The organism is Gemmatimonadota bacterium (assembly GCA_009838845.1).
Lineage (GTDB): Bacteria > Latescibacterota > UBA2968 > UBA2968 > UBA2968 > VXRD01.
The window spans coordinates 1-57,671 of record VXRD01000052.1 but is presented as its reverse complement, the minus strand read 5'-3'; the positions used below and the strand labels follow the sequence as shown (position 1 = coordinate 57,671).

General features: G+C 50.3%; 46 protein-coding genes and 1 tRNA gene (1 of these 47 running past the window's edge). 6 read left to right on the top strand and 41 right to left on the bottom strand.

Annotated elements, in window-relative coordinates:
• Nucleotides 1–1,512: the start of a T9SS type A sorting domain-containing protein gene (locus tag F4Y39_07900; GenBank protein MYC13637.1), read on the bottom strand. The gene continues 1,854 nt to the left of window position 1, outside the view; the window shows 1,512 of its 3,366 coding nt (coding positions 1–1,512); its start codon is at nt 1,510–1,512; the stop codon falls past the left edge of the window.
• A 202-nt stretch (nt 1,513–1,714) separates the two neighbouring features.
• Here F4Y39_07900 and F4Y39_07895 point away from each other — a divergent pair, with 202 nt between their 5' ends.
• A complete protein-coding gene (locus tag F4Y39_07895; protein MYC13636.1) occupies nt 1,715–2,491 on the top strand; it encodes a hypothetical protein in 777 nt (258 codons plus the stop codon).
• A gap of 123 nt (nt 2,492–2,614) precedes the next feature.
• Here the strand turns inward: F4Y39_07895 and rpoN are convergent, their stop codons facing one another.
• The 14 genes from rpoN to F4Y39_07825 all read right to left on the bottom strand — a co-directional run bounded on the left by rpoN (nt 2,615) and on the right by F4Y39_07825 (nt 19,257).
• Nucleotides 2,615–4,102, bottom strand: coding sequence for an RNA polymerase factor sigma-54 (gene rpoN, locus F4Y39_07890; GenBank protein ID MYC13635.1), 1,488 nt, complete (start codon nt 4,100–4,102; stop codon nt 2,615–2,617).
• Entirely contained in the window at nt 4,099–4,653 is a 555-nt protein-coding gene (locus tag F4Y39_07885; GenBank protein ID MYC13634.1) for an MOSC domain-containing protein, read from the bottom strand. The genes rpoN and F4Y39_07885 overlap by 4 nt, the downstream gene beginning before the upstream one ends.
• Nucleotides 4,654–4,745: 92 nt before the next feature.
• Entirely contained in the window at nt 4,746–5,471 is a 726-nt protein-coding gene (lptB, locus tag F4Y39_07880) for an LPS export ABC transporter ATP-binding protein (GenBank protein MYC13633.1), read from the bottom strand.
• Nucleotides 5,468–6,817 (bottom strand): hypothetical protein, encoded by a 1,350-nt coding sequence (locus F4Y39_07875; protein MYC13632.1) that lies wholly within the window; start codon nt 6,815–6,817, stop codon nt 5,468–5,470. The genes lptB and F4Y39_07875 overlap by 4 nt, the downstream gene beginning before the upstream one ends.
• A 74-nt stretch (nt 6,818–6,891) precedes the next feature.
• Complete coding sequence (lptC, locus tag F4Y39_07870; GenBank protein ID MYC13631.1) at nt 6,892–7,425, bottom strand: LPS export ABC transporter periplasmic protein LptC; 534 nt, start codon at nt 7,423–7,425, stop codon at nt 6,892–6,894.
• Nucleotides 7,397–9,178 (bottom strand): CTP synthase, encoded by a 1,782-nt coding sequence (locus F4Y39_07865; protein MYC13630.1) that lies wholly within the window; start codon nt 9,176–9,178, stop codon nt 7,397–7,399. The genes lptC and F4Y39_07865 overlap by 29 nt, the downstream gene beginning before the upstream one ends.
• Before the next feature lie 63 nt (nt 9,179–9,241).
• A complete protein-coding gene (gene gatC / locus F4Y39_07860; protein MYC13629.1) occupies nt 9,242–9,529 on the bottom strand; it encodes an Asp-tRNA(Asn)/Glu-tRNA(Gln) amidotransferase subunit GatC in 288 nt (95 codons plus the stop codon).
• An 8-nt stretch (nt 9,530–9,537) separates the two neighbouring features.
• Entirely contained in the window at nt 9,538–11,700 is a 2,163-nt protein-coding gene (locus F4Y39_07855) for an AAA family ATPase (protein MYC13628.1), read from the bottom strand.
• Between the two features lie 27 nt (nt 11,701–11,727).
• Entirely contained in the window at nt 11,728–12,753 is a 1,026-nt protein-coding gene (gene mltG, locus F4Y39_07850) for an endolytic transglycosylase MltG (protein MYC13627.1), read from the bottom strand.
• A 6-nt stretch (nt 12,754–12,759) separates the two neighbouring features.
• Nucleotides 12,760–13,170, bottom strand: a complete 411-nt coding sequence (gene ruvX / locus F4Y39_07845; protein ID MYC13626.1) for a Holliday junction resolvase RuvX — start codon at nt 13,168–13,170, stop codon at nt 12,760–12,762.
• 171 nt (nt 13,171–13,341) lie between these two features.
• The gene (locus tag F4Y39_07840; protein MYC13625.1) at nt 13,342–13,689 is read right to left on the bottom strand and encodes a hypothetical protein; all 348 of its coding nucleotides are present in this window, start codon (nt 13,687–13,689) and stop codon (nt 13,342–13,344) included.
• A gap of 89 nt (nt 13,690–13,778) precedes the next feature.
• A complete protein-coding gene (locus F4Y39_07835) occupies nt 13,779–16,976 on the bottom strand; it encodes a GWxTD domain-containing protein (protein ID MYC13624.1) in 3,198 nt (1,065 codons plus the stop codon).
• A 12-nt stretch (nt 16,977–16,988) separates the two neighbouring features.
• On the bottom strand, nt 16,989–17,765 hold the full coding sequence (locus F4Y39_07830; GenBank protein ID MYC13623.1) for a tetratricopeptide repeat protein: 777 nt from the start codon (nt 17,763–17,765) through the stop codon (nt 16,989–16,991).
• Nucleotides 17,755–19,257, bottom strand: coding sequence for a hypothetical protein (locus F4Y39_07825; protein MYC13622.1), 1,503 nt, complete (start codon nt 19,255–19,257; stop codon nt 17,755–17,757). The genes F4Y39_07830 and F4Y39_07825 overlap by 11 nt, the downstream gene beginning before the upstream one ends.
• A gap of 267 nt (nt 19,258–19,524) precedes the next feature.
• Here F4Y39_07825 and F4Y39_07820 point away from each other — a divergent pair, with 267 nt between their 5' ends.
• Nucleotides 19,525–20,211, top strand: coding sequence for an energy transducer TonB (locus F4Y39_07820; GenBank protein ID MYC13621.1), 687 nt, complete (start codon nt 19,525–19,527; stop codon nt 20,209–20,211).
• Between the two features lie 78 nt (nt 20,212–20,289).
• On the opposite strand, the gene F4Y39_07815 is transcribed toward F4Y39_07820, so the two are convergent.
• From F4Y39_07815 to F4Y39_07805, 3 genes are read right to left on the bottom strand one after another with little or no spacing between them, the layout of a single operon-like run.
• Complete coding sequence (locus F4Y39_07815; protein ID MYC13620.1) at nt 20,290–21,030, bottom strand: AAA family ATPase; 741 nt, start codon at nt 21,028–21,030, stop codon at nt 20,290–20,292.
• A gap of 22 nt (nt 21,031–21,052) precedes the next feature.
• Nucleotides 21,053–22,576: a CHAD domain-containing protein gene (locus tag F4Y39_07810; protein MYC13619.1), complete on the bottom strand. Its 1,524-nt coding sequence runs from the start codon at nt 22,574–22,576 to the stop codon at nt 21,053–21,055.
• Nucleotides 22,560–23,036, bottom strand: coding sequence for a CYTH domain-containing protein (locus F4Y39_07805; protein ID MYC13618.1), 477 nt, complete (start codon nt 23,034–23,036; stop codon nt 22,560–22,562). The genes F4Y39_07810 and F4Y39_07805 overlap by 17 nt, the downstream gene beginning before the upstream one ends.
• A 223-nt stretch (nt 23,037–23,259) precedes the next feature.
• On the opposite strand from F4Y39_07805, the gene F4Y39_07800 reads away from it, so the two are divergent.
• A complete protein-coding gene (locus F4Y39_07800; protein MYC13617.1) occupies nt 23,260–24,027 on the top strand; it encodes an SDR family oxidoreductase in 768 nt (255 codons plus the stop codon).
• Nucleotides 24,028–24,148: 121 nt separating this feature from the next.
• On the opposite strand, the gene F4Y39_07795 is transcribed toward F4Y39_07800, so the two are convergent.
• The 17 genes from F4Y39_07795 to F4Y39_07715 all read right to left on the bottom strand — a co-directional run bounded on the left by F4Y39_07795 (nt 24,149) and on the right by F4Y39_07715 (nt 44,747).
• A complete protein-coding gene (locus F4Y39_07795; protein MYC13616.1) occupies nt 24,149–24,808 on the bottom strand; it encodes a class II aldolase/adducin family protein in 660 nt (219 codons plus the stop codon).
• A gap of 10 nt (nt 24,809–24,818) precedes the next feature.
• Nucleotides 24,819–26,423, bottom strand: a complete 1,605-nt coding sequence (locus F4Y39_07790; GenBank protein ID MYC13615.1) for a four-carbon acid sugar kinase family protein — start codon at nt 26,421–26,423, stop codon at nt 24,819–24,821.
• Nucleotides 26,424–27,259: 836 nt separating this feature from the next.
• Nucleotides 27,260–28,615, bottom strand: coding sequence for a sulfatase (locus tag F4Y39_07785; GenBank protein MYC13614.1), 1,356 nt, complete (start codon nt 28,613–28,615; stop codon nt 27,260–27,262).
• Between the two features lie 91 nt (nt 28,616–28,706).
• Nucleotides 28,707–29,453, bottom strand: coding sequence for a phytanoyl-CoA dioxygenase family protein (locus tag F4Y39_07780; GenBank protein MYC13613.1), 747 nt, complete (start codon nt 29,451–29,453; stop codon nt 28,707–28,709).
• Between the two features lie 55 nt (nt 29,454–29,508).
• Nucleotides 29,509–31,182, bottom strand: a complete 1,674-nt coding sequence (locus tag F4Y39_07775) for a thiamine pyrophosphate-binding protein (protein MYC13612.1) — start codon at nt 31,180–31,182, stop codon at nt 29,509–29,511.
• 12 nt (nt 31,183–31,194) lie between these two features.
• Nucleotides 31,195–31,869, bottom strand: a complete 675-nt coding sequence (locus F4Y39_07770; protein MYC13611.1) for a hypothetical protein — start codon at nt 31,867–31,869, stop codon at nt 31,195–31,197.
• 9 nt (nt 31,870–31,878) lie between these two features.
• Nucleotides 31,879–34,122, bottom strand: a complete 2,244-nt coding sequence (locus tag F4Y39_07765; GenBank protein MYC13610.1) for an arylsulfatase — start codon at nt 34,120–34,122, stop codon at nt 31,879–31,881.
• Between the two features lie 22 nt (nt 34,123–34,144).
• A complete protein-coding gene (locus F4Y39_07760) occupies nt 34,145–36,376 on the bottom strand; it encodes an arylsulfatase (protein ID MYC13609.1) in 2,232 nt (743 codons plus the stop codon).
• Between the two features lie 115 nt (nt 36,377–36,491).
• Nucleotides 36,492–37,943 carry a sulfatase-like hydrolase/transferase gene (locus F4Y39_07755; GenBank protein MYC13608.1) on the bottom strand — a complete coding sequence of 484 codons (1,452 nt, stop codon included), beginning with the start codon at nt 37,941–37,943 and terminating at the stop codon, nt 36,492–36,494.
• 32 nt (nt 37,944–37,975) lie between these two features.
• A complete protein-coding gene (locus tag F4Y39_07750; protein ID MYC13607.1) occupies nt 37,976–38,551 on the bottom strand; it encodes a hypothetical protein in 576 nt (191 codons plus the stop codon).
• A 45-nt stretch (nt 38,552–38,596) separates the two neighbouring features.
• Complete coding sequence (locus tag F4Y39_07745; GenBank protein ID MYC13606.1) at nt 38,597–38,947, bottom strand: hypothetical protein; 351 nt, start codon at nt 38,945–38,947, stop codon at nt 38,597–38,599.
• 9 nt (nt 38,948–38,956) lie between these two features.
• Nucleotides 38,957–39,790, bottom strand: a complete 834-nt coding sequence (locus tag F4Y39_07740; GenBank protein MYC13605.1) for a sugar phosphate isomerase/epimerase — start codon at nt 39,788–39,790, stop codon at nt 38,957–38,959.
• Between the two features lie 39 nt (nt 39,791–39,829).
• Entirely contained in the window at nt 39,830–40,954 is a 1,125-nt protein-coding gene (locus F4Y39_07735) for a hypothetical protein (GenBank protein ID MYC13604.1), read from the bottom strand.
• A 39-nt stretch (nt 40,955–40,993) separates the two neighbouring features.
• A tRNA-Arg gene (locus tag F4Y39_07730) sits at nt 40,994–41,066 on the bottom strand.
• Nucleotides 41,067–41,074: 8 nt separating this feature from the next.
• Nucleotides 41,075–41,587 (bottom strand): adenine phosphoribosyltransferase, encoded by a 513-nt coding sequence (locus tag F4Y39_07725; protein MYC13603.1) that lies wholly within the window; start codon nt 41,585–41,587, stop codon nt 41,075–41,077.
• A gap of 21 nt (nt 41,588–41,608) precedes the next feature.
• Nucleotides 41,609–41,884: an acylphosphatase gene (locus F4Y39_07720; GenBank protein MYC13602.1), complete on the bottom strand. Its 276-nt coding sequence runs from the start codon at nt 41,882–41,884 to the stop codon at nt 41,609–41,611.
• A 1-nt stretch (nt 41,885) separates the two neighbouring features.
• The gene (locus F4Y39_07715) at nt 41,886–44,747 is read right to left on the bottom strand and encodes an FAD-binding protein (GenBank protein ID MYC13601.1); all 2,862 of its coding nucleotides are present in this window, start codon (nt 44,745–44,747) and stop codon (nt 41,886–41,888) included.
• A gap of 136 nt (nt 44,748–44,883) precedes the next feature.
• Between F4Y39_07715 and F4Y39_07710 the strand changes: the two genes are divergently transcribed.
• Both F4Y39_07710 and F4Y39_07705 read left to right on the top strand, forming a co-directional pair.
• Complete coding sequence (locus F4Y39_07710; GenBank protein MYC13600.1) at nt 44,884–46,116, top strand: DegT/DnrJ/EryC1/StrS family aminotransferase; 1,233 nt, start codon at nt 44,884–44,886, stop codon at nt 46,114–46,116.
• A 12-nt stretch (nt 46,117–46,128) separates the two neighbouring features.
• Complete coding sequence (locus F4Y39_07705) at nt 46,129–48,420, top strand: DUF255 domain-containing protein (GenBank protein MYC13599.1); 2,292 nt, start codon at nt 46,129–46,131, stop codon at nt 48,418–48,420.
• A 100-nt stretch (nt 48,421–48,520) separates the two neighbouring features.
• Here the strand turns inward: F4Y39_07705 and F4Y39_07700 are convergent, their stop codons facing one another.
• The 6 genes from F4Y39_07700 to F4Y39_07675 all read right to left on the bottom strand — a co-directional run bounded on the left by F4Y39_07700 (nt 48,521) and on the right by F4Y39_07675 (nt 54,381).
• Nucleotides 48,521–49,495 (bottom strand): radical SAM/Cys-rich domain protein, encoded by a 975-nt coding sequence (locus tag F4Y39_07700; protein MYC13598.1) that lies wholly within the window; start codon nt 49,493–49,495, stop codon nt 48,521–48,523.
• A gap of 26 nt (nt 49,496–49,521) precedes the next feature.
• Nucleotides 49,522–51,219 carry a bifunctional transaldolase/phosoglucose isomerase gene (locus tag F4Y39_07695; protein MYC13597.1) on the bottom strand — a complete coding sequence of 566 codons (1,698 nt, stop codon included), beginning with the start codon at nt 51,217–51,219 and terminating at the stop codon, nt 49,522–49,524.
• The gene (locus tag F4Y39_07690; GenBank protein ID MYC13596.1) at nt 51,216–52,001 is read right to left on the bottom strand and encodes a DUF547 domain-containing protein; all 786 of its coding nucleotides are present in this window, start codon (nt 51,999–52,001) and stop codon (nt 51,216–51,218) included. The genes F4Y39_07695 and F4Y39_07690 overlap by 4 nt, the downstream gene beginning before the upstream one ends.
• Nucleotides 51,998–53,350 (bottom strand): glycosyl hydrolase, encoded by a 1,353-nt coding sequence (locus tag F4Y39_07685; protein MYC13595.1) that lies wholly within the window; start codon nt 53,348–53,350, stop codon nt 51,998–52,000. Before F4Y39_07685 ends, F4Y39_07690 begins: the two co-directional genes overlap by 4 nt.
• A 31-nt stretch (nt 53,351–53,381) precedes the next feature.
• Nucleotides 53,382–53,684: a hypothetical protein gene (locus F4Y39_07680; GenBank protein MYC13594.1), complete on the bottom strand. Its 303-nt coding sequence runs from the start codon at nt 53,682–53,684 to the stop codon at nt 53,382–53,384.
• Between the two features lie 91 nt (nt 53,685–53,775).
• The gene (locus tag F4Y39_07675) at nt 53,776–54,381 is read right to left on the bottom strand and encodes a molybdenum cofactor guanylyltransferase (GenBank protein MYC13593.1); all 606 of its coding nucleotides are present in this window, start codon (nt 54,379–54,381) and stop codon (nt 53,776–53,778) included.
• Between the two features lie 329 nt (nt 54,382–54,710).
• Between F4Y39_07675 and F4Y39_07670 the strand changes: the two genes are divergently transcribed.
• Nucleotides 54,711–57,554 carry a TonB-dependent receptor gene (locus tag F4Y39_07670; GenBank protein MYC13592.1) on the top strand — a complete coding sequence of 948 codons (2,844 nt, stop codon included), beginning with the start codon at nt 54,711–54,713 and terminating at the stop codon, nt 57,552–57,554.
• Nucleotides 57,555–57,671: the final 117 nt, after the last annotated feature.

The following is a 57,671-nucleotide window of genomic DNA, read 5'->3' as shown; positions in this document are numbered from 1 at the left end:
ATCAACAATCCCATCGTTATTGGCATCCACCTGTTCCGGCAGCATCAAGATTTCGGAAAATACCAGGCCATCGGGGACAGTCACCTCCTCAGTCAACCCTTCGGGTTCAATCGGATCATCACCAGGCCTTAAGCGTCCGACTGAAGTAGGCTCTTCTTTGTATATCTGGTTGTGTAACAGATAATTGCCGTCTTCATCTCTGGCATAGGATACGCCTCTGGTCGAGTGTTCATACGTCATTGAAAATACCACCGTACTACTATCTGGTGCCAATAACTGCACGGTATCACCTCCATTGGCCAGCCCATCGCCAATGCGACCGTCATCGGCAAATATCCGTTCGCTAACTGGCATATCCCCACCGCCAAAGAGCACGACAACTGCTTGTGTATCGAGCACTGTGTTATCGGGAAATCGAAAAAGCTTTTTTACAGGCACATCGTCATCACCGAGAAAATAGCCGCCAATGTCAATGGGATTCTCGCTCAGATTCGCCACTTCGATAAACTCGTCCTGATAGGTGTGCCGCACCCCATCGCCATTGGTATCACCCGCGTTCCCCCAGGCGGGATTGGGATGCACCTCCGAGATCACCAATGGCGGTTTTTCCTTTTCCAACACCCGGATATATGTGTGAAGGCTCTCGCGACCATTCCATAAAAACCCGACCTTTGTCTCTCCAGCACGCACAGCAACCACCTTGTTGCTCTGTTCAATTCGCACGATAGTGGTATCCCACGATACCCATAAAACCTCATCCTCAATCCGCCTTGTTTCCCCAGTTTCGTGGCTATAAATCGCTGGGATCAGATAAACGTATTCTCCTGCTATCAGGTCCACATATTCGGGAAGGGACTCGAGTTTATCAAAAAGCGACCGTGGTTTACCCGGCGAAAACAACCCTCTTCCAGGGGAAGCACTGTGCAACACCCACCTGCCAGTTCCTTCCGGATACCGCACCAGAGATTGATCCTTGCCCCCCTCACTTCCCCATTCCGCGCTTGCAATCGTATCGCCTGAAGTTGGATTGATCAGAAACACCGCATCTCCCGAATTGCTCAATCCCCCACCGATTCTGCCATCATCAACAAAAACTTTGCCTTCAAACCCGGTCGGCGTCCCGCCGCCAAAAAGTACGATGTATTCGCCCGGATCAATCCGGGTGTTTTCAGGAAAAGTGAACGGTCCTTTTGAACCGGGTTTCAAGTCTGACAATTGCCATCCACCGATATCAATAGACTCCGGTCCAGTATTCAGTATTTCTATAAATTCGTCCTTATTTCCGTCTCGGATTCCATCCCTATTGGCATCGCCTCTATCTCCCGATGGCGGATCTGCAAGGATCTCATTGATTACGACAGCCGATTCAGTGTGCAAAACTTGTGCAAAAAAAAGCATTCCTGATATTACAATACCAATCCCGTATCTCACCATATTGACCTCGCGCAATGTTTTTTGATCATGACATCTGCAAAACGCGTGCCAAAATCTGAAAAATGCCGCAAGAGACATTAAATCAGTGAGTTATGCTCCTGAAAGGTTATATAACCAAACTCCTTGAGAGTACGAATCGTTCAATTTTCGAAAATAAATGAATCAAATTTTTCACTAAAAAATCCCCAGCCACTAAAGTGACCGGGGGGTATTTTTTCTTGACGTATATCGAAAAAGTCTCTTATTGGTTGTATCTTTTAACCAATAGGAGGATGATACTATGGACTGTAAATTACCCGAAGACTTTCACGCAGTTCTCCAAATAGAGAATGCGTCTGAACGCTTTGATGAAGCCTTGCAAGTCGCCGAAAAAATTTCTGCTGCTGGCGTCAAATTGTATCCCAACATGGACCACGCAGCGATCTTTACAGATCCACCGTACCTCGTCGCGGGACCTCTAAAAACGATGGGTTATATTGCGGGTTGGGACACCAGGTGTTATCCCTCACCCGTCGATGAACAGGATTATATCAACGTGCCATCGGGTTTGCCGTTCGGGCATCCTGCTCTCGCACGTGGCTGGTTTCACTATGTCGCAGTGGTTCATCCCGTTGACCAACCCGCGCTTGATCAGATGCTTGGGCAGGGATACGGCAATCCCTTTATCCACCACCTGACCTGGGGGATAGTGCCGCCAGATCGAAATGGCGGCGATGAATTCGATTATGCCTGCAGGATTATTTCCCACATGGTTAGCACGCGACAACGCATCGGAGGTTATCTCAATACAGAACCGGGAACCCTGATTATGGCATTGCCTCCCGATATTACACAACATCCACGATTTGAAACCACCCTTCCCCAATTGCTCGACGGATTAGACACCGACGCTTACCAGGTTGAAACCATGCAAGGTGGCGGGTTTCTGATTCAGTTTTTTGTGCTAACTGGCGGACGGATTGAAGTTGCACTCCGCATCAATACCCAGCAGACCTTCAATCCCAAAAGTGTACACAAAATCTCAGAAGACGAAATCAGCACTCAGCAGACAGACTGAAGCGAATAGACGAATAGACGAATAGACGAATAGACGAATAGACGAATAGACGAACCCCGCTCAACCCCCCAACTGCTATCGTGGATTCGTAGATTCGTAGATTCGCTGATTCGTTGATTCTTTCTAAAGCGCCTTCCGAAGTCGCGCAGAGCTAATATTGAGTTGATCTCGATATTTGGCTACTGTGCGCCGCGCGATATTAATGCCTTCTTCTCTTAGCATATCTGATATGTGTTGATCGCTCAACGGATTCTGTACGTCTTCATCATGAATGAGCATTGCAATTTTTTCTTTTACACTTCTGGCAGATATATCGTCGTCATCGTATCGACTCAATCCTCCATCAAAAAAATATTTCAACTCATAAACGCCATGCGATGTTTGCACGTATTTGCCATTGCTCACACGGCTGATGGTCGAAATGTGCATCTGCACCAGATCAGCTACTTCTTGAAGTACCATCGGTTTGAGAAAACCAGGACCTCGGTCAAAAAAATCAATCTGATTTTCGACAATACATCGCATGACCTTTAACATGGTTGCGCGTCTTTGGTGAATCGCATTGATAAACCAGCGCGCAGAATTGAGTTTTTCAACGACAAATTTTTTGGTCTCTCGCAATTTTGGGTCACCTCGTCCAGATTTGTCAGATTGTCTGAGCAAAGTGCGATAAACTGGACTGACACGCAATTCGGGCAGCGTGCGATCAGTCAGGGAAACGACGTACTCGTCACCAATCTTTTGAACTTCGAGGTCGGGAATGACGTGATTGAGATTCAATGCGGGTTCCGATTCAATATTGGGTTTGGGATTGAGCGATGCGAGGACTTCTTCGACAACGCGCATATCATCCACGCTTGTATCGAGTGCCTGGCTGATCTGCCCAAACCGGCGTTTGATCCAATCGTCGAGGTGATTGCGTACCACCTTTGCAACCAAACCGTTTGTGATATTTTTTTCTTTTAACTGAATCAACAAACACTCTTGTAGGTTTCGTGCACCAACACCTACTGGGTCAAATGTCTGGATAATGCCCAAAATGCATTCCACGTTATCTTGGTTGACCCCAAGCTCATCAGCCACTTCTCCTGTCGAACATCCCAGAAATCCGTCTTCGTCAATATTGCAAATTAAATATTCGGCGATGATGCGATCACTCGGTGAAAGATCCGTAACTGCCACCTGTTCTAAAAGTGAATCTCGAAGTGTTTTTTGGGTGGTGCTGTCGTTGTGCCAGTCTTCATTGGATTCAAATTCTTCACGCGGGCTGGCATACCCGGATTCATTTAGGTAGTGGTCCCAGTCATGCTCATCGAATATGTCTGTATCGATTGTGTTTAAATCCGCTTCTTCAAACTCCAATTCCTCAACGGGTTCCTCATCCCGATCTTCATCCTCGGTTTCGTCGTCCTGTTCGAATTCAGGTTCTTCTTGTTCCAAATCCAGAGTAGCGTCTTCATCAATTTCCAGAAGCGGATTGATCTCCAATTCTTGTCGAATTAACTCCGCTAATTCCAGAGTTGGCATTTGGAGCAAGTGCAAAGATTGGATAAGTTGCGGTGCCAGTTTTTGCTGGAGCATCTGAGATTGTGTATGATCAAGACCAATCATAGTTTAACTTTCTTCACAGTGTCACCTATCCGTATCGCGCCAGAGCGAATGACCTTTGCATTTATTCCGCGCAACTGAAGCTGTTTTCCCACGGGAGAACTGATAAATTTCAGCGCGTCCAGCCCAAAACGCGCAGCAAATTTTTTACAGCCCGTGTGAGGTTGATCTGTCACCTCGATCACCGCTTCTCCCAGACTCAGTCTGGTACCCGGTGGCACATTCTCTGCACTTAAATCGAAATCCATATACAACTGATCCCCCGCCAGTGCCCAACGCTCCTTTTGCTGCGCCAACAGGGCAATCACGCGGGCGTTCATGATGTTGAGTTGCATGTCTGGATGGGCTGACCCGTCTGCCGTTTGAGAACTGCCGCGTGTTTTCCAGTTGTCTCCCACGAGTCCTTCAAACAGATCGAGTTCGCCCACTTCCAGGACCTCCCGCGCCTCAACTTGCGGCCGTCGCACAATCAATGCTAACACACCCGCATCTGTGGGCGACTGACGGATATTTTTTAATCCAGCTTCCAACTCTGCCATCGTTACATGTTTCATTCTTGTCCTCATTGGTGTTCGATAAAGAGAAAAGGCAACTTTAAATAAAATAACAAATAACGAAGAGGATTGTAAACCCTTTTCCCAATTTGTCACGAATCGAGGCGAAACCGGTCACCCAGATAGATGCGACGCGCTTCGTCGCTTGCTGCCAATGCCTGGGATGTACCTGATAGGAGAATTTTCCCTTCGGAGAGCAAATAGGAGCGATCTGTAATCGCTAGAGTTTCTCGCACATTGTGATCAGTAATCAAAACGCCAATATTCAGGCGTTTCAGTTCGGCAATAATATTCTGAATATCTTCAACTGCACGCGGGTCCACGCCGGCAAAAGGTTCGTCAAGCAGCATAAAAAGCGGATCCCGAGAGAGTGCCCGCGCAATTTCCAGCCGGCGCGTTTCTCCCCCCGACAAACTATCTGCGCGTTGGTGCGATAAATGTCCTACTCCCAGATCTTCCAATACCTTGTGGGCGCGATCTAACCGTTCTGCCTTACCTATTTTCTCGTATTCGAGCACGGACAGTACATTTTCCAACACGGACATCTTCCTAAAAACCGTTGATTCCTGTGCCAAATAACCAATGCCCAGGCGTGCGCGGCGATACATGGGCAATGCAGTGATGTCTCGGTCACCTAAAAAAATGTGTCCAGCATTTGACGAAATTGCGCCGACAATGAGGTAAAAACAGGTGGTTTTTCCCGCGCCATTAGGCCCTAATAGGCCGACAATTTCACCGGGATTGACAATTAAGTTGACCTGATTGACAACCAGGCGCCGTGCGTATTTTTTGACCAATCCCTCGGCTCTCAGGTTCACGGCACATCCTCCAACTCAGCGGTATAGTGCCCTCGCACAGCCCCTTCAGCTCGGATAGATGACAACTGACCGGGAGTAAATTTCAAAAGGAGATAATCCCCAGAAACCGTCACATCGTCGTTATCTCGCGTGGTCCGCGTGCAATGTGCTTCATCGGAAATCGTCATCTGGGCTAACTCACCGTTGGAAAACCACAATACAAATTTTTTGCCCCTCAGGCGGCTTTCCGATAGGCTGTCCTGGGCAATATAAGAACCGATACAGTCACCAGACAGCGTCAAACTATCCAATTTCCCATCTCTATAGGCCACTTTGAGATCGTCGCCAGACAGCACCGCACGCGACGTATCCCGCTCGCTCAGATTGAGTATCACATTTCCCCAGGCGTGCATGCGCTGTGGGGTTTCGTCACGAAAGACAATCCGAGCAGAATCTGAGCGTATTTTTTGTGCATGACCATTGGCAAGAGCCATAGCATGGATGCGTGTGCTATCTGAAAGCACCATCGCATTGATGATCTGATCAGACACATCCATAAGAATTTTTGTGCCTTGTGCTGAAACGGAATCGCGCCTGCTGGGATTGGTCCAGGTCATCAATGGCCTCCCAGAAAGGACGATTGCAGAATCCGCATACGCGCCAGACATGGCTTTGCCGCGCGTGTGTCCCTGACGCAAGATGAGGTTGCCATTGAGCAAGAGTTCTTGCCCGCGATTGACAAAGGCAATGGAATCGGACTGAGCCTCAAGGGTATCGCCGTATTCCCCTACTATCTGTAACTGCGTCTGGCCCTGCAGATTTCCGCGCTCGCGGATCAAATCGTAGCGCAATTGGGAAGCGCGCAGACTTCGGCCTTCGGGCAACAGAAGGATGACATCACCCTCGGCAATAAGCGAATCTTCTTTACTTAAAAATTGCACGATATGCGCCTCAAGCGTGCGCTGATCATCGCTTAGAAAGACGTGTCCTCGAAATGTCGCGCGGTCTTTGCGGTCTTGAAACACGAGTGTATCAGCGCGAATTTCCCTCACCGTGTCTTTGTAACTCACTTGATGTACAAAAAGATAAATCGCATCTCCAACGCGTACATGTGCAGAATCGGCTTTTACAGTGAGTTGGCGCAAGCTGTCTTCATACACCACGCTCCCGCGGTAATTGCGCTGCGTCTGGTCGTTCAAGAGCAGCGTTTTCACCCAATCTGCACTGAGCCTCTGCTCGGCATTTACTCCCGAGCAGGTGCATATAAGCAAAACTCCGAGAAAGCCCCGGAGTTCTGATCGCAACATAAGACGAATAGACGAATAGACGAATAGACGAAGCGGTGTACAACTGCGCCAGCAGTTCATTCCTCCTCGCCACCCAAAGATTTTACTAGTCCTGATTCGCAGATTCGTAGATTCGTAGATTCGTAGATTTTTATTCACGGCTTTTTGCGTCTCATCTGCGTATTTACAAACAAAAGCGTCCACTGTTTCAGATCTGACGAGGCATTAAAACCCACCCCCGTCTCCGTGCCATCGGGCCGAGAAATCACCACATGGCCCTCGCCCATAATGCGATCCTCATCGCGCTGCCAGCGCAGCGAATCCGTTTGTAACTGCGTGCGGTCTCGTGCCACGACAACGACAGATCCAAATACTTTCATATCGTCGCCCGATGCGTTAATTTCGCCCCTTTCAGCACTCAGCGTGGAAACTGTATCGCCCTGGGAATTAAAAAATACAACCCGAACCCCATCGAAAAAGCGAGCGGGTTCATTTTCCGACACCTGTTGAAAAGAGCCAGCCCGAACCTGCGCTCGGGATTTGCCACGATCTGTAATCCGCGTGGACCAGTGCCACATTTCTCGGTTAACCGGTGTTTCTTCCACTGCTTGCTCTACCCGGTCAGCAGGAGCGCAGGCGCACAGGGTACACAACAGAACCTCAGACGCTTTTTTCAGAAACCGACGCATCACCAACTCGTTCCTTTGTATGAGCGACAACAGATTCTACAAAACCGTAAAACAAAGGGGCGGGCTGTTCGAGGCGCGACTTAAATTCGGGATGGGCTTGCGTAGCCACAAAAAAAGGATGATCGGGTAACTCGATAAATTCCATGAGTTTGGTGCCGTCCTCTCGCCGGTGATACCCGGAAAAAATCAGGCCAAATTCATCGAGCAAATCGACGAACTTGGGCGATACTTCATAGCGATGGCGATGGCGTTCAATCACACAGCGCTCGCTTTCGAGAAGAACACCCAGACGGAAAGCCTCAGCCGGATTCTTTCTCAGTTGATCGATGCGCCAGGCGTCTTCTTCCAGGCGCCCCGTGCGCTCATACAGATCGAGTACGACACTCTCACGGCGGAGTACAGCTACATATCCTCCCAGACGCATCGTGCCGCCAAAACGACTTTCTTCAATAATTTCCCGTTGGCTCATTTGAATATCGATCACAGCATGGGGCGTGTCGGGATCATTTTCAGCCGAATTGGCATCTTCCAATCCTACGACGTTTCGCGCATATTCAACAATGGCCATCTGAAGCCCATAACACAGCCCGAGAAATGGCAGGCCATTTTCACGCGCATAGCGAATGGCCTCAATCACGCCTTCGGCTCCTCCTTCGCCAAAGGCCCCCGGGACAATAATGCCATCAAATTCTCCAAGCACATCTTCGACCCCTCCCATTTCAAGGCTGGCCGAATCAATCCAGGAAATATCGATGCGCGTGTCTAAATTGGCACCGGCGTGTTCGAGAGATTGGTTCACTGAAATGTACGAATCTGTAAATTCGTAATCGCCAATCTCGACGTATTTTCCAACCATCGCCACTTTAACCGTCTGTGAAGGCCGACGAATCTTCTGCACCAGATGCATCCACCGCGTCCAGTCGGGTTCTTTTTTCGGTTTTAGCCCCAGATGTGCGAGCATTTTAACACCTACCTGCTCGCTTTCATAATGTATCGGAACCTGATACACAATATCCAAATCTGGCGCAGAAATAATGCGATCTTTTGGAATATTGGCAGAAACCTCAATTTTGCGTTTTCGCACCTCATCAACTGGTCGCGTGGCACGGCAAATAATAAAGTCGGGCACCATGCCATGCCCGCTGAGCAATTTGACCGCGTGTTGCGTGGGTTTGGTCTTCATCTCGTTGATATGATCGGGTACGGGCAAATAGCTAACCAGCACATACATAATATTGGCCTCGCCAATTTCCCGCTCCAGGCCCTTCATTGCAAAGAAAAATGGGATATTTTCATCGTCGCCAATGGTGCCGCCAATTTCGACCAGCGCGATATCAGACCCCTGTGCAGCCTGCTGAACTCGATTCTTGATCTCGTCAGTAATGTGTGGAATCGGCTGAACAGTCTGTCCGAGATATTCTCCCCGCCGCTCGCGCTCGATAACCGCGTGGTAAATTTGTCCAGTTGTAAGATTGTTTGTGCGGGGCAAATCCAGGCCGAGAAACCGCTCGTAGTTTCCCAAATCGAGATCGATCTCGCCCCCGTCATCCGTGACCCACACCTCGCCGTGTTCCGTAGGTCTGAGTGTTCCGGCATCGTAATTCAAATAGGGATCAATTTTTATAGCCGTGGTTTTATAGCCGTAATACTGCAAAATTTTACCGATAGAAGCCGTGGCGAGTCCTTTCCCTACGCCACTGATCACCCCCCCGGCAACCACGATGTATTTTGGCTCGCGATCATGTTTTTTCACAATGTGCCTCCATCTGTGTTCGACAAAAGAAAATCGGCGGGAGTTTACCGCCGACACCTGTGCTTATTCAATTACTCTGGGGACGCGGAAGTGACCATGCCCAGAAAGCGGGGCATTCGCCAGCGCATCTGACCGATCCAATGAACGTCCCATTACATCGTCCCGAAACGCATTTTCCAGGGGGAGTACATGCGCTGTTGGGGAGACCTCTGTTGTATCGAGTTGATCAAGTGCCGCAACATATTCGAGCATGCGGTTCAGATCTTCGATTAGTTGCGCCTCTTCTTCCGGCGCGAAATCCAGGCGCGCAAGTTGCGCCACTTTTCGTACATCATCTTTTGAGACAGGCATAGGAAGTCCTATCCTGGCTGAAGATTGGCAAATTTGACCATGAGGGTCTTGACGGCTCCGCCGTCGAATCGCACTTTCAGTCTGGCTGTTTGTCCCGATCCCGCGCGGCTTTGAATCTGTCCACGGCCCCAGGCGGGATGCACGACCCACGATCCGACATCCATTAAAAACGGTTCTCCCGGATTGACCCGTCGGGCTGTTTCTCTGCCCGATTTTCGACCTGGAGCACTGCTAACCTCGCTAATCTTAAAACCGGCATCAAGCAGATCTTCGGGGATTTCGGACAAAAACTGCGACGCCGAAGAGGTCACCGCACCGCCGTATCGTTGCCGCCGCATCGCATAGGACAAAAAGAGCCGATCCTGGGCGCGGGTAATACCTACATAGAAAAGACGGCGCTCCTCCTCTAACGCATCTTCCATATTGCTATCGTCGCCAGCGGGTCGCATAATTGGAAACAGCCCATCTTCGAGACCGGTAACAAACACAATGGGAAATTCCAGTCCCTTAGCGCTGTGCAGGGTCATCAGTGTAACCGCATCTGCGGCGTTTTCCCACTGATCTACATCTGTCACCAGCGAAACTTTCCGCAAATACGCCTCTAAAGAGATGTCGTCCGACTGTTCGACAAAAATCTTAATATCTGCCAACAATTCCGCGACATGATCCCTTCGCGACATCCGTTCTTCTGGCAGAAGTTTCTCAAAATCGCCCAAATATCCAGTTTCATCGACAATGTTTGCCGCGAGTTCATCCGCAGGTATCGTCTCCATATCCAGGCGAAAACCCTCGACCATGTCGTAAAACCGCTGCATCGCGTGGGCTGTGCGCTTCGGAATTGTATCAATGCAATGTGCAAGTGCCTCATAGGGCGCAAGCCCCTCGCGCATGGCAAACTCATCGAGCCGTCCAGCAGATGTTGTCCCAATGCCGCGGCGCGGCGTGTTAATCACGCGCCAAAAACTGATGGAATCGCGCGGATTGACTACCAATTTGAGATATGCGAGCACATCCTTGACCTCTTTGCGCTCGTAAAATCGCACATCTCCCACGATTTGATACGGAATATTGGCGCGTCTAAATCCTTCTTCAAGGGCGCGAGACTGTGCATTGGTGCGATAGAGCACTGCCATATCCCGGTAGGTATGCGCGCGCTTAAAATCTCGTGCTACCCCGGCGATCCAGCGGGCCTCTTCTGCTTCATCGGCACATCTTTTCAAACGGATTTTTTCGCCCCGAGCGCGATCCGTCCACAGTTCCTTTCCCTTGCGCCCCGCGTTGTTGCGAATCAGGGCATTGCCAGCATCCAGAATAACCTGCGTGGAACGGTAATTTTGCTCCAGGCGCACGACAAGCGCGTTGGGATAATCGGCTTCAAAATCGAGAATATTGCGAATATCTGCACCGCGCCACGCATAGATACTCTGGTCGTCATCGCCAACAACACATATATTTTGATGCACTTCAGCCAGATAACGCGCAAAGAGGTATTGCGGACGATTGGTATCCTGGTATTCGTCGATTAAAATATGTGAAAACTGTGTCTGATAGGTTTGGCGCACATCTTCGTGATCGCGGATCAACTCCACGCTCAATGTCAACAAATCGTCAAAGTCAACGGCATTATTCTGCTTCAGGGCATCCTGATAGTGGCGAAAAATTCGCGCAATTATTTGCTCTCGAAATGTGCTCGCTCGCTGGGCAAATACACCGATGCCCACCATCTGGTTTTTTGCCTGGCTGATCCGCGTACGAATCAAACGCGCTGGAAAGTCGCGTTCAGAAAGTTCCTCGTCGGCAATCACCCGCCGCAGAAGTGCGAGTTGATCTGTTGCATCGTAAATCGTAAAATTGGACCTCAGTCCTACGCGTTCGGCCTGTGACCGCAAAAAACGCGCACATAAACTGTGGAACGTGCCAATCCACATGGTTTTGCAAGAGCGATGAAGCAAGTCTTCGACCCGCTCGCGCATTTCTCCTGCGGCCTTATTGGTAAAGGTCATCGCCAGAATCTGACGCGGGTCAACGCCGCATTCACTCAACAAATAGGCGATGCGCCGTGTCAAAACGCGCGTTTTACCAGAACCGGCCCCCGCGAGAACGAGCACGGGACCATCTACGGCCTGTACGGCTTTGCGTTGTGCATCATTTAATCCATCGAGAATTGACATAAATTCATTGTCAAGGTGTTCAGGCCTCTAATCCCCTGTTACCAGTTTCTTTTTTTGCCAGGTATTTTTTCGTGCAGCCGCGGTCCTTTTTTTTGCAGCCGCGTGTTCTTGCAAAGAATGTGTAAAGACATGGCCGCCTTCGCCGGTAGCGACAAAATACAAATAATCGACATCAGCGGGAAAAAGTGCAGCCACAATAGACGCCCGTCCAGGACTGTTAATCGGCCCGGGTGGCAATCCCGAATGGCGGTAAGTATTATAGGGCGAATCGTAGTCATAATCCTTATAAAATAGTCGTCGAGGTTCACCGGGAAGAGCATATTGCACCGTGGGGTCGGCTTGCAGACGCATGCCTTTTTTAAGGCGATTGTGATAGACCGCCGCAATCGTATCTCGCTCGGAATCCCAACTGGTTTCCCCTTCGATAATAGATGCGAAGGTAATCACTTCGTGAATACTCATTCCGAGTTCATGTGCGCGTCTTTGAAGCCGTTCATCAAAAACAGCCTGACAATGCTCAACCATCCTGCGCAGTACCTGTTGTTCTGATACTGTTGTCGGAAAATTATAGGTTTCGGGGAATAAATAGCCTTCCAGGTCTTTGGCCTGCACAGAAAGAGTTATACAAAAAGCAGCACTATTCATTAGCAACAGCAACTTTTTCTGGTCGAGATTCAATTTCTCAGATAGGATCGTCGCAATTTGTTTTTTTTCTAAACCCTCGGGAACAGTGACATTTTGCGTGACATCGCGTGAACGCTCCAACTCGAGCAAAACCTCCCAGGTCGTCATCTGACCGTCGAGGGGATGAATGCCAGCCTTCAGGCGACGGCTGCTTCCATTGAGCTGTGCGAGATACTGTAGTAGGCGCGGGCTGTGGATCAGGCGTTTCTGATAGAGTTGCTGGCTGATTTGTTTAACGGTTGCTCCATGTCGAATCTCGACCTCTTTCTTCCCCACTCCCGTTGGCCGATTAAAAATAAAAATCCCCGTGCAAGCACCCAAAAAGCACACAATTGGCACAATACTCAAAATAAAGAGAAACCGTTTCATGAGGGGCTATCTCCCTTTGTGCTGCAAATAGGTTTCGAGGATTAATACAGCAGCCATGCGATCTATTTCTCCTTTGCGTTTCTTTGCCTGCATGGCATCCAATTCGCGTTTTGCACCCACCGATGAAAGCCGTTCATCAAACGTGCGAACTGGCTTGTTGCTCAAAACTGCCAGTTGGGAAGCGAAATTTTCTACAGCACTCGCCATTTCCCCACGACTGCCATCCATGTTTAAGGGCAAGCCAACCACCACTTCCCCTGCTGCCTGATCCCCTGCGATCTGTGCAACCTGCGCCACACTATCATTGAAATTGCGGACTTTGAGCGTGGGCAATCCACGAACGGAAATTTGCAATTCGTCGCATACCGCAAGTCCAATTCGTCGCCTCCCAAAGTCAACGGATAGAATCCGCGCCATAATCAGGGTTGTCCGTCAGTATGGCCTCGCAAACGATCGCGTTTTTCCATTGCAACTTTGTGTAGGGCAACCGCGAGTTCGCGTGCATCGACCTGTCCGCGTTTTGCAGAGGGCAGCAAATCGTCTCTGAGAGCTTCTATTTCGTCAATATGCGCCCGAAGGATCAGTGGATTATTCACCCTTATTCCTTTTGTTGGTATGACCATTGCGGTGGGGTTTGCCAAATTGAGGAGGCATCCCATACAGGGATTCAACAGCTGATGTGTCAGTAACAGGGCGATCCCACAGCGATTTTATAATGGATTGGAACATCACCTGCAGGGATCGCTTGCGATTTTTCAGGCAGAGCTTGCGAATGCGTTTTCGAGAGGTGCGTCTGGGTTCTTCGCGAATAAAATCAGCCGCACTGATCCCCTGCTCATGTGCGTGTTCCATCAGATTGTTAAACGCTTCAATATCGGTATTGTCCGTCAAAACGGCCAATATGCGCTCATCTTCGCTAAAATCTGGCTTTTCCATTTTTCTCTCCTTCAAGCAAACTTAAGCAATGCACGCATTTCTGTCAATCAATCGGCTTAAAAAAACAAGCGAATTGTTTTCATACATCTTCATCGAATATACTGAAAAAAAGTATCCTTTGCCACCTGTGTTCCCGCAACGAGATCCTCAATAATCACAAAGAGACGATTTTGTCCTACCTGTGCGTGTTCGAGATGGACTTCAAGGGGCAACCGTTCCCAATCGCTATTGCCCACCTGTGTATAGGACAGCGCGATCTCGGGTTGGTCAACAGTACCCGGCGTACGCCTCTGCTCTGTTTCCGCTGCCTTGACTGCGGTTGTCACGCGATAGCGGGTCTGCCCAAAGTCGTCTTTCGCCAAATTGTACACTTCGCAATAAAACGCGAGTGGATTGGGCGCACGAACAGTCCTCCGAGGATTGGGAACAACCTGCCAATTTCCCCGTCGAAATCGCGCAGCGCGCAGCGTATCCGATAGACTCTTAACAAGCATGAGATCGCTGATATGAAGCTGTTCTTTACCGTAGTCATCAATCGCTACATCGAGCGCGAGTACTCCTTGCCGCGCGGTCATAACATCGGTAACGGTCAGTGCAAGATGATACATCCCTGCGGGTACGTCCTGGCGCGTGATATCCACGACTTCCTGAGTAACGACAATTGAAGTATCTACAAAATGTTGCACTTTTTGCGTGTTTCGATACACCACGCGATATGCTGAATCGGCCAGCGCAACCGCGTGTTCGAGCACCACCTGGGGCTGTTGCCCATCTGTAACGACGAGCAAATTTTCAAGCGGTATGCCATACATAACATCCACGCGGGTTTTGCCTGCATTGCCTCGAAAGTCCGCCAGATCAAAGTAAAAAGTGCCCAGCGACAAACGAGGTGCTCTGCGAAATTCGTCGGGCTGGTTCACGGTAGCATTTTTGTAGCGAATTGCCGGAGCGTGTTCGGCAATGCGAATATTGTCTCTGAGCATAGTGGGAGGAATGGGCGGAATAGGGGCGAAATCAAACCCGGAGACACCACCCAATTCGCGTGTAAAATCGATGACTATACCGCCATCTACCTCGGTATAGACCCACGACTCCCAGGGCACGATACTGCGGTCGTGTTGCATGGTAACAGGCGCATAAGCTTCCTGAGAAGGGTCGCTGCGAGTGGTTTCTTCGCGGCGTCCTTCAACCGGGCCAAAGGTACTCTGATCGGGAATATCGATTACCTGCCTTTCGCGTTCAGCAGCAAACCCGCGATCGCTCCGAATGGGAAAAACCGGACCAATCAATTCACTGTCATTGGGATCCCGATACAATTCTCGGTACACCTTTTCCTTCACTTCCTGCACGCGCGTTGAAGGCAGCGAGGAAACCCATCCCGATCGGGCGCGGTAATCGGGTTCACCATAGCGGATATAGACTTCACCACGTCGATCCCAGGGATAATTTTCCCGCCCAAATGCCCAGCGCGCTGTCCAGACCCGTTCGTAGTGCGCCAGTTGGCGCTCGTTGTACGCGCTGGACAAATTCGGATTTTTTGCACGCCAAAACCGCGCCACATACTTTTTCTTTTCTACATCGTCAAGCGCGTGGTAAATCTCTATTTCCTCCCCTGACAATAGTACCCGAATATCATCGTAAAGCTGGCGTTCACGCGCGTCAATTTGCGCGAGGAATCGCTCGAATAATTGGGTCGATTCCCCGTAGCGCTTCACCCGTAGTGCTTTGATTGCCATAATGGGCAACAAATGCGAGGCTTCGGGTTTTTCGCGTGCGATGGGTGCGACAAAACGGTCGATATCCCGATAATTTTTTAATTGCAACAGACTTCTACCCATCCACTCAGCGACTTCGTCGTCGGGGTCGTGCGCCAAATAAACCTGGTAAAACGCCCGTGCCCTTTGATGGTCTTCGCTGTCGGCATACCAATCGCCCAGCACGCGGTATGGCGGGAGATATGTCGAATCGCGCCGAATGGCGTTTTCGGCAATTTTAACCCCATCGACCATCCCCTGGTCGAGAAGAGCCTGTGCTAAAAAGCTGTACGCATCCAGATAATCTGGATCAGATCGAATTGCAGATCTGAGTGCTTGCACCCCGTCATCGAAATACCCGCCCCGCCTCAGCAGTACCAGCCCTTTTCCCGCGCGCGCCTGTGCCGGCGCATCGGGAAAAATCATAGCTTTTTCAAATGCTTCTTCAGCCTGCTTGAGCAATCCCCGCTCGAGATAGGCATGACCGAGCACACTCCACGATTTCCCATCTTTTGCCAGGTCGCGCAACGCTGCAATCTGCGTTTCTGCTGCCCCTGCCCCATACTGCGAAAGGTCTTCACCGAGCCGCCCCATGGTCGCAGATACAATATCCGCCATTTTGTCCCATCGCCAGACCCTTCGCCCGGTTGAAGACCCCATCCAGAGAATTTGCCCGGTCTCTACTTCAATCAAACGCAACACCAGACCGATATTGTCTGTTGCGCCATCTTTGCCCAGCACGAGCAAGCTACCCGTCAGGATGGCCTCCGCAAGCGTTGTTTCTGATGCTTCCCGGCGCAAATCGGGACTGATGCGAGAAAACCGCCCGTGCTCCTGTCTTCCTTTTAATGCCCCTGGTACGAGAGAAAACAGGCCATCGCGCTGAATCGCATTTTTGAGGTGCATTTCACAATCGGCAGCAAGAGGTAAATAATCCGTGGTATGAAGCGGTTGCAGGAGGATATGATGTGGCAAATGCTCAGCCTCTGGCGCTGGTACAGGTGTTTCCACTGCGCCAAATCCAAGCGAAGACCGCACTTCGGCAGCGGGAATCTCTCCCACAGATCGATGCGCTCGCGTCCAAACCCAGGCCGGATTGTCCCGCACATCGCCAGTCCAGACAATCATACCCGTCCGAAGATCAATGAGTTTGAGTTTGATCAAATAAATCCCTGTAAACGCTACAGAACCCGTCAAGAGATAAGAGGCGGGAACCCTTTTGCTAAGGAACTCGCGTAGATCGGGAGAAAGCTGTCTATCTGTCTGATCTATTTCCCCCATCAGCACATCGGTTTCTATTAAAACAAACCGCGCCCTTCCCAGAGCTGGCACATAAGCACGGCGATGGAGTTCATAGGCGATGCGATCGGCCATATAGACGCCATAATCGCCATTGTAAGGAGAATAAAAGGGCGCGATTGCCAATCGGAAGGTGGCAGGCGGCTGAGAAAAAGCACTGACAGGCAACAGAAACGCTGTCAGTACATAAAGACATGCCAGATAGAATATTTGTCGCCTCAACAATAGCCTCAAACCCGGCCTCCCTCAATTTATGGACACTGACAGGGAAACTTGAGCTGGCCCAATCACCAGATGATCCAATACACTGGATAACCAGACCGCCGCGAGCAAGCCCAGGAATAGATTGGCCCGTCCCGCGCGAGATTCCACGCGTTCAAAATTGCGCGTAAATGCATCGGAATCCGTACCTGCTATGCGTTGACCCAGTTGCAAATCATTCAAACGCGTACCGCGATAGGTATTATATGCACTGCGATAGGATATATCGGTCACAAGCCAGGCCGCAGCGAGCACCGCTGAAGCCCCCATAAAGCCATATCCTCGTTTTTTGTGTCCGCGGTACAATTGTCCCCACCCTGGCAAGAGAAGCGAACGACCGGCAGCCCCCCAAAATGTAGTTCCTTTAAGGGTTTGTCGCACTGTTTTACGGCGCATGTCCAAAAACAATGCTCGCGTATCTACAAGTGCTTGATCGGGGGGGATGTCCATAATCCCCTTGTTGGTCTCTGGATCCAGGTGAAGTACTTCAACAAGTGCCAGACGCGCACGAGCCGTATCGCCAGAAGCCATGTGAATGCGCCCCAGATCAAAAAAGATCTCGGCTCTCCGACTCTGCTGAGGTCTATCTAACAAAGGCACCACGCCCAACAAGCTCGGAAGATGAGAGAGCGTCTCAAATGCGGTAGCATAATCCCCTGCGCGATAGGCGGCCTGTGCTCTTTCAATAATTCCCCGATCATCCGCCCAAGCCGAACCTATCGCCAGACAGAACCACACCCAGACGAATAGACTACGGTACATACGTTATGACTCCCCCACTTTCATCTGAAAGATGGACAAAATTTCTGGCTGATCCACCGATAGTTAGATCACCTGCTGAGAATGCGCTCGAAGGCAGTGCCCATAAGAGAAGTGGTGTCCCATCTGTCTGAAACACGCGCACCTGCCTGCGATCCAATACAAAAATTTGCCCTGCGGCATTGAGCGTTAAAGCGCGCGGTTCGATCTGAGTATGCAGCACAACCTCCCACGCAATATTGTTGAGCACTTCTCCAGAAAAGCGCAAAACCCCTCGTTGAACTCGATTTGCCCAGGCGGCCCAGATAACACCATTGTGAACTGCGATATCCACGGGATCCTCTTCGAGATCGAAAGTGCCCACAGGAGAACCCGCGGCAGAATAGACGCGTAATTGCCCGCCTGTCGCAATATAAATCCGCTGTTGATCGTCCTGGGCCAATCGCACATGCGAAGACGCGCTTACCCAATTGTCGGGAATACGCCACACCGTGTTATTATTTATCAGTTCGATACCCACTACTACAACGCGCCCTGACCGATCCAGACCCCCGATATAAGCGCGTTGAAAAGCCCCCTGCCCAGCAAGCGAAGGTCCAGCCAGATCCACCGATTGCGACACGAGGTCGTTCAATCGCGGAAAAGAAGTCCCGACCAGGTGGCGTGATAGCGCGTTGGGAATATCGACACTCAGGGTATGTCGCAGGCGAGAAAGCGAAATCTGATTGGGGCGAACAATCAGGGCGAGCATGTCGGCTTCGCCATCGGAATCTGCTGCTGCAAGCCTCATCCGCTCATTCGTTCCGCTTAGAGCCTCTACGATGTGTCGCCCCACTTCGCGGTAAAATTGCACACTCACACTGCGACTTGTGAGCCGCACATCCGTCGAAAGGGGAGACCTTGAGACACGCATAGACCTTATGGCATAAGTATAAGAGCGGTTGTCGGAAATCGACCGATCCCAAAAGGAGGTCTGTGCACGGCTTTGTATGACTGCAAGAATTTTTTTATCACCACCTTCAGGCGTCCTCAGAATTTCATAACTTCTCGCCGTGTTTCCCTCATCATGCCAGACGAGCTGCACAGCAAGAGCAACGGGGTCGCGCCGAATTTCGCGTAAACCAGCACCGGGGATAGGGACTTCAACAGCAGAAGTACTCACCAGGCCACCCTCACTGTGTTCGGCAACCACGCGGTATTGCAGGCGCTCGCCAGCAATCAGTTTTTCGTCTCGAAACGCACCCACAGTCGCGTATTTACCATTGTCATCGGCACCGGAAGAAAGCTCAATATTTCTAAAATCGGAAATATCTCGACGCTGGAGGACAAAGTTCTCAACGCGCTTCTGCCCGAGATACTCCCACTGCACAGTGACCACTCCCCAGGTGTTCTCCTCAACATTATAGGAGGCATCGAGAATGTGGATAAGCGGTGTATTGTATGGGTCTATGCTCAGATCTCTTTGGGGGTTATAACATCCAATCAGAAGGCCCATAGCACACATAAATAGCAAATGAGAGAAGCGGTTTCCCATTTTTGTACCACGAGAAAGGTGATAATTGATTAACAGGCTTCAATATATTGATATGAACCATGGATAAACAAGTAGTTTTGTCGAACAAGGGCTTGCAAAAATACCTTGCCTTTCTATTACAGCGGTGTTAAAATTTATAAAGCAGGTAAGTAAAAGCCGTCAGCAGTCAGCAAAACAAGCCGAAAGCTCAATCGCATAAGCCCGCAATTCTTTCTGCCGAGATGAACCATGAATAAAAAATCAGATCCGTGGATTACGCCTGAAATCCCGCGTATTAAAAATCCAGCCTGTGATCTTAAACGCACGTACAAGCACGTATTTCGCATCAGCATGGTGATTGCATTTATCTTGCATGTGGGCATAGGGCTTATGTTTCCCACATTCACATCTGGCACGCGCAAAATAGAGCGACGCACCATCATCATCGAGACCGTCGATATACCGGAAACCCGTCAAATTCACCGCGCGCCGCCACCGCCACGGCCGTCTATTCCCATTGCAACCGAAAGCGAGGATGTGCCCGACGACGTCACTATTGAAACTACCGACCTCGATTTCGATAAGGTCGATCTCCATGTGCCCCCACCCCCTGGTGAGACTACTGTAATAGAAGAACCAGAAGAAGAGATACTCGAATATTTTATGGTCGAAGAAAAACCCGTGCTCATCCATCGCGTAGCACCAGTATATCCCCCGGTCGCTCTCAAGGCGGGTATTGAAGGCACCGTTCACTTGAAAATACTGGTTGACAAAGCCGGAGTAGTCGAACAGGCCAATGCTGTCAAAGGCAAAGAAATTTTTTACAAAGCGGCCCTTCAGTCCGTTAATCAATACCGTTTTAAGCCAGCCCGTCAAAATGATAGACCTGTTAAAGTCTATCTCGTCATACCCATACGTTTCCGAATTACTCGATAATTTACGAACGCAAACACCAACCCCCCGACAAGTTTATCGGGGGGTTGGTTATTTTTAGACATTGCTGTTGCACACCACTCATCTAAGCATTTGCAATTCTGCCCACAGTTCTCGATACGCCTGAGTTGCCTTTGAATGCGGCTTGAAGCATGCCACGGGTTGTCTCGCCCATCCCATCTGTTCTACATCTGTCGTGTAAGGAATTTGCGCGTTCAAAAATTTTCCCTCGCGCTCGCCCACCTGTGCGATCATTTCCCTGTGCATTGTCTTGCGCTGTTCAACCATTGAAAAAAACGACACCATTTTTTTGCGCTTTAATTTATTTTTTTTAAAGAACTCTACCAGTTTTTGATGCGTCAACATCGACAGAGTTGTCGGAATACACGGAACAACCACATAATCGGCTGCCCTGAAAACATGCTCGGCAAGGAGCGTCAGATTGGGCGGGCAATCGAAAAAAATATAATCGTAATCTTTCCGCATCGGCGTCAACAGACGCTTCAAATAGCTTTTGTTTTTTGCCCGCTCGTCCAACCCCAAATCCATATTGCGAAAAGACATGGCCGAAGGCAATAAGTCCAGACCTTCAAAGTCCGTCCCTCGAATATTATTGTCTAAGTGCTTACCGCCCTTCAAGAAACGCTTGCGCCCAAACTTTTTTTTGGCTCGAATGCGAAAATTAAAAGCCGCAGCCCCTTGAGGGTCTAAATCGCACAGCAACGCAGTCGCACCAGAACGGACCGCTTCATAAGCCAGATTCACAGCGGCGGCGGTCTTCCCTACGCCACCTTTCATGCTGTATAAAGCAAAGATACTCACACCCGCTCCTCAATGAGATTCACTATCCAAATAAATCGCGGTACAAACGAACATTTTTCTTTTTTGCATAAACGGCAAACGCACTGGCAAATTCGTGCCGAACAGCTTGCTGCTGGTCGTGCAAACGCGCAATAAGCCCGCCAATAGCCGCGGCACAAAGCAGGCGGTCCGCACGCCGGCTGCGGGGCAATACTTCGTTTAAATAGGTCGTCAATTCCCACTGTTGTACCGATAAATCGTTAAAATCTCCCAGATTATCCTGCAATTTCTTCATAGACCCGATGAGTTTATCCATCTTATCTTTAGGAAAAAAAGAGGCAAAAAATTCTAACAAATATCGCAATTTCTTGCAGTCGATTCGCAAATCGTGCAATGCCTCGTCGGGCGTATGGTCTCCTATCGCCTTGCCCCTTTTGAGCACCAGCTTAAAACGCTTAAAAATAAATTTTCGCGCAAGGGCTATAGCCGGCACAGCGGAATCTCTCCCCCTCTGAGACTGTGCCCCCTGCAAAAAAGCCGCCCATGAATCCATCAGGTCCAGATATTCAGGTGCATCGAGAATCTGTACCATATCGTTAAGGGCGCGCCGTCGCTCACTTTTTAAGCGCGAAAACACGGCATCCAGCCCGGGTTGTAGTGACCGGGGCAACATCGCGCGATAAGTCTCTTCATCGAGCAAATACACATCCAGATCGCGCAACCGATTGGTCGATCTGCCCAATTGCCGAAACTCATCCTTAAAATGTGCTACAGCACCTTCGGGCAAAACGCCTTTGATTTGACTCAGCGCCGACCGCGTGCGCCGAATCGCAACCCGAAAATCGTGCAGAAATTCCGTATCCCAATCCGTGCGAATGCCCGTTTCATTTTGGCGCATCACATCGTTCAGACATCTCAAAATCTCACATGTTGCTTCACGCCCACTCGCCTCGTGATTCAGGTCGAGATTCAGCTTTGAAGAATAATCGCCCGGCACACACCCAGCGAGATCCATCACGCGTTCAAATACATCTTCTGCCACATGTGCCACATCCAATTTTCGGAAACGACGGCGTAAATTCTCAAAATCGCGCTCATATCCCCGCACGCTTCGGCAAGTCAAAGTCGCAATGTGTCCATTTTCTGTGCTGGTATGCGTGATAAACAACCGAACAACCGTCTTTTCATCTGCATTTAAAACGCCAAATTCGCAAACCTTCTGCCTCACCTGTGCTCGGAGTAACAGCGTCCGAACAGAGAGCGCCCCCCGCAATGTGTCGCGCAATTCGCCCTCTGGGAACATCCACCAGAAGCGACCTTCCAGATGTTGTTTCATTTCGATCTGATCGTGCGGGTATGCACCATCTGAAATTCGTTGCAAATACACCGCATTTCCCGTTTGTATCAGCGCGAGTCCCTTCTGATACAAACGCCAGTCAAATGTATCGTAATACTGAATAATTTCCTCTTTCTCAGGCAGAGATTTACTGTATTCAAGCCCAAGTGTTTCTATTAGATCCGAACCAGCAGGCTCGCGTAAGACATAAGTTTCACAGCGCGTGATCATTTGAAATTCCCATCAATGCCAGATAGGCATTTTTATAATGACTATCATCGGTCACTTCTCGTCCGAACCAGGGGGGCGGGACAAAGCGCGAACTTTCGTCTATGGTCTCAAACTCGACTTCGGCCACTACCAGGCCCTTCAGGCGGCCGCGGTACACATCCAGTTCAATCGTCCATATTCCTTCGGCTATCTCATAACGCACTTTTTCGACCCGCCTGCCCTCAGTTAAAGGCCAGAGGGTATCAAATTGCGCTCGGCTCAATTCCACCTCAACTTCCGTCCGTTGCACACCCTCACCAATTTTCACAGTCTGATAAAATCGCTTGCCCTTGTGACGCAAGCGGACCTCTGGACCATTCTCGCCTACTGAAATATAGCCCTGTGAGATTTCTACTCCTGTACAGACCGTTAGATCTGGCATCTTTCGCACGCAAAACTTTCGTTCAATTTCTTTGGTCATAACAAAACGCGAGTTCCCAGATGAGAAAAGCAGGGCGGATGCTTTATCCCCAGTAATCGGGGAATAGTAATGATAACACACCTTATCATTGAAAGCAATTTTTAAGATAATACACGGGGTTTGATGTAGCCATGCTTTCTCTATCGCATCGCACTGTTTTTGGTGTATATTGAAATTTGCAAATAATAGTCTTGTACTACTACGCCAAAAGGGAGATCGCACTATGTCACTCGATGGAAAAAAGGCTCTCGTCACTGGTGGACGCCGCAATATCGGTCGCGGCATTGCCCTTGCTCTGGCTCAGGCAGGCTGTGATGTGGGCATCAACGACCTGGAACGAGATACCGATGCCGACAGGACCCTGGAACTGATCCGGGATCAGGGGCGCGAAGCCGACTTCTTTCAGGCTGATATATCCGACAGTGCACAGGTAGAAGCAATGTTCACCGCCTACATAGCTCGTTTTAACCGCCTCGATATCCTGGTCAACAACCCCTATGCCGGAAGCGGGGCTACCTTCCTCGAAATCACCGAAGAAAACTGGGATTTGACTCTGGACGTATGTCTCAAAGGCTTTTTTCTTTGTAGCCAGCAGGCCGCCCGCATCATGGTACAACAGGGCGGGGGTGGCTGCATTGTCAGTACTTCTTCAGTCCATGCCTATCGCGCCTGGCCCGAAGATACGGCCTACGGAGTGGCCAAAGCGGGTGTGCTACGTCTCACCGAGAGCATGGCTGTGGACTTAGGTCCCCACAATATCCGCTGCAACGCCGTAATGCCGGGATATATGGACCTGACCCATGTTTTTGGCACTCAGGCTCCGTCTGTAGGTAGCGCGTCCGACAACCTCAAAGCCAATATACCCTTGCAGCGCCGCGGCACCCCCGAAGACATCGGACGAGCCGTTGCCTTTCTCTGCTCGCCCGCGGCCGGTAATATTACCGGTGCCTCCCTACCGGTGGATGGCGGTCTCTTGACCACGGGCGTCTAATGCTGGTGATACCAATTTCAGGTTTTGTAACATTTTGAGATGCGTCGGCTTTGTAAAATTCAAAGTAGGCTTCTTCGGGTGTGTCAAAGTGCATCTTGTATTTGGTCATTTGCGTTCTCTCTTAACCGTTTTTGCCGTATTGGTTTTCCACGCCTCTGTTGTGAAACGCGTACCAATCGTCATCGGTCAGATATTTTGGTTCGCCAAGCTGACGGGAAAGCACGTATTGTCGGCACATGATTTCCAGACGGTGGGCCTGGTTGACAGCGCGTTTTAAGGTTGGTCCGTGGCAGACCATGCCGTGGTTTCCGAGGAGACACGCGGTGCGGTCATAGAGCGCTTCGGATGCGTCTTCGGCAAGCGATTGGCTGCCAAATGTGGAATAAGGGACACAGGGTACATCGTTACCGCCAAACACACCCATAAGGTAGTGAAAGCCCGGTAGGGTCATCACATGGCACGATACCGCAACGCAGTAATCGGAGTGGGTGTGAACCACTGCTCCGGCTTTGGGGTGCTTTTTATAGATGGCACCATGCATGGGCGATTCCGAAGATGGTTTGCGGTCGCCTTCATACTCACCGTCGAAGGTGGCTTTGACAATCGTTTCTGTGGTAATATTGTCTGCGGTTGCGTGGTTGGGAGAGATGAGCATTTTGTCGCCAAATCGGACGCTCAGATTGCCAGAGGACATTTCGTTTAAGCCAAGCTCTCCAACTTTTTTATAATAAAAAACCAATTGCTCGCGTAAGGCCATTTCATAAACGGGATCATCTTCCATATGTATTCCTTTATTGGTTTTTATCTGCTTTACGCATCTGCTCCAGGGCGGTATGAATAAAATTGTCTTCACCAACACCGCCCGCTTTCAGTACCAACGACAATGGATCGCTCCCTGAACTATGACAATAACCACCGTTGAGAACGTCGAATGTCGCCACCGAAACTTGCTCTATACCTAAAGATGCCATGACGGCCCCTGATGTTTCTCCCCCCATCACAACAAATTTACGTACACCGTGCTGATAGAAATGCTGGGCAACACTGGACAGAAGCTTATCGGCAAGTGTTGCAGCGCCTTCGCGGCCGAGCTCCGCCTGGGCTCTTTTTACGCCTTCAGGATCCGTTGAGGTACCCACACCTACAGGCCCTTTTTCTAATCGGTCTTTTGCCCATTCGACAATGTGGTCAACCATGTTGGCGTCTTGAGCTGCTTCTAAAAGGTCAATGCGAAACACCGGATGCGTTTGCTCGAAATGCGCAAGTTGCCGGACTGATTTTCCCGTGCAACTCCCAGAAATAACGGCTTCATAACCAGGTGCAGGCGGCAGTAATGTTTTCGGTTGGCTCTTTTTGTCCCTCTGCCAGTTGCGCGCAAGCATCACAGGGAGTAGATCTGCGCCAGTGCTCAATGGCAAATCCTTGGACAGTGTTGCCAATTGCTCAAGATTCGACTCGTCAATCACGTCGACAATAAAAAACTTTACGCCCAGGGTCTTCTGCTCTGAAATGTAGTTCTCGCAAGCGTCTGTTCCTGACGCCACAATTTGATATGGCAAAAGACCTACCTTGACCTGACTTTGTTTCTGTAGTACTTCAACAAGATTGGAATTGGTCATCGGTGTTACAGGATCATTGCGTCTCGGTGATTCGTGTAGCATGATCGACCCGAGAAACAACCGCCCTTGATAGATTGTTGTGTTTTTCCAGATGGGACAAAAAAATACGTGGTCGGCCTGGGTCAAGTCCATCAACGTTTCTGCCACAGGCCCGATATTGCCACGTGCTGTAGATGAAAAGAGCGCACTGTATTTGTAGTATATCTGTTTCGTACCTTTGGCGAGCAGAGCTTCAGCCGTGCGTTTTGCATCGGCACGGGCATCGTCAGGGGGTTGGATCAGGAGTTTTCGTCCAACGACCACAGCTTGTGCATCGTCGTCGAGTGTATTGAGTGCATCACCAGATGTTACCAGTGGACAACGCACGCCTTCTCTTTCGAGCAAACTCGCGACCATCATCCCACCTGTGAGATCATCTGCGATCACACCAAGTTCAAGCATCGTTTTGATCTCTCGAATTTTGTGCCTCAGCAACGACTTCCTGCATGCCATCCCACTCACTCCAAGGATCACACAGTTTATCGATAGAAATTTGCCATGGATCATAACCTTCGGGATAGTCGAGAAATTCGCCTTCCCAACCGCGGTCGGGGTGATCGCTGTCTCCTCGCACTTTGGCACCACCGGGACGATGGCGACGCAATCGATAGTAGGCACTGATGCGTGGGTCTGCGCCCAAATCGTTGCGGGTACCGCAATGAGGAATACCGTGAACCGAAATAAAGGCATCGCCTTCTTCAGCGAGCACAGGGGTAGGCTCAGGCCACATAAGGCCATCAGGTGTGAACTGCGCGCCCTCACGATAATGATTGGCGATCCATTCTGGAAGCGTATTGATACCAACACCCTTGTCACCAACACGCTTTAAACGTGGCCAACCATGGCCTTCAGGGCCGATGACGCCACCTTGGTCGCGTTGCTGCCTGAAGAATTCAGCCGTGTGATGATGGGCACCCCGAAGGACGGCAAAGTTGCCATAGCCAAATTTGGATTGATCGCTGAGGACAACAACGGCAAAGCATGTAAAACTGCCGAGGGAGAGCGTGCAATCTGGATTCTGAAACAAAGGCGTACCGTTTACCCCGAGCACGTTGGCACTGCGATCTCCAAAGTGTGGCGTTTTGGGCACATGCCAATCGTCCACTTCGTCCGCTGTTTTGGGAATGGCTCCAGACCACTGGCCATCAATGTGCGGGAAGAAGGCGTGATTGGGCACTTCATCGTCGGGCAGACCGTGGTTGCCGATTTCTCTGGATGGCTCGCGCGGATACAGGACCGGTGAAAAGCCGTGTGTCGGAGGATCGAATGGCCCCATCGTGTTGGTGAGGATGTCGGTCAGCGCTGTTTTATTAATGAGGTCTGTGATGGCATCTTCACAGCCGACATAACGGTTTCTTCTTTTGGGCGGATCCATTGTGCCGTTCAGGATTTTACCTGCGGTGATGTTGACCAGCCGCCGGGCACGTTGGGTCAGCTCTTTGGGCACGATGTTTTTGAGGATAATGTACCCATCTCGATAGAAAGCGCGTTTTTGCTCGAGGGTGAGTTCGGTTGGACCGTCTGAGCGTGTGTGTTTCATAACTGGCCTCTTTCTGGTTCGGCACTGCTAAGGACTAGGGCATTCTATTGCGAAAGGATTCCACCATTTCGGGAGGCCCACCATTCTGACCGATGAAGTTAAGAAATGCGTCGTAGAGTCTTCGAACTTCATAGGCGCTCGAGTCGAACCGATTCTCGTTTTGACCTGGATCGGAAGGCAGATGGTAAAGCTTGTTGGGCGGACCCTGGTTCTCGAGCAGAAGCGTCCATTCGCCGTCAGTTACCTGGCCCTGGGGATTGCCACCATCGGGACTCCAGCCGCCGACCCACGCGCCATGCGTGATGGCGTAATCGTGATTTTGGTCGCCGCCATCCAACACGATGGGCAAAAGGGAATTGCCCTCAACCGGCCCAGAATGCTCCGTGTTGAAGACGTCCAGAATGGTCGGTGGAATATCAATGATGCTGGTTAATGCCGGCGTTCTCCTGGGCGTGGCTTCTGGATAATAGATCATCAGCGGAATGTGAGCGACTTCCTCATACATATCAAAGTTCTTCGCCACCAGACCATGCTCACCCAGAAGAAATCCATGATCGGCCATGAAGATAATCATGGTCGAATCCATCAGTCCCATATTATCTATTTTCTTCAACAGGTGACCAATCCACGTGTCGACGAGGCAGGCTTCTGCACGGTAAAGCACTTCTGCTCGCTTTGTGGTCTTCTCGTCCATTGGATTCGATCCGTAAGGCGGATAGATGGGTTCAGGACCCTCGTAGTCTTCCTTCTGGAATCGCCGAACGTACCAATCCGGCGGATCCCAGGGCTCATGTGGATCGAACGTGTCGACCATAAGATAAAAGCTTTCGTGCTGGTAGTTCTGCTCCAACCATCGTGTTGCGCTGCGCATTGTCGTGGCGACAAATGTATCTTCCTCTTTCTGCCGAAAGGCCGTGTTTCTCAAATGATTGGCCAATCCCAGCGGAAGTTGCTCGGGATGGGTCCGCGTATGTGTGCGAAAGCGTCTTGCGGCATCTCCATAGTAGTCAAAGGGCTGAGTCCTCAAATGATCGGACTCTTGACCTCGAATCCACTCCCATCCTGTGAACCCCCGATTGTAGTTGAACCCGTTATTAAGATGATGAGGTGTATCTGCAATCATCATGGATACGACACCCGCATCTGAAAGCGAATCTGCTATTACGGGAATGTCCCGCTTGAGCGGTTCCCAGCCTCTCCTGCACATACCAACCTGGCCGGTGACCAGTTCACCTCGAATGGGTACGGTGGGAAAACTGCACACGTAGGCACGGTCGAACAGGACGCATTTCTCGGCAAAAGCATCGAGAAACGGTGCGTGGCCTCTTCCCCCGAATACTTTCAGATTATCGCGTCTAAATGTGTCTGATATGATGTGTATAACGTTCATGATTGTGTTCTGCTTTCAGTTTAAGAAGCAATTATAGATGGCATCTTCAATTGTTGCCGGGATGTTCTGCGAGACGAACTGGCAGTCGAAGTTAGTCGAAAGAAAACGTCGCGGACGGATTGAAACGGGCGATTCCTTGTGTTTCTGCGGCTGGATTTGGATTTTGTGGATAATAATCGGGGATTTGTGTGCCCTTCCTCGCGAGTCTGACGGCCAATGAGATTCTTGGCTCGCCATACTCAAAAGGCAGGCTGCGATGCATGATTTGAGAATGAAACACCGTGAACTGGCCTCTTTCCATTGTGAGTGTGCCGATCCTATCATGGACGAGTTTTGGCACTTCTTTTACAAATCGCATATCTCTGTTCCACCCATCAATGGGTTGATGAGATCCCTTCACATATTCAATGCGGCCAGCGCCGTAGCCAATGTCGGTCAGCGCGAACAGAATAGAGAAGTGATTGCTGGTATCATAGAGATTGACTTGATCGCGGCCATTTTCGTATGCGCGATCGTGGTGCCATATATTTTCTGACACGCCTTCAGATTTCAATTGAAAGACGCTACCCCAAATGAAAAGATCATTGCCGAAATGTTCGGACACCACGGACTTCACATTGTCATCGAGACAGAGGTCTCTCATCACCTTGAATTCCATGTGTCTATCGATCTTCGTTCTAAATTGGCGTTCTTGTCCTGCCAACTGGCGCACGATATTTTCCTGGCGTTGTAGCGCTTGTAGTTCTATCCCGACCTCACATACGGCATCGACGAGGGATTTGTCTGCCAACTCAAAAGGGCCGGTTAGGCCATTTTCTTGTAATTGCTCAATTGACATTGTTGCTCCTCCAAAAAAATGATGTTGAAGTGGTTTTTTGCGATCTTATATCCTGTTAGGCTGGCATCCAGGCTTTTGCAGCAATGCCTTCGAGATGGGTTTTGACATCGACGACGGCGGGTTTGCCTGCGTTGAGGGCTTGCTCAAGAGCACTTTGCAGCTCGCTGATTTTGTTGACGGTGATGCCAAAGCATCCCATAGCTTCGGCCATTTTGGCAAAGTCTGCGTCTGGGAAGAGCCAGAGTTCATCAGAGCCTTTGGTACGACCGCCATAGGTGTGTTCTACACCACCTTGTTCCTGGTTCAGCGAATGGTTGTTGTTGATGACGGTGACGGTGTTGATTTCGGATTTCATGGCGGTGTCGAGTTCGGTCATGTGATACCAGATGCCCCCATCGCCAGTGAAGCAAATGACGGGACGGTCTGGTGCGGCGCATTTGGCACCGAGGGCTGCAGGGAAACCCCAGCCGAGTGAACCAGAACAGCGGATATAAGATTGTGTGGGATATTTGAAGTCGAGCATGGTGCCGGTCCAGATGCCGGAGTGGCCTGTGTCGGAGACGAGTATGGCATCGGAAGGAAGAAAGTCAGACAGTTCTTTGCAGAGGCGTTCGGGACGCATGGGTTCGGTGTCGGAGTTGACATGTTTGGCCATGTCTTCTTTCCATGCGTTGACGAGTTCGTGGATGCGGGCGATCCATTGGGTGCGAGGCTCTGCTTTGCTGGCCTGATCAATCATGAGGCGCAATGTGTTTCGCACGTCGCCTTGAAGGCCGAGGGTGAGGGGATAGTTGCGACCCAATTCTTCGGCATTGATGTCGAGTTGAATGATGGGCGTGCCTTGTGGCGGCACTTTATACCCATTGGTAACCTGCCCGCCCGTATGACTGCCGATGAAGAAAACCAGATCGGTTTCAAACATGGCCTGATTGGCACAGGCGCGTGAGTATGAACCGGGTGTGCCGATAGCGAGTTCGTGATCGGCGGGAAACATGGCTTTGGCATTGAGGGATGTGGCAACGGGGATAGAAAGCTTCTCGGCAAGGGTGATGAGTTCGGCGCTGGCATCGGATGTGGTCACACCGCCACCGGCCATGATAATCGGCTTTTTGGCTTGAGATAGAAGGCTGAGGGCTTCGGTGATCAATTCGGGTTCGGCAGTCGGACGAAAAGGTGGAATCTGGGAAAAGGCAGATTCGATGACGACTTCAAAATCGGCTTCGGCTTCAACGACGACTTGACCGGCAAGACCTTGTAGATCGAGATGTACGGGACCGGGTGTGCCTGTGGTGGCTGATCGAAAAGCCTGCCGCAAATACACGGGCAACAGATCGACGGCGTGGACATCAGCGGTGTATTTTGTAACTGCACCAAACGGGTTTCGGTGATCGACTTCCTGATAGGCATGGCGGAGCTGATTGACATGGCTTTCTTTGCCTGTGATTGCGATAACAGGCGAGCAGGCAAGATATGCGTCTTGAAGACCAGCAGCGAGGTTAACGGCACCAACGGATTGGGCCATACAAAGACCTGGACCGCGTCTGATGCGCGCATACGCATCGGCCATGTACGCGGCGGCTTTTTCTCCGTGGGTTTGCACGCGTTTCATGCCGAGATTTTCCATTTCCATCAATGCTCGGGGCGCGATGTAGGGCATAAAAAAGACGGTGTCTATTCCGTGGTCATGCACGGTTTCTGCGAGAAATCGTGCACCTGTCATTTGGGGCATTGGGGCCTCCTGTTATGGTCTTCTGCTGGTGATGGGACGCAGAACTTTGACGTTGGTATCGATGGTGATTTTTTTGCGCTCTTGAATGGCTTTTTGGCCGATTTCCCAGACTTTGCCCATTTCGGGATCATCGGGTTGTGCGATGGTGCCGACATTGCTGTGATGGCCTTCCCAATGATACAGGCTGTCGTATCGCGTCATCATGTAGATGCGGTCTTCGGGTGCTGATTTGGTTATCCATTGACCAATGGGGCGCACACCTTCGCCTCGGGTGACCCAGGGCCACCACTGATTTTCTGACAAGTCGACAAAACGCGAAACGTCGGTAGGCGCGACTTTGAATGAGCGCAGAGTATAAATGCCAGGCTTTTTTTCGGGGGCGTCGCTGTCGGGCTGTCTTTGCGTGAGGGGCAAGAGGGAAATACATTCGGTTTCGTGTACGAGTGCGGTACGTCCTCTGCCTTCATTGGCGAGATTGTCCCAGTTTCGGGTTTCTTCCCAATGACCATGGCTGTCGTATCGCGTCATGAGAAAGATGCGTTCGGGGCCACCTATGGCAACGACCCAGAGGCCGAGTGCACGCGCTCCTTTTTCTTCGATGGCTGGCCAGATCTGTTCTTCGCTAAAGCGAACAAATTCGGCGTAGTCTTTGCGGTGAACGTGAAATGTGCGGATGGTATAGATCATTCAATCCTCCTATTGACTACTCATCAGTTCTTCAAGCAGGGTATTTTGATCCACGATCTCTTCACCTACGGCCTCAATCACCACATTGACGATTTGGCCTGAGAATACAAACGGGGCGTTGTAGTGATCGTCAACGGGTGTCTGGCTATCTCGCCCCACTTCAAAGGGTTCGTTGACAAAGTTATATTGGCGAAATGGTGATATAAGACCTTCGCCCGCAGGCTGGTCATTTACAAAGAAACGTGCACGCCCTTCATCTTCTCCGGTTTTCACCACATCAAGACGAAGTGTTACATTGCCCGGTGGAATTGTCACTGATGATGAGATGCGTTTTTGATCGCCGGAGTGGTTGTTTGTATAGTGCAGGCGATTGTCGTGGATGAATAAGCTCCAGCCACCAAATCGACCACCATCGGCGACAATAGTACCTTCGACGTCCGTTGATTTACGTTCAATGCGTGCGGTAATGCGATGTGAGAGACCGAGCACTCTTGGGCCGGATTTAAAATGGTGGGGCAGTACCGCATCCTGGTATAATACCCAGCGATCCTTGGGTTCAGGCCACCAGCCCACACCATTTCTGCCACCTATATCATCCAGAGGTAAGACGCCGTATTGCTCCGCTTCACGCCACCAGAGGTCGATCATTTCTCTTAATTTTTCAGGATGCTGATCTGCCAGGTTGTCTATCTCGGCCAGGTCCTGATCCAAATGATAAAGCTCCCATTCGTCTGTATCGAAGTCGGTGCCTCTGGTGTGGAAGGTCACGGCTTTCCAGCCTTCGTGCCAGATCGCTCTTTGACCAGTCGTTTCGAAATACTGGATTTTTTTTCGGGTATCCGCCGTATTGTCATTCAGTGTGTGAGCCATCGACGTACCATGCAAAGGGATTTGTTCTATGCCGTTCACCTGATTGGGCAGATCCAGCCCCAGAAGGTCTAACAGGGTCGGGGTTATATCCACCACATGATAAAACTGTCGCCGCGTTTCGCCTTTGGCCTGGATACCCGCTGGCCAACGGATGAGCAGTGGTGCGCGGACACCGCCTGCATAGGTATTTCCTTTATAGCGTTTGAACGGCGTGTTGCCCGCCATCGCCCAGCCGAAAGGATAAATGGGATAGCTTAGAGGACCGCCGAGGTCATCAATGTGGGCGAGATTTTCCTCAACTGTGGGTGGATCTCCTATGCGAGAACGCAGATGATGGTAGCTACCGTGAGGACCACCCAGAGATGCTGCGCCATTGTCAGAAAGGGCGATCACAATTGTGTCGTCGCGTTTACCGAGTGCATCCAACTCGGCGAGCAAACGGGTGATTTGAACATCGGTGTGTTCCATAAAGCCAGCAAAGACTTCCTTGAACCTGGTTGCAAGGCGTTGCTCATCTGCGCTCAGTTCGTCCCAGGGTTGTACACCATCATTCCGCGAGGCGAGACGTTGATCATCAGGCAATAGACCGGATGCTTTCTGGCGAGTTAGGATTTTGTCACGCGCAACATCCCAGCCATCGTCAAACCGACCTTTGTATTTGTCTGCAAATTCTCGTGGCACGTGGTGGGGTGAATGACCAGCCGCAAATGCCAGGTACAGAAAGAAGGGTTTGTCGGGGTCTGCCGAAACCAACTGCCGAAGCCATTTGCAAGATTGGTCAACGATATCTTCCGACAGGTGATAGTCCTCGGTGGATGGCTGTTCAATGCGCTCGTTGCCCATGACGAGTTCGGGATGCCACTGGTTGGTCTCGCCAGCCAGGAAACCATAGAAGCGGTCAAAGCCACGTTGTAAAGGCCAGTGATCATAGGACCCTGCCGGACTCGTGTCATCGATGGCATTCAAGTGCCATTTGCCTGCAGCGAGGGTCTGATAGCCATGGGGGCGCAATAGTTCAGCCAGATTGGCGGCTTCTTTGGAAATAAAACCGCGTGTATTGGGAAAGCCGTTGTTCATCTCAGTCACGCGGCCCATACCAACACTATGATGGTTTCGACCCGTCAACAAGCAAGTGCGGGTAGGGGAACACAGTGGGGTTACATGGAAATTGGCATATCGCAAGCCATCTTCTGCCAAACTGTCCAGCGCAGGTGTCTCAATGTCAGAACCATAACAGCCCAATTGTGAATACCCGACATCGTCTAACACAATCATCACGATGTTGGGCGACTGTTTTAACTCAGTCGGTTTCGTGATCCATGATGCAGTTGAGTCTTCAAAGGTCCGACCGATGGTCCCATTGAAATGCCTGTCATGTTCCATATATCATTCCCTGATTAGTTCCTCACCTGAGTTCTACGCATATATCTACAAAATGGATAACGCCAGTGAATTCAAAAGGTGAAACGCTCGCGATGGGTGAATGTCGGTTGCGACCGACTTCTACACCGCGCATCTTTGACCTGCGTGTGGCGTCTGGAATTTGGATCAAACCGATTGTCTCGCCATCTCCCGTGAGAGTGATGGTTCCTGTGCCATCGTCGGCTGGTTTGAACGCAGCGCCCACGGTAATACGACCATTGGGAAGCGTCGTTGTGGAACGACCTGAGATTGTTTGACCCAGCGCGTTATACACAAAGCACAGTGTGCCATTCTGTATGAATAAAGAAAATCCATCGAGGGATTTTCCCTGGGCATAGATGACGCCTTCGGTTTCTGGCAGGATCTCAACTTCGGCAGTTAATGACCAGTTTCCCTGTTCCAGTGCGGGCGATTGTTTTGATGCAATGCGAGCCATTGGCGGAACAAAATGATACGTCAGCGAATCGGGTTCCGCAGTGGTGGGGCGCGGTGGCAGCCCAGAGCGCAGAGGCAAGACGCCATAGCGTCCGGCTTCTACCCACCATCTTTCAATCAGCTTTTTCAGTTGATCCGGCTCGGCCTTTGCGAGGTTATTGGATTGCGAGAAATCTTCATCGAGATAATACAATTCCCATTCGTCATCATTGTAATCGTCGTCTGGATCGTGTCTGGTAACGGCCATCCAGCCGTCGAGCCAGAGCGCACGGTTGCCCATCATTTCAAAATACTGAACAGGTTTTTGCGTAGGGCAATCTCTGTCGTCAAAAGTGTAGGCCATGCTCGTTCCCGTAATAGGCATCTGATCGTATCCGCGGTAGCACGACCGAGGTTGTAAATTGAGTACTTCAAGTATTGTCGGTGTGAGATCCGAAACGAAGTGGAACTGTCCCCTTACACCGCCAGCATCTTTTATAGCTGGGGGATAGTGAATGATCATCGGCACCCGTACACCCCCTGCGTGTGTATCCTGTTTATACCAAGGCAAGGGTGTGTTGCCCACCTGAGCCCAACCCCAGGGGATATCGGTGTAGCTGTGTGGGCTCCCGATATCATCCAGCTTTTCCTGTATGGCATCAAAGTCTTCTTCTGGTAAAGCGCGACTGGTTTTCCCGCCTACGGTCTGTCCATCGTTTGTGGCATTTCGGAGGGGGCTGGGTCCGATATTCATAACACCATAAGGACCACCGTTTTGGCTGGTGCCGTTGTCGGCGGTGAGGATCAGGAGTGTGTTGTCCAACTGGTCAATGGCGCGCAGATGTTCGATCAAGCGTCCGATCTGTGCATCTGTATGTTCGAGGAAACCTGCCCAGGTCTCTTGCAATCGACACACGAAATTTTTCTCATTCTGGCTCAGTGTTTCCCACGGCTGTACTCCGGGATTCCTTGGTGGCAGGCGAGTGCCGTCGGGAATAATCCCAAGTTTGGTTTGCTTTTGAAAATAGCGCTCACGGATAACGTCCCACCCTTCGTCAAAACGACTGCGGTATTTTTTGATGTATTCTTTCGGCGCTTGATGTGGGTTATGCATAGCACCGGGCGCAAAATACATGAAGAACGGTGTTTCTGGACGCATGGCCTTGAGGTCATTGACAAACTCGATGGCGTGGTCCACCAGGTCTTCTGTGAGGTGATAGCCCTCTTCTGGTGTTTTTGAAGGCGACACTGGGTGATTGTCATAGGTCAGCTCTGGATAGAACTGGTCGGTAGCACCCGGCAGGAAACCGTAGAAGCGATCGAACCCGCGCTGTAATGGCCATTCTTCGCGAGATCCACCAGCTGAGTTTTGTGTACTGGGGTTGAGATGCCATTTGCCCAGGGCAAAGGTGGCGAACCCTTCTTCACTCAGCATTTCTGCCAGGGTAGCTGCGTGCCGACTAACGCGACTCCGTCGGTTGGGAAATCCAGCATCACCACCATCGACAATGGTCGACATACCAACGGCATGATGGTTACGACCTGTCAACAGCGACGCTCGGGTCGGAGAACACAGGGGCGTAACATGGAAGTTATTGTACCGCAGTCCATTTTCTGAGAGCGCGTCCATGTTTGGCGTTTCAATGGTCGAACCATAACAACCGAGGTTGCCAAATCCGGTGTCATCCAGAAGAATCACAAGGACGTTTGGGGCACCGTCTGACGATGGGGGGGAAAGCCAATCTGGTTCCGAATCCTTGTAGGAGATGCCTATCTTGCCACGAAAATTTGATTCTATCATTTTTCCACATCCATTTCTTCTGCCCACGATTGAAGGTCAGCCATCAGTCGCCGTATCCTAAATCATCGCAGTAAATGACAACCAGGTTGGGTCGGTCCTTCGACATTTCATTCTCCTATTTTTCAAGCGGAAAGCCTCTTGGATCTCCGCCCACAGGAACCGTATCAGAGGTTTTCATAAACCAATCGAGCATGGCTCTTTCCAGGTCTGATTTTGTCTCTTGCATACCAGAATCATCAATCAAATTTTCTAACTCTCGGGGATCATTCTCCAGATCGTATAATTCGTCCTGACCGGCTGTGCGTCGAATAAGTTTGTGATTCAAACTCCTGATCATGGTCGTACGGCAGACACTTTCGGGTATTTCTTGTTGCAATTTGCCTTTGGGCAAATAGATGCTATCCTGCTCGGGATTCTTATTCCACAAGTTCCATCGTCCTTCAAACACATGGGGTTCTTGGGTCTCATAGCCCCCTTCTGCGAATACCAATCTGTTTTTGTCTTCTGCTTCTCCGTGGAGTTGAGGCACAAAGGATCTGGCGAAATGCGTGTGTGTGGTCGAAAGACCGGCCAGTTCCAGAACGGATGGCATGAGGTCAAACATTTCAACGGGGCCTTCAACCACATGACCTGCTTTGTTACCGGGTGCTTTGACCAATAGCGGTACGTGCGTCAGTGTATCGCTGTAATCACTGGGCCATTTTTCAACGAGGCCATAGTCGCCTGCCCAGTCACCGTGATCAGATGAAACAATGAGAACCGTATTTTCAAAAAGGCCCTTCTCCTCCATAACAGCCATCAGCTCTCCGAGAAGCCAGTCGGTAAAACTGATCATGCCGAGATAAGCGGCATTCAACTTTCGAAAGAAAGCATCTGACAATTCATCAAGGCGACGGTATTTCCTGATGAGCGTGTAGAAATCTGGTTTTTTGTCCAGGTCTGGAGGTCGCAAATCTGGTATATCTTTGGGATCATACATGTCGTAAAAATCAGGGTGGGTGGTATAACTTGGATGGGGTTGGAGAAGTGGCAAAAATAAAAAGAAGGGATTGTCATCGTCATTGCGATTGCGCAAAAAATCGATTCCCGATTTGACTTTCACATAGTCGGCAACCTCTTCTCTTTCGCAGTCTAAGGGCAGATAGTCAAAGCTGTAGAATTCTTTGTCGCCGCTTTTCCAGCGGTTCTTTCTTTTGTCGTCTTTGTGTTCATAATATTCTTTGATGCAGGACAAACTTCCTGGTGCAAGCATATCGTTTTTGCCAAACCAGTGAATGTCGTAGCCAGCTTCATGGAGATATTTAAAAAGATGGGGTTCGTGAGGCCTTATCAGATGCCACATGGAGCGATGTCCGGCACAGTGAGGATAAAGCCCCGTCATCATCGAAACTCTGGAAGGCGTACACTGGGCATTTTGCACATGGCATTGATCAAAGCGAACACCTTCTGCTGCGAGGCGATCGTAATTTGGGGTTTTGATCAATGGATGACCATAACATGCCAGACTTTCGGCTCGCATTTCGTCGGGCTGAAAAAATATGAAATTCAGTGGTTTTTGGTTGGCCATTACAACTCCTGTAAACGCCTTCTAACACCTGCTTAGAACTGGTCGATAGGGCGACTGAATTTTTCGCGATAATCTTCGTGAACCATTTGCTCGTATGAGGTCATGTCTTTGATGGGCAACTCAATGGGGGTCATGTTGTTGAGGGAAGATTCATAAATTGCCATCGTCATTTCAACGTCTTTGCGACCGCCGAGACCGTATTCGGGAGGCTCGTCGTTTAACGCCGTGTTGGCGAGGCTCATGATTTCGGAAGCGTGACCAACACACCAGTCGTCGATGGGGTAGTCGCGGAATGGATTTTCATAAACGATCTTTGGATCGGTGTGTACGATGATGCGTTGGAGTACATCCACGCCGTCGATATTGCGACGCAAGGTTTCGACAGGAATGTCTTGCATCTCTTCGCCAATCAGCGAGCGTAGAGGGATTTCTGGACCGAAGTAGTCATTGTCGAGAATGTTGCCAAGGGTGCCGGTAATCTGGCAGTACTTTTGTGCTTCACCAAGTCGTGATGTTTCATAGATGCCCACGGCACCGCTTTCAAAATCGATGAGCGCATGTGCCCAGTCTTCGTGGATGCTTTTGGGGTCTGAGCGGTATTTTCTCACTGTTCCCGCAATCTGAACAGGTTCGCTTTGCGCGTACAAACGCAACTATGACAACAGATGTGCGCCCATGTCCAGGCACATGCCTGATGTGCGCCCAAAGCCTGAGATTGGGCGACCCAAACCCTTATGTGTCACGGTTGGCTCAAAGGGGTCCTGTCGTTTGGGCTCTATGAAGTACACACGCACGATATCACCCAGAATGCCTTCTTTAATGAGTTTGATGATCATGCGCTGTTTTGGCATACGAAAGTAATTTTCTGCAACCTCGAACGGCTCATTCATGTCGCAGAGCGCGACAAAATCGAGTTCGCCATGTTTGGCGAGGATGTGCAGGGTTGGCAGATGCCATTTTTGCGCTGGGTTTCCGCAACCGACGATGGCGAGTTTGGCTTTCATATATTTTTCTTATTGATGTGCTGCGGCATGGCCTCGGAGCATCGCCACACTTTCATCTACCTGATCTTCTTTGAGACCATGCAGAATGACCGACACGTCGAAGGGAAGTGCACAGAGTAACGAGACGTAATGCGCGTAATCGAGTTTGCCGGTGCCTGCGGCAAGATGCCCTGCATCGCCGCCGTGATCAAGATCCTTGCCATGGGCAATGGCAATGTGATCACCTAAAAGATCGAAAGCCTCGTCTAAGACCTCCTTCATACGAGGCAAATCATTTGCGCCAAAAATGTTGGCCGCATCCATCACAACTTTCAGATTTGGTGAACGCACTTCGTCAATCAGTTTTCGGCTTTTATGCACGGTGCTGGCGACATTGTTTATCTCGGGTTCAAAGGCGATGGTGACGCCAGCTGCTTCGGCAACGGGTAGAACCTGTTCTAAAGTACTGAGGAGGACCTGCCAGGCTTCGTCGGATTCATTGTCTGGATGTTTCTTCCACATGTTTTCGGGATCGCGAGAGCCAGTGCAGGTGGCGATTACTGAGGTGCCTATTGCGTCACACGTCCCGATGAGCGATTTGAGGCGCTCGATCGCTTCTTGACGCTTTTCTTCGTTAGGGTCAACCATATTGGCTGGGCCACCCAGAGCAGAGATGACCATGCCACGTTTTTCGATTTCGGCTCGCGCTACAGGTGCTTTGGCGAGTTTATCAGATAGCGAACCTTCCACATTGAGTGTTCCCAGATTGAATTGAAGATGCCTGAGGTCGTGCTCAAGTATGGTATCGAGTGATTCCTCAAGAGAGGGTCGGGCGAAGGTACCTGACATTATTCCTACTTGCATGGCATGTCCTTAGATTGTTTGTCCTGAAGTATAATAACCTCAGGCGATTGTTGGCTTGTTGGTCAGCAGTGCTGTTATATCCTTCTGTTCTCTATCATTTAGTTCATTGAAAATGGGACTCTCCACGAGGCGTTCATACGTGGCTGTGGTGTCGTTTTTGGGTAGAACATCTGGTGCTTGGAACGATTGTAGCATTGCAGCTCTTTTCTGCTGGCTGCGGTTGATGCCTGCTCGATGCCACATCCTGGCATCGTAGAGGATGACGCTACCACCGGGCGCTTCTATCACATCGACTTCAGGGCCGTGATAGGGAAAGCGACTCGCTTGTGTGTCGTTCCACTCTGGTGGTGGGGGTGTGTCTGATAGATGTGAGCCCAGTTTAAATGCTGTTGCACCGCGAATCTTGGTAAAGTCAGACACACAGACATTGCGTTGCATGGCCTTAATGGGGCCCTTTCTGTCGGGAGGCTCATTGCCACCGGTTGACGCCGAATAGGGAAAATCAGAGTGCCAACCGCCCAGTTTTCTTTTGCCATCATCCGGGTACTCGATTCTAAAACCGGGTGGATGCGAGAGGTGTAAATCGGGGGATCCCATATACTGCCTGGCCAACCAAATGGAGATGGGCTCAATGGTTGCTCTGGCAACAGAGACACTCTGACAGATCCTGGGTATGTCGGTGTTCATTTCCAGGTGTTCGTAACGATCTGTACCGGCGACGCGTTCCATATCTTCTAAAATGTCTGGCGGCAGAATACAGGTCAGACAGACCCACCCTTCGCGCTTTAAGTGTTCGAGATATTCAGACGGCAATTTTTCAGGGCCGTGATAGGTGGTGAAGGTCATCTCGTCTGAACCGACAGACAATGTGCAGACATCCTCATCGATATCTGTGGATACATCTTTACCGGTTGCCACGTGCTTTATGCCTTCTGGTGTGCGATCCCAGATCACACGATCGTCGGCTTCGTCGTGCAAGGCGAGTTCGTTACTTTCATCAAGGCCGAGCATAGAACCGTCAGGTGCAATCAGAAATACGAAGTGACGTTTTGGAGGCTCTATCTTTACGACACGCTCCTGAAATTCCTGTTCCATTTGATGTCGCGCATGATCGCACGCTTTCTCGTTTGGATCAAATTTGGAGATGGTCAGAACGCGTTTCATCTGTCAATCCTTAGCTGTGTGGACATGTATTTTTTTAAGTGCCCCTGGCAGGACTCGAACCTGCGGCCAACGGATTAGGAATCCGCTACTCTATCCTCTGAGCTACAGGGGCACATAATATCAATAGTGAATCAGCGTGTGAATGGGCCAATTTTCGAGTTTTTCTCGTCCGTTTAAAAAGTCCAGCTCAATGACAAAAGAGATACCGACGATTTTCCCTTTGAGTTCAGATACGAGCTGACACGCAGCAGCCATTGTGCCACCAGTTGCGAGTAAATCATCCACAATAGCGACCTTTTGTCCTTTGGCGATTGCGTCTGTATGGATCTCAATCTTATCTGTTCCGTATTCCAATTCGTATTCCGCAGAGATCGCGTCTGCCGGTAGCTTGCCGGGTTTGCGGATCGGCACAAAGCCCACACCGAGTTCTCGCGCGAGTGCGGTACCAAAAATAAATCCACGCGACTCAATTCCCACAACGAGATCGACAGCCCCATTGCGATAGGGTTGTGCGAGTTTTTCTATCGATGCGCGAAGCGCGTCCGCATCGGCAATCAGAGTCGTAATATCTTTGAACAAGATACCCGCTTTGGGAAAGTCCGGCACCTCGCGAATAAATTCTTTTAAGTCCACTATTTTCTCCCCTAAAATTTATTAAAAAAACGTTATATCAAACGCAGCATCCCTGTGGTTCGCAGGTATCTCGGCGATCTTAAAATCCAGGACGCGAGACGCAGGAGGTCCTCGTCTTATCACTTCTACAAATGCATCAACGTGAGCTTCATCCCCCTCTGCTTCAGCCTCAACATCGCCATTGGATAAATTTTTTACCCATCCGACCAGCCCGTGGCGCTCGCCTTCTCGCTGTGTGAAATAGCGGAACCCAACGCCCTGAACCCGTCCGCTGATTATCACGCGAATGCGCTTGATATTACCCATCGCCCTTATCCAGGGCGTCTGCTAATACCTCAGCGGGATGACGGGCAGTGCGACCTGTAGCGTGTGCAATCTGCTGCCTGCACGACAACCCCGCTGCGGCAATCTCGGTTGTGTCATCTGCGTCGCGAACCACCTGAAGCAGCCGCGACTCGCCCACTTTGAGCGATACGTCGTAGTGCTCGGCTTCATAGCCGAAAGAACCCGCCATGCCGCAACAACCCGACTGAATGGGCGTCACGGAAAAGCCCTCGGGCATTCCCAACGCAGCCTCAGACGGTCCTATCCCCCAAAGAGCCTTCTGGTGGCAGTGGCCGTGGAGCAAGATGTCTTTTTTCAGATCGGTAAATGGCACGGAAAATTCACCCCGTTCGGAAAACGTCTGCACAAATGCTTCGAAGGTATAAATATTGTCGGCTACGGCACGCACGCGCGGATCGTCAATTAAATCGCCGTATTCATCCGTGAACATCGAGACACACGACGGTTCAAATCCCACAATGGGATACCCCTGCTCGGTATATTGATAGAGATTTTCAATATTAAACAGGGCGTTTTCTTTTACGCGGTCGATATAACCGCTCGAAAGCATCGGCCGGCCACAACATCGCTTTACGGCCAAAATCACCTCATAACCCGCTGCTTCAAACAAGGCCGTGGCTGCCTTGCCAATTTCGGGATAGTTGTAGATCATATACGTATCGGCAAAAAACACAACGCGTTTATTTTTTGAAGGCGCATTGCGACTGGCGAACCAGTGTGTAAATGTCTGACGAGCAAATGGCGGCAGTGACCGCGCAGGCGCGATCCCGAGGCGTTTCATCATCCACTTTGAAATACCCGTCCTGGACAGACGATTGGCAAGGGGGGCAACGAGGCATCCGAGTTTGCCCATCAATTCCACATTGCCAAATAAAAGAGATCGCAATGGCCGTCCGTGTTTGGCGTAATAATGCGCCTTAAATTCATACTTAATTTTTGCCATATCCACATTGGATGGGCACTCGGCTTTGCATGCCTTACATTCCAGACAAAGCGCGAGCACATCATTGATGCGATGATCCGTAAGCCCGCCTTCCCACCGTCCCGAAATCGCCGCTCGAAGCGCGTTTGCCCGCCCGCGCGTCGAATGTTCTTCTTCCAGCGTTGCCATATAAGACGGACACATCGTGCCCACCAGCTTTTTGCGACACTCACCCACTCCATTGCACATTTCAACAGCGCGGTGAAATCCCCCATCGGCAGAAAAATCGAAGTGGGTATTTATCTCGTGCGTGCGATAATCTGCCCCATAACGCAAATTTTCGGTCATCATCGGCGCATCGACAATTTTGCCGGGATTCATCAGCCCTTTGGGGTCAAAAGCGCGTTTGACCTCCCGAAAAGCCTCGTAAAGCGTCGTGCCAAAGAACGTTTCGTTCCAACAACTCCGAACCAGGCCATCGCCGTGTTCTCCGCTCACTGCACCGCCGTATTTCATTACCAGATCGCGTACAGATTCAGCGATAAATCGCATTTTGGCGATCTCGTCGGCCTCTTTGAGATTGACCATCGGCCGAACGTGTAGCAAACCCACACTGGCGTGTGCATAATAACCCGCACGCGTGTTGAGAGATTTCACCAGCGCGCCAAACTCGGAAATATAATCGGGTAGCCTTTCCGGTGGAACCGCGGCGTCTTCGACAAAAGCAATGGGTTTGGAATCGCCTTTTACGCCCATGAGCAAACCCAGCCCTGCCTTGCGCACATTCCAAACATTGGCCTGTTCGGCATCGGAAACAGCACGAGAAAAAGTATATTCGAGATTCTGATTGCCCAACAGCGCTTCGAGTTCGTCCAGCTTAGAGGCCAGTTCACCTACTGAATCTCCGTAGTATTCAACCGCCAGCACAGCTTCTGGATCCCCCTGTACCCACGAACGCATTCTGGACAGTTCCATAGAACCTTTGGTCTGATCGAGAATCATCTTATCTATCAGCTCTACTGCGGCCGGAGCCGTTTCTAAAATCGGCGCAACAGCCTTCATAGACGCAATCAGGTCGTTAAATTGAACAATGCCCAGCGCCTTTGCCTGCGGCAGTGGAATTACCTTGAGCTTTGCCCCGACAACGGTCGCCAGAGTCCCCTCAGACCCAATGACCATGCGCGCGAGATTAAAAGGTTGTTTTTTGATAAATTCATCGAGATTGTATCCGCCGACTCGCCGCAAAATTTTGGGATATCGCCGCTCAATTTCTTCCGCATTCTCTCTCGCTATGCGGATTACCTCCCGATACGTCTGACCTTCGAGGTCTTGTTGCTCGCATTTTTGTTGCACAGCAGGCTCGTCTAACTCCCCCACCATTATTTCTGTACCATCGGACAAGACCAAATCGAGTTCTAAAACGTGATCTATGGTCTTACCGTAAATAACCGAATGCGCGCCCGCAGAATTATTGGCCACCATACCCCCGATTGTCGCGCGGCTGCTGGTCGCCACATCGGGCGCAAATTGCAATCCGTGCGGTTTGAGAAATGCATTGAGTTCATCGAGTATCACGCCAGGCTCGACCCTGACCCAACCTTCTTCGGCATTGAAGTCGAGAATGCGATTCATGTATTTCGACATATCCATCACAATACCGCTTCCCACCACGCCGCCGGCAAGCCCGGTGCCACCGCCTCGGGGAATGATCGGGGCCTCGTGTTCATTGGCGAGATTGATGACATGCAAAACATCCTGCTGGTGTTTGGGCAAAACAACGCCAACGGGTTCAATTTGATACATGCTTGCATCAGTGCTGTAAAGAATGCGCGACATCTTATCAAAACGGACTTCGCCCTCAACTTTTTGCATCAACATTCCTGCGAGGTTCATCGTCAATCATCCTCTCTTGATAACTTGACAATCAATCTATAAATCGTACCTTGAATTGGATTGCAAATTAAATATACATCCCGCCTGACTACGGGTCAAGGCGCGTAGTCTCCACTGCCCAACTAAGGAGCTTTACATGTCAGAAACACTCGCAATAGATGGTGGTGTTCCCGTGCGCGATACCGAAGCGTCGCAGTGGCCGACATGGCCGGATAACACAGAACGAGAATGGGAAGAAGAAATCGTTCCCATCCTCAAAGAAGTCTATCTCGATCAAACCGAAGGTCTCCCCGCACCTGTGGGGCACCGCTTTGGTCAGGCATTTGCCGCCTATTGCGATGCGGCTTATGGCGTGATGATGCCCAGCGGTACCACATCTATTGCGGCTGGATTATCCGCCGCACTCGACCTCGATGGCCTCGTCGATGGCGGCGAAGTCATCATTCCCAATTACACTTTTATTGCGACTGCAAGTGCGCCCCTCTCGGTGCGGTGCTCTCTGGCTCTGGTCGATATTGATCCGGTGAGTTTTACCATGTCGCCAGAAGCTGTCGAAGCTGCCATCACAGATCAGACCGTTGCGCTCCTTCCCGTTCACCTGGGGGGACACCCGGCCGATATGGATGCACTCAATGACATTGCGAGTAAACACAACCTCAAAGTCATCGAAGACTGCGCTCAAGCGCACGGCGCCGAGCACAAAGGCCGCAAAGTAGGTTCTTTAGGCCATGTGGGCGCATTCAGCTTTCAGTCGAGCAAAAACTTGACCTCGGGCGAAGGCGGGTGTCTTCTCACCAATGATCGAGACCTTAGAGATCGGGCATGGGCATTCCGAGATGTAGGGCGGCGACCTGGAGGTGAGCGATGGGAATATCCCCGCCTGGGTTGGAATTATCGCACCTCTGAGTATCTGGCAGGCATTCTGTTAAAACGGCTCCCCAAACTCGAACCTCAAATCGACTTACGCAATAAAAATGCGGCTTATCTCAGCAAGGGCCTGGACGAAATTGGCGGACTGGAACCACCCCGATGGCATCCCTGGGTCACGCAGCACGGCTATCATCTGTATATGATGCGCTACAACAGCGAGGCATTTGGAGGGAAAATACGCGACGAATTTATCGCGGCTTTACAGGCCGAAGGCATTCCCTGCACGCCGGGCTATCAGCGGCCCTTAACCGATGAAGGCGGCCTCAAAACCGTGATGGACAGACATCCACACCTGATTCGCCGTTTGCCGTGTCCCCATGTGGAAGCAATATGCGCCTCCAGTGTCTGGTTCTTGCAAAATATGCTGCTGGGAGAACGGGAAGATATGGACGATATTTTAACAGCTGTCGCCAAAATCAAACGCGCGTTTGCTGCTTGAGAGGCTTATGACATGGCAATCGCCAAACGCCTCCTATTCATCCCCATCATTCTTCTCGCTATTGCTGCGGGTTATTGGTGGGGTGTTTATTCTTCAAAAAATCCCTCCGCCCCCACCCCCACGCAAAATCGCCTCAGCCGAGAACTCAGTCCCTATTTGCGCCTTCATGCACACAATCCCGTTGATTGGTATCCCTGGGGTGAAGAAGCACTCGCAAAAGCGCGTCGTGAGGACAAACCGATTTTTCTATCCGTGGGATATTCGAGTTGCTATTGGTGCCATGTCATGGAACGGCTGGTATTTTCAGATCCGGATATTGCCCACTTAATGAATCAGTTTTTTGTCAACATCAAGGTTGACCGAGAAGAACGTCCCGATATCGACGAAATTTACATGACGGCTACCCAACTCATGACCGGGCACGGCGGATGGCCCAACTCTGTTTTTCTCACGCCAGATCTCAAACCCTTTTTTGCCGGTACGTACTTTCCTCCCGAAGATTCGCATGGGCGTCCGGGCTTTCCGCGCGTGATTCAAGCACTGCATGTTGCCTGGCAGGAAAAGAGACAGGAACTCGAAAAGCAGGCCGATCAGATATCGCAATCCATCGCGCGCATTCACACGACAGGCACCGCTTCAGAGAAAGTGGAAAGAGACCTGATTGGCAAGGCGATTGACCACATAGAAAATCGCTTTGATCCCGTCAACGGCGGTTTGGGCACAGCCCCAAAATTTCCACCCGATCACGCGCTCAACCTGTTACTGACGGCATATCGGCAAAATCCTCAGGCAAAATATCTCGCTATGGTCGGGCAAACACTGGATCACATAGCACTGGGCGGCATCCGCGATCACCTCGGAGGTGGTTTTCATCGCTATGCGACAGATGCACAATGGCGCGTGCCGCACTTTGAAAAAATGCTCTACAACCAGGCCCTCCTTACCCACAACTTTCTCCGTGCTTATCAGATCACCAATAAAACGGCCTATCGCATTGCGGCAGAGGAAATTCTGGACTTTGTCTCACGTGAAATGACAGACTCTAAAGGCGGATTTTACTCTGCTATTGACGCAGAAACCGAAGCAGAAGAAGGCGCGTATTATACTTGGACAGAGCAAGAGATTCGTCAAACTCTCAAGAAAGATGCCGACTTCTTTCTCTCGTGTTACGCGCTCGCGCCCATGCCCGAAGGTTCGGCCAGCGTCATCTATAAAGCCGATACAGACAGTGCGCTATCAGTCCGCCATCAAACTGACACCGCAACCCTGCACGCGCGTCTGTCTCCACTTAAAGAAAAACTACTGAACGCTCGTAGCCAACGCATCCGCCCCCTCCTCGACGACAAAATTATCACAGCGTGGAATGGCCTCATGATCGGGGCGTATGCCCGTGCCTATGAAGTCCTCGGTCATCCCGGATACTTGAAGGTCGCACAAAAAGCCGCCGATTTTATCCGCGACAATCTCCGCAACGCAAACGGCGACCTGTATCGCATCTACCGCGAAGGACAGCGCAAAGGCGAAGCCTATCAGGAAGATTACGCTTTTTTAATCGACGGCCTCCTCCATCTCTACCGCGCAACGCATTCTGCCCGCTACCTCCAGGACGCTCTATCGCTTTCAGAACGAATGCACACCGCATTTTGGGATACCCTTAGTGGCGGCTTTTTTTTTACGCAGAATCAAAATGAGATGATTGTGCGTACCAAGAGCTTTTACGACAGTGCCCTGCCTTCTGGCAATGCCGTTGCCCTGCACGTTTTGTGGGAACTTCGGACATTGACACAGAACCCCTTGTATGCCCAACGCGCGCTCGCACTCACCAACAGCTTTGCTCCCCTCGCAGAGAATACGCCGGGCGCGCTCCTGCACTTTATTCACGGCACAATGATGACATCCTCTCCCATCGCAACGCTTTCACCCGATAGCCTCGTCACTGCGTCCGCGACAACCTTGCCCCCCGATAGCGCGAATACCCTCAAAGTGAACGTACGCCTGGTTATCGCTTCAGGCTGGCATATTCAAGCATCTAATCCCACCGACGATTATTTGATCCCCACGCGCCTCTCACTGGATACGGATATTGCCGAAATCACCCAAATCGACTATCCACAAGCCGAGGATTTACAATTCCCCTTTGCTGAGCGCGCCATTGCCGTTTATATAGACAGTCTCAATGTACCCCTCACTCTATCATTCAAAACCCGACCACAAACCCTCTCGCTATTACTCACATATCAAGCATGCGACAGCACGCGATGCCTGTCACCACAAACACAGCGTATAGCACTAAATATAAAATAAAAAGGCACCTATCTCGGTGCCCTCTTGCAGCGATTGAGTTTTAGTGGTCCTTCACACTTCATCGTGAACTGGTCTGGACTGCGACCAGTTGTACATCTTCCTACACAAGCTCTCCCCCACAACTGCTTCCCGCACCCGCAGTGCATCCAAAGCAGTGGTCTCGCACCCACACATTGCATCCAATCAGATCTTCAACGGACAGTTCCCAGAGTTTGACTTCGCGCCCAAAAGAATGCATATCGAGCATTTGATTAAAATCACAATCGTAAACCTCGCCCTGCCATCCAACGCTAATTAGAGAACGACACATCAAATTATCGACTGTATGCGGATTAAAATTATCCTGCAAAGTCTGCATATAGCTGTCGTAAATGCCCCTGCGTTTTAGAAATTCTTCAAACCGGCTAATGGGCATATTGGTAATGGTGTAGAGCTTATTAAAATCGATATTGTAGCGGGCTTTTAGCTCTTCTTTGTAATCGGCTTCGAGTTCGGTCTGCGGAGGGGGCAAAGACGCGCCGACAGGATTATAGACCAGATCGAGTTCCAAGCCCGTGCCAGGACGCCCATATCCAATTTTGTTGAGAATCTGCAATGCCCGTATGCTTTTGGTAAAAACACCGCGCCCGCGTTGTTCATCCACATTTTCTTCGAGATAACACGGCAGCGAACACACCAATGCAACTTCGTGCTCGCGATAAAATTCAGGTAAGTCTTCTTGTCCGGGTTCAAAAATCACGGTTAAATTGCAGCGCACCATCACGCGACGACCTTGCTCGCGTATTTGTTCGACAAAATAGCGAAAATCTGGAATCAATTCAGGTGCGCCACCCGTTATGTCAACCGTCTGAATATCGGATGTATCGAGAAATGACAGGATGCGATTAATGGTCTCTCGGGTCATGATCTCTGTGCGGATCGGGCTGGCATCCACATGACAGTGATGACACGCTTGATTGCACAATTTGCCGACATTGACCTGCAAAATATCCAATCGATTGCGCGTGAGTTCCAATTGTTCATCGCGAAGCTTGCTCGCAAAATCAGTCTTGTAATCGTCGCCCACAATTTGCATCAAATCCATCGCTGCCAGTGCCATATTCAATCCTCTCTAACCGCTTGCTTCACCCGATGGATGCCAGCAATTATATCTTTTTTAAAATGAATGCGAATCGCCCGTCTATTTCGACTCGAAAGCGCACGGGCATCGCCGAGAGCCTGTGCTTGTTTGAGTACGCCAAAAGAGAACGCACGTCCCGGAATATCTACATCTGTCACATCGTCGCTTGTCAGTTGCACAACCACCACATTATTTGGTCCTCCCTTGTGCAACTGTCCCGTAGAATGCAAGAATCGCGGACCAAATCCCAATGTAGTAGCCACCCGATATACATTGCGTATCCAATGCCTTAGAGCCTGTAAAGCGGTGATATTATCTTCATTCATATCGAGATAAGCGCACAAAGCGACATAATCACCCGTCCGAATCTGATTGAGTAGCCCAGCAATACAACTATTGAGGTTCTCAATTGTTCCCAACGTCTGTGCATTGGCCTCATCGGCATAAACCACGACGTCATCATCTACAAAAAACGGCTTTTGAACTGGCAATACGCCCTCTTTTTCATAAGCCTGTGTCAATTCTGCCGTAAAATCTTTGCTCTCCTGCACATTGGGTTGGTCAAAGGGATTGATATCCAAAACCGCGCCAGCGACCACGGTTGCGTATTCCCACCTGAAAAACTCTGCTCCCAGGTCTAATGGCTCTGCCACATCGATCTGAATAACTGGAAACTGAGCCTCTCTCAGATTTTCTATATCCACATCCTGTCCAGCGTCCGCATCGTCCTTCAGTCGAATATAGACAAATATTCGATCTTCACCATACATATCGGACTCAGCAACCGCCTCTAAATCAACAGGTATGAGACCCAGACCCTTTTTCCCCGTGCTTTCGGCTAAAAGTTGCTCCAACCATGCCCCCAAGCCCCACAATTTAGGAGACGTTACAAGCGTCACTTTATCTCGCCCGGCTTTTGCCAACTCACCCAGCAAAAGGCCCAGCAAAAGGCCGGGGTTCTGGTCATCTGATATTTTGCACCGATTTCCCATCGCCACTGCGCGTACTAATAATCCTCGCACATCAATGCCGATCAACGCCGCGGGCACCATCCCAAAATTTGAAAGCGCAGAAAACCTGCCGCCAATCTCTGGCAAACCGTGAAACACAGATAGAAAGCCCCGTTCTCTGGCAAGCGTCTCCAGATCAGAACCCGGATCTGTAATAGCTATAAAATGTTGACCCGCTGTATCGCCAATAGTTCCCTGCATTTTTGCCCAGAAGAACTCGCAAAATGCGTGGGGTTCGGTTGTCGTTCCAGATTTGCTGGCGACAATGCAAAGTGTCGTCTCTAAATTTACGGCATCGGCAAACCGCTGCACCTGCGCGGGAACTGTAGAGTCCAGCACATGCAACCTGGGCCAATTCTCCCGACAGCCAAAAGTCATCGCCAGCACTTCGGGGCACAAACTGCTACCGCCCATTCCCAAAAGCAGGATATCCGTTATCCCCCTATCGCGTACCTGCTGTGCAAAAGCGCATAGGGCATCTACCTGATCGCGCATTTGAGGCGCGATATTGAGCCATCCCAGCCAGTTTGCCTCGTCTGCCCCCGACCAGAGTGTGGCATCGCCGTGCCACAGCCGTGCTGTATTGCCATTTGCCGACCATGTTTTCAAAGCGCGATCAACGGCGGACTGGTAAGCGCCCAAAGACACTTGTATATCTGAGGTACTCATTTTTCCTGGCTATTCAAAGACCAATCGTAATCTAAAAACACAATTTGAAGATCGGGGTGATTTTGTAAATACAGGGTATCGTCTTTCGACAAAAACAAAGAGATATAATCCAACACAGTCTCACCGACCTCATGCGCTTGCACATAGGATGTAAAATCAGAGGAAAACCAATCGAAAATCGCAGATAGACTCACAACTCCCGTCTGCCGATCAATCTGAACGTGCATCGGGTTGCGAATCATGTCTCGCATAACCGCATTGAGTTGGTCATCCAATTCATCGGGCGTAAATACTTTATTTAGAAGACGCGGACAACTCACTGCCGCGCAATTGATTGCAGCGTGAATGCGCGGATCGGCAAACTGCGGGCGAATAATCTCGTGTTCAATTTGGTCCAATGTGAACCGACGCCCGCCAACGACAAATCGGTATTTCTTAAAAAAGCCAAAAGCAGGCGCGATTTCTGTGACAGAAGAAATGGGATAGGCTTTTGCGACTCCCGCAAGTACACAGGCATTGTACGCATTGATCCAGAAAGCAAGACTGTCTGCGCGGCTGGGAAAAAGCGCGGGATGCGTATTCGGACTGATCTGCGCGAGTTGATCTACAAAAGCCCGCAAATCCGCATCTGTTTTTACAGCCTCGTAATCCACGCGCCCCTGTGCATTTACAACGCGACCGAGCGTGCGGTTGAGCGGTGTATAATTAAATGTCTCGGCTCCACTTTGAGACGCGAATCCAGCGAATAAGAGGCCGATTATCAAGGCAATGACTTTATTCATTGATCAAAAAACGTCAGATACGGCGCGTTATCCATCTCCCGCTGGAGCAAAACCGCCAATTCCATCGCGTGATAATCTCCCCACATCGAAGACTCTCCGCATGCGACTTTTTGCCCACCGGGCACATAGTCCCACCCATTGGGATTGTGATAAATAGAATGGAGAATAAGACCCTGGTGTTCTTCGTCTTCGGACAAATAGGGTGCATCAAATAGCGTATGGGCCACGGTTAGTGCCGCCTGCCGATAACGCGCATCGTCCATATATTTGCCCAAACGGTAAAGCCCTTGCGCTGCAATGGCAGCAGCAGAACTATCCACGGGTTCGCTTGTATTGTAGGGATCCGATATTTTATCGCCATAACCCTCAATCAAGCCCGGCGCGCCCGCATCCCATAACGGAATACCATCGGTAGATGTGATACTATCGATATAATAATCTGCTGTTGCACAGGCCGCTTTGAGCATCCAGCCATTGATCGCATCCCTGCCACCGTAAAGATCGAGCGCGTCATCTGACAGGTGCTCCACATATTCGAGCAATTCGGCATAGCCCGTCACAATCCAGGCTAACCCCCGGGTCCACGTCGAAAACGGTGAATAACCCTGCTGCGTACTCGGGCAGCGGTAATTACCGTCGTTGACATTAAAAATGGACTCGTGTACAACCCGTCCCCGCACATCGTATCGATCGCGCCCTTCGCCGTAATACACATTGAACTGCGCGGTCGTCTCGGCGTGGTGGATCAAGCGCTCGAGCAGCGAAATTGCGAGGTCATTCTCCCCCATCAAAACGTGACCGAGATCGTGTGCCACAGCCAATGCGCGACACGACCTGATCGTGTCTGAAAACAGGGAGTGTGGTCCATTAAATGAATGAATATACCCTTTCCCATCGCCAATGGTCGTCCAGCGAGCAGCCTGAACAGCGCCAGATGCTTTGAGCGCGAGTTCATAAAAGTGCTGCTCCCATTCATTTTCTGGAATTATACCTTCTCGCATTAATCGCCGCAAATTGCCATAGGTCGATACATTGTTAAAACCGTGATCGTGTACTCCTATATGCGTCACATGAGACGCCATGCGATCGAGCGTGCCCTTGCGCCCAATCTGTAGCAGGTCTTTCTCCCCCGTAATTTCATATCCCAGAATGGCGCATCCAAATTGAAATCCCTGCGTCCATTCGGTCCATCCGCGCGTGGTGTATTTGCCACCTGCTGTAAATACCGGCGTCCCCTGGCCTGGATCCCACGTCGAATCGATACTGCGAATTTTCTGTGCAGCCAGTTCAAAAAAACGATTCAGCCTGGCTTTTAGATCGCCAGGCTGAATATTGACATTCACCTTCATCCCACCTCCAAATTGCTTGTTTTGCTGAACTTTACCCTCTATTTACCGCTCCGGCAAAGTCGAGATCTGCGCGGGTAACAGCATTTTCGCTGTGGGTCGTCACCGTCACTGTGAGGGTTTTTGTTCGGCTGTTGAGGCCGATATCCGAATGGTGATTATTTTCATCCATAATCTCTGTCAGCCTGCGTACAAAAGCCATAGTCGGCACAAATTTCTCAAAATGCCAAACGCGTTGCAATTCTTTTGTGTCTTCCAAATATTCCCACCCTTCGAGATCGGCAACCTCTGCGCGAATCTCATCTTCAGTCAGTAGGGTTTTGTCTTCAATAGCCATTGTGATAACTCCTTGGTGATGAGTAAATGGATACTCGGCAATATAAGCGAAAAAAGAATGTCGTCAACAGCGGTCAGCTATCCGCCTAACCTCACTGCCGCAAACCAGCCAATTCAAGGGCACTTTGATAACATTGAGGCGTATTGATATTCATCAGAAATCGTAGATCGGGATCAATCCGTGCGAGTGCGTCTTGTTCAACGGTCTGAACGCGGCATACATCGACCAATGTCAAAAGCCGTCGTTCCCCTTTTTCGAGTAGCAATTCGGCCTTTCGCCAGAGAGCAGTTCGATAAAGCGCGCACAAAGGATAAAACTGCCCATTTATACAGGGAATGACGATCTCTGAATCTGTTGTCCTGTGCGATTTGAGGCATTGGATCAATTCATTGCTGATAAATGGCATGTCACAACCTGTTCCCAATGCCCATTCAGAGACGCCTTCGACATGTTTTAATCCTGCCATGAGTCCCATTAATGGACCTTGATTGGCAACGGGATCACATATAGATAAAACATGGGGTATGTCTGGCAAGTTTTGTCCGGGCGCACCCACGACCGCAATTGGATAAACAGATCCTCTCAGATTTCTTATACTTCGCTGAAGCAGGGTTTCATCGCCAAAAGGCAAGCTATACTTGGGGGTGCCCATTCGCCTGCTTTCACCGCCTGTAAGGATGATTCCAGAGTCATTCATAGCAAAAAAGCCGCTTTCACACGCCTTTTTTTTACTCAATACCGAGACTTTCGGCTTCTTCAGATGTGTAATATCTGATGCCTTTGGCTTCCAATTTCTTACGCGCCTTTTTGCCCCGCTTGCCACCCTGCCTCACCCGCGTAAGTAGGCGTCTGGTTTCCTCAAGGTCTTTATTTACATAACTGGACTTCAAAACGCAACCTCCTTCAATTAAATCTGGCGGGTCTTTCATCTCACACATGAAAGGGAAAAATATATATAAATAAGCCCTTAATTGCAAATTGACATATGCACACATTTACATCTGCCGTTAAAATATGTGTTGACGCATGATATATATAAAGTTATTTTATACTCGGACCGCTTTAAAATGTAAAACCTCGTTTCTCCCTCATTTTCCCGCACATCACACTTCTCCTCCATTTTCTCAAAGGAGTTTTTTTATGAAATCTAAGACGCATTTTAATTCCCTCGTCCTTGGCATTGCTGTTCTACTCGCAATGAGCGGGATTGCCATATCACAGGAAGAGGAAAAGCCGCGTACCGAAAGCGCGGACACAACAGCTACCTTACCCCCACTCACTGACATCCTCGAAGAAGTGGTGATCCTCGAAGAATTGGTGGTTATCGGTTCACGCGCACAACCGCGTTCTGTAGCGGAATCCGCAGTGCCCATCGATGTTGTTACCGGTGAAGATTTTGTCAAGCAAGGCGATACGGATGTACAAAATCTCCTGAGAGATATGGTGCCATCCTACAACGTGAATACAAACCCGATTAGCGATGCCTCCACCGTCGTGCGACCGCCCAGCATGCGAGGCTTGGCTCCCGACCACACGCTGGTCCTCATCAATGGCAAACGCCGCCATCGCGCCGCTGTTATTCACTGGATAACCAATGGTGTTGCCGACGGCGCCCAGGGGCCAGACATAGCCCCCATCCCCTCTATTGCCATCAAGCGCGTGGAAGTCCTGCGCGATGGCGCGTCTGCGCAGTACGGCTCTGACGCCATTGCCGGCGTGTTGAATTTTGAGCTTAAAGACAATTACAAAGGCGGTTCTTTTGAGGTCAAGCCAGGTATTTTTCAGCAAGGCGATGGTTTCGCCTATGCTTTTGCCGGCAATATCGGTCTGGGTACGCCAGATGCCTGGGTCAACTTCAGCGCGGAATATGGCAACGAGGATGAAACCGACCGTTCCGTACAACGCGACGATGCCGCGCGTTTGATACGCGTGGGCAATAACCGTGTGGAAAATCCCGCACAAATTTGGGGACAACCCTACATCAGAGACGACCTGAAATTCTTTGTCAACTACGGCATAAACATCAACGACAATGTCAAATTATACGGCCATGGGAATTACGCCAGCAAAGAAGTCGAAGGCGGTTTCTACTTCCGCAATCCCAATACGCGAGGTGGCGTATTCAAGGGGCCTGTAGTGATGTCCGACGGCACCACTTATTATGATCCGGGCAAAGCTGCTGAACTCGGTATTGTCGATGGCGTAAACGGGCATCTGGTAGCAACATTGCTCACCGGCAATCTGAGACAGGTTCTCGAACCGTCCGAAGATACTGGTCTTAGAATTCCCCAGGAGTTCATCGTGGCCATTAGCTGCAGTGAGCCGGATGCCGCAGCCTTACAACGCGTTTTTGACGACCCCGATTGGTTCACCTTCCAGGAATTTTTCCCCGGTGGCTTCACACCCCGATTTGGCGCGTTTATGGACGACCGCGCCTTTCTGGCGGGTATTAGGGGATCGCAAGGGCTGATGACATGGGATCTCAGCGCGTCTTATGGGCGCAACGAAGCCGATTACTTCATCTTCAATACCGTGAATTCCTCCTTGGGTCCCAACCAACCCTGGCCCAATGGACCACAAGTTGATCCAAGTCACGAAGATGCACCGTATTTTGATCCGGGAACCTATATCCAGACCGATACCAACTTCAACTTCGATATCACCTATCCGTTTAGCGAGCAATTTTTCTTTGCCGCCGGTCTTGAATACCGCACGGAAAATTTTGAAATCGTACAGGGGCAACGAGAATCCTGGGTTAAAGGTCCGCTGGCAGAATACGGATTTACGGTTGCGTCCAACGGGTTCTCGGGCTTTGGCGAAATTGCCGCAGGCACCTGGAGCCGCTCCAACTGGGCGGTTTATGGTGACGCCGAATTTATCCCGCAGGAAGACTGGTTGCTCGGCGCAGCACTGCGCTTTGAAAATTTTGATGATTTTGGATCCACGACCAACTTCAAGCTGGCGACCAATTACGGGCTTAACGAGAATACAAAAGTGCGCGGCAGTTTTAGCACGGGCTTTAGAGCACCCACGCCGGGGCAACAAAATGCCTTTAACGTATCCACGATCTTCGATCCCACAATCGGTGATTTGACAAATGACGGCACAATTCCGTCAAACAATCCCGTTGCAGAATCCAAGGGTGGTGAACCGCTCGATTCCGAAAAATCGACCAATATCTCGGCTGGTATTGTTTTTGAAATTCCCGTTTTTCCCGTGGATACCGGTATTCCCCCTGTCAATATTACGGTGGACTATTTCCACATTTTGGTGAAGGGACGCTTGACGCTCTCACAAAATTTCTCCCTGACCCCAGCAGAAGTCGATGAACTGCTCAAGGCGGGTATCACGGCTGCGAATTTTATTACAAATTTCAAATTTTTCGTCAATGACTTTGACACCAAAACCCAGGGTATTGACGTCGTGCTCACGGCTCCGGTGTGGTGTGATGGCCTGCTGAGTCTGGCGTATAACTTGACGAATACCGAAGTGACCAAACACAATCTGGAGACCCTGGGCGCTCAAAGGATTCGAGAATTGCAAGAGGGTCTTCCCAAACACCGCGGGAATCTGACGGTAGTCAAACCGTTGAACGATATGCTTGAGGTACTGGGACGCCTCCGGTATTACAGTTCGTGGTACGATCAAGAAGATGACTTCGTTTATGGTGACGAATGGGTACTGGACGCCGAAGTTAGTTATACCATTGCCGACCACTCAACAGTAACTGTTGGCGGTCAGAACATTCTCGATATCTATCCCGATATCAATCCCAGTGCAACGAGCGGTTCGGGGCATTTATACAGCCAGTACAGCCCATTTGGTTTTAGCGGCGCATTCTGGTACGCCAAATACCACTTCGGCTTTTAGGTCGTAGTTCAAAGGATTGTTCATCCAATAGCAAAGAAGCCGCGTTTTTTTCGCGGCTTCTTTTTTGTAATAATTATCAATGCGAATAATATTTAACGAGGTGTATATAATTTCTCT

What these genes read in the sequence shown, in the direction of transcription:
- F4Y39_07895 (MYC13636.1), top strand. Translation starts at nt 1,715, where the DNA reads ATGGACTGTAAATTACCCGAAGACTTTCACGCAGTTCTCCAAATAGAG.
- rpoN (MYC13635.1), bottom strand. Translation starts at nt 4,102, where the DNA reads ATGATTGGTCTTGATCATACACAATCTCAGATGCTCCAGCAAAAACTG.
- F4Y39_07885 (MYC13634.1), bottom strand. Translation starts at nt 4,653, where the DNA reads ATGAAACATGTAACGATGGCAGAGTTGGAAGCTGGATTAAAAAATATC.
- F4Y39_07875 (MYC13632.1), bottom strand. Translation starts at nt 6,817, where the DNA reads ATGAACTGCTGGCGCAGTTGTACACCGCTTCGTCTATTCGTCTATTCG.
- lptC (MYC13631.1), bottom strand. Translation starts at nt 7,425, where the DNA reads ATGCGTCGGTTTCTGAAAAAAGCGTCTGAGGTTCTGTTGTGTACCCTG.
- gatC (MYC13629.1), bottom strand. Translation starts at nt 9,529, where the DNA reads ATGCCTGTCTCAAAAGATGATGTACGAAAAGTGGCGCAACTTGCGCGC.
- F4Y39_07855 (MYC13628.1), bottom strand. Translation starts at nt 11,700, where the DNA reads ATGTCAATTCTCGATGGATTAAATGATGCACAACGCAAAGCCGTACAG.
- mltG (MYC13627.1), bottom strand. Translation starts at nt 12,753, where the DNA reads ATGAAACGGTTTCTCTTTATTTTGAGTATTGTGCCAATTGTGTGCTTT.
- ruvX (MYC13626.1), bottom strand. Translation starts at nt 13,170, where the DNA reads ATGGCGCGGATTCTATCCGTTGACTTTGGGAGGCGACGAATTGGACTT.
- F4Y39_07840 (MYC13625.1), bottom strand. Translation starts at nt 13,689, where the DNA reads ATGGAAAAGCCAGATTTTAGCGAAGATGAGCGCATATTGGCCGTTTTG.
- F4Y39_07830 (MYC13623.1), bottom strand. Translation starts at nt 17,765, where the DNA reads ATGTACCGTAGTCTATTCGTCTGGGTGTGGTTCTGTCTGGCGATAGGT.
- F4Y39_07825 (MYC13622.1), bottom strand. Translation starts at nt 19,257, where the DNA reads ATGGGCCTTCTGATTGGATGTTATAACCCCCAAAGAGATCTGAGCATA.
- F4Y39_07820 (MYC13621.1), top strand. Translation starts at nt 19,525, where the DNA reads ATGAATAAAAAATCAGATCCGTGGATTACGCCTGAAATCCCGCGTATT.
- F4Y39_07810 (MYC13619.1), bottom strand. Translation starts at nt 22,576, where the DNA reads ATGATCACGCGCTGTGAAACTTATGTCTTACGCGAGCCTGCTGGTTCG.
- F4Y39_07805 (MYC13618.1), bottom strand. Translation starts at nt 23,036, where the DNA reads ATGACCAAAGAAATTGAACGAAAGTTTTGCGTGCGAAAGATGCCAGAT.
- F4Y39_07800 (MYC13617.1), top strand. Translation starts at nt 23,260, where the DNA reads ATGTCACTCGATGGAAAAAAGGCTCTCGTCACTGGTGGACGCCGCAAT.
- F4Y39_07795 (MYC13616.1), bottom strand. Translation starts at nt 24,808, where the DNA reads ATGGAAGATGATCCCGTTTATGAAATGGCCTTACGCGAGCAATTGGTT.
- F4Y39_07790 (MYC13615.1), bottom strand. Translation starts at nt 26,423, where the DNA reads ATGGCCTTATGTGGCCTGAGCCTACCCCTGTGCTCGCTGAAGAAGGCG.
- F4Y39_07785 (MYC13614.1), bottom strand. Translation starts at nt 28,615, where the DNA reads ATGAACGTTATACACATCATATCAGACACATTTAGACGCGATAATCTG.
- F4Y39_07780 (MYC13613.1), bottom strand. Translation starts at nt 29,453, where the DNA reads ATGTCAATTGAGCAATTACAAGAAAATGGCCTAACCGGCCCTTTTGAG.
- F4Y39_07775 (MYC13612.1), bottom strand. Translation starts at nt 31,182, where the DNA reads ATGCCCCAAATGACAGGTGCACGATTTCTCGCAGAAACCGTGCATGAC.
- F4Y39_07770 (MYC13611.1), bottom strand. Translation starts at nt 31,869, where the DNA reads ATGATCTATACCATCCGCACATTTCACGTTCACCGCAAAGACTACGCC.
- F4Y39_07765 (MYC13610.1), bottom strand. Translation starts at nt 34,122, where the DNA reads ATGGAACATGACAGGCATTTCAATGGGACCATCGGTCGGACCTTTGAA.
- F4Y39_07760 (MYC13609.1), bottom strand. Translation starts at nt 36,376, where the DNA reads ATGATAGAATCAAATTTTCGTGGCAAGATAGGCATCTCCTACAAGGAT.
- F4Y39_07755 (MYC13608.1), bottom strand. Translation starts at nt 37,943, where the DNA reads ATGGCCAACCAAAAACCACTGAATTTCATATTTTTTCAGCCCGACGAA.
- F4Y39_07745 (MYC13606.1), bottom strand. Translation starts at nt 38,947, where the DNA reads ATGAAAGCCAAACTCGCCATCGTCGGTTGCGGAAACCCAGCGCAAAAA.
- F4Y39_07740 (MYC13605.1), bottom strand. Translation starts at nt 39,790, where the DNA reads ATGCAAGTAGGAATAATGTCAGGTACCTTCGCCCGACCCTCTCTTGAG.
- F4Y39_07735 (MYC13604.1), bottom strand. Translation starts at nt 40,954, where the DNA reads ATGAAACGCGTTCTGACCATCTCCAAATTTGATCCAAACGAGAAAGCG.
- F4Y39_07715 (MYC13601.1), bottom strand. Translation starts at nt 44,747, where the DNA reads ATGAACCTCGCAGGAATGTTGATGCAAAAAGTTGAGGGCGAAGTCCGT.
- F4Y39_07710 (MYC13600.1), top strand. Translation starts at nt 44,884, where the DNA reads ATGTCAGAAACACTCGCAATAGATGGTGGTGTTCCCGTGCGCGATACC.
- F4Y39_07705 (MYC13599.1), top strand. Translation starts at nt 46,129, where the DNA reads ATGGCAATCGCCAAACGCCTCCTATTCATCCCCATCATTCTTCTCGCT.
- F4Y39_07700 (MYC13598.1), bottom strand. Translation starts at nt 49,495, where the DNA reads ATGCAAATTGTGGGCGACGATTACAAGACTGATTTTGCGAGCAAGCTT.
- F4Y39_07695 (MYC13597.1), bottom strand. Translation starts at nt 51,219, where the DNA reads ATGAGTACCTCAGATATACAAGTGTCTTTGGGCGCTTACCAGTCCGCC.
- F4Y39_07690 (MYC13596.1), bottom strand. Translation starts at nt 52,001, where the DNA reads ATGAATAAAGTCATTGCCTTGATAATCGGCCTCTTATTCGCTGGATTC.
- F4Y39_07685 (MYC13595.1), bottom strand. Translation starts at nt 53,350, where the DNA reads ATGAAGGTGAATGTCAATATTCAGCCTGGCGATCTAAAAGCCAGGCTG.
- F4Y39_07680 (MYC13594.1), bottom strand. Translation starts at nt 53,684, where the DNA reads ATGGCTATTGAAGACAAAACCCTACTGACTGAAGATGAGATTCGCGCA.
- F4Y39_07675 (MYC13593.1), bottom strand. Translation starts at nt 54,381, where the DNA reads ATGAATGACTCTGGAATCATCCTTACAGGCGGTGAAAGCAGGCGAATG.
- F4Y39_07670 (MYC13592.1), top strand. Translation starts at nt 54,711, where the DNA reads ATGATATATATAAAGTTATTTTATACTCGGACCGCTTTAAAATGTAAA.